We start from the raw sequence: 57,671 nt of genomic DNA, 5'->3' as shown, positions 1-57,671 counted from the left end.
CGGCCTTGTCGTCACGGATAACACTCTGGGCGGGCAAGCGCAGCCCGATCGCACCGCGTGCCAGCCCGGCTTCGATGCACCGCATGCCGAATTCCGGCAGGGCCGCGATCGAGGGGTGCAGGCGGTTCGCGTCGGCGTCGGCTTGGACGCTCGCGTAGTCGAGTCGGGCCCGCGAGCGCACGGTGGCTCGGATCACCGAGAATCGTTGCGGCTCCGCGTGCTCATCGCATTCGATGGTCCACAGGGCGACGGGCCTGGTCTGGTCGGGCAGCAGGCTCGCGGAATTCTCCGAAAGGATCGGCGGGTGCAGTGGCACGATGCCGTCGGGGAGGTAGAAGGTCTGCCCGCGCGCGCCCGCTTCCCTGGCCAGCGGACCGGCGGGATCGACTACGGCGCCGACATCGGCGATCGCGTAATGGACGGTGAAACCGGACGAGGTGCGTTCGATATGCACCGCCTGGTCCAGATCCATGGCACCGGGCGGGTCGATCGTGACGAAGGGAATATCGGTGCGATCAGCGCGAATGCCCGCGAACGCGTCGATCGCGTCGCGGGCCGCCGCGGTCGCCTCGGCGGGATACGCCGAGGCCAATCCGAATTCGGATCGAATGACGCCGAAATCGACCGGCGCCGACACGATCCGCTGATGAAGTTCCACGCTGGCGCAGTCGGTCTCTACTGCAGTGCCAACATGGTGCCGTTCAATTCATTCAACGGGCCGTACACGGTAAAGGTCACCCGTCCACCCGGAACGCTGGCGGAAACGTCCGCCGCCGCGTCCAGCGCCCCGCCGAACGACGCCGCCGATGGATGCGGCAGACCGGCGATGGCCTGCCCGATGTGGTTCTGGTGCACCCAGGCGGTGTCGGCCGGGTTGAGGTCGACCTGGACCCCACCCGCCAGCGGGGTGACCGCGACCGCCGAGGCGGATCCGGTGCCCAGCATGGCGAAAACCGATGCGGCCCCGGCGATCAGCGCACCGGCGACCAGTGAACGAACAATCCGCATAGAGTTGTGACCTGCTTCCGTGATCGAAGAATGTGAGTTTCGTGGCGGACCGGCAACGGGTCTTACCAACGGCGCCTACTCTATGACGTCGCTCACGTTCTAGGCCAGTTCACCCGATTCGCCATGCCGGACACGCCGAGCCCGGCGACGTCACACACCGACTGCTATGGTTCCCCGGCGTGGCGGGGTCGAATTTTTCCCGCATATTCGCAAGTAACCCGTACGGCGACAATTTGGGAGTTAGCCACTGATGTCAACGATTCTTTTCGATTACCTGATGCCGCTGCTCGGTCCCGAGCAGGCGTCTTATTGGGCTCAGATGTTCGTGGTCAACCCGCGCTGACCTCACCGTCATCGATGCGGTCTTCGTCGCCTTCCGTTAACCACACGGGAGGCGACGTTTGCCAAGTGCCGCTAACATCCCGCTGCGTGACCAGAACTACCGCCGCGATCGCGGCCAGCTTTACCGTCTTCGCCCTGTTCCTTGCCGGTTGCGGCGATGACAAAGCCTCTTCCGCGGCGCCCGCTGCCGCGACGACTTCGGCGCCCGGGACCGCCGGCAGCGAAACGTTGGACAACGTCAAGGCGGGGACGTTCGTCGTCAGCTACCGCAGCGCCTTCCCCAAGCTCGCCGAGGGCAAAGACGACGCCAAGATCCGCGACATCCTGGTCGAAACCTGCAAGGACATCAAGGACGGCAAGAGCGAGGACGAGGTCGTCCAGGGCGTCATCAAGCGCACCAAGGGCACCACCGAGGCCTCCAAGGAAGAGGCCCGGGCTATCTATCAGATGGCGAAGATGCTCTGCTGAGCGGAACCCTTCAATCCTTCAGCCACGGCAAGTAACTGGGCAGGTATTTCAACACATACCCCACGGTGATCATGACGATGATCGCGATCACGGGAATCAGTATGGACATCGGCCCGGTTTCCTCACGTTGTGCTACCGATGCGGTCGTACGGCGCAATCGGCGACTGCTTGCAGGTCGCTCGAAATGGTCGGCCGTACCCGTATCGGTATACGCCCGTTGTGTTACGGGCGTATACCATCTTGTTCGGCCGCTGGCGTGTCGCCCTGACCGAGCGCCGGTGTCGGCTCGAGTGGGGCGATCTCCGGTGTGGATTCGGGTGCGGTCGGGGTGGACTCGGCCGCAGTATCGGCGGCGGTCGCCACGGATGGCGTACCGCGTTCCAGGAATCGCAGCAATTCCACCGGGAACGGCAGCACCAATGTCGAATTCTTTTCCGCCGCAACCTGAACCACGGTCTCCAGCAGCCGCAGCTGCAGTGCCGCCGGCGATTCCGACATCTGCGCGCCCGCCTGCGCCAACATCTTCGACGCCTGGAATTCGCCCTCGGCGGAAATAACCCGCGCCCGCCGTTCCCGCTCCGCCTCGGCCTGCCGCGACATCGAGCGCTTCAGCGAATCCGGTATCGACACATCCTTGATCTCCACCCGATCGATATGAATACCCCAGCCAAGCGCCGGGCTATCGATCATGATCTCCAGCCCCTTGTTCAACTCCTCGCGATTGGACAACAGGCTGTCCAGATCACTTTTTCCGATAATCGAACGCAAGGACGTCTGCGCTACCTGCCCCACCGCGAACAGATAGTTCTGCACCTCCACTACCGCACAGACCGGATCGATCACCCGGAAATAGACCACCGCGTCGACGCGCACCGTCACGTTGTCGCGGGTGATGCCGTCCTGTGCGGGCACCGGCATGGTGACGATCTGGGTGGAGACTTTGCGCATCCGGTCGACGAACGGAATCAGCATGCGCAGCCCGGGATCTCGGGTGCCGACCACTCGGCCGAACCGGAACACCAGCCCCTTCTCGTATTGGCTGACCACGCGCGCGCTCAGCGCGGAGAGCACCCCGCCCGCGATCGCACCCACCCCGAAAATCGCCCCGATAACGGTAAGAATATCCATGGCTACACCCCGTGCGAAGTGCCTGACCGCACCGAATTCCGGCTCAGCGGTCACCTTCCATCATGGCACCAGCGAGGACCGGATTGCAGGGGCGGACGAGTTGGCCTGTAAGCCGGATCCTGTCCCCGGTTCACACCGGGTGACGGCCATCCATCTGGACACACCGTTGCCGGGTGCCTCGAGCGGTCCACCCGCAGGCTCGGGCGAGCAACCCTCGAACACCTGCGCAGCCGCACCGCGAACGATGCGACCTTCAACCTTGCTCCGGGCGGGGTTTACCTAGCCGCCCCGGTCACCCGGGGCGCTGGTGCGCTCTTACCGCACCGTTTCACCCTCACCGCACGATCCCGAGGGATCATGGGCGGTCTGTTTTCTGTGGCACTTTCCCGCGGGTCACCCCGGGTTGCCGTTAGCAACCGCCCTGCTCTGTGGAGTCCGGACTTTCCTCGGCGACGGGCTGCGGCACTCATGCGCCCGTTCCCATCACCGCGGCCGCCCGGCCAACTCGTCCGCAGCGTTTAGCCTACTTTGATCACGGGGTACCTTGTTGACTGGCCTGACCTTGTGACCGGTCGGGGGGCAATAGTTCGGACCGAAACAGTACGGTGAGGTGCCATGGAACGTGTCGAGGTCAGTTTTCCCTCGGGGAGCGAGCATTGCGCTGCCTGGCTGTATCCACCCGCCGGCATCCCCAAGCCCCGCCCGCTCGTCGTCATGGGGCACGGTCTCGGCGCGAATCGGGAGATGGGACTGGATAGGTACGCCCGGCGCTTCGCCGCCGCCGGAATGGGTGTGTTGGTATTCGATTACCGGCATTTCGGGGCCAGTCAGGGTGCGCCGCGTCAGCTACTACATATCGCCAGGCAACGCGAGGACTGGCGCTCGGCCATCGCTTACGCGCGCACACTGCGTGGCTTCGACGCGACCCGAATCGCGCTGTGGGGCACCTCTTTCGGCGGCGGCCATGTGCTGTCGGTCGCGCCCGACGACGACTACATCGCGGCCGTCGTCGCCCAGGTTCCGTTCACCAGCGGCTGGGCCTCGGCCATGGCGAAGGGCCCGACCAGCCTGACCAAAGTGGCCACCATCGCCGCCACCGATCTGCTCGTCGGTCCGATCCGGCGCAAACCCGTTCGCGTCCGGCTGGCCGGCCGTAAGCGTTCCGCGGCGCTGATGAGCGCACCGGACGCGCCGGAGGGTTACGGCAGGCTCGCCGATGAGAGCGAGACCTACGAACCAAAAGTCGCTGCCCGCGTGGCATTCTCGACGCTGTTCGACTCCCCCGGCCGCCGGGCCAAGGCATTGAAGATGCCGGTCTTCTACGCAGTCGCCGATAACGACACCATCGCACCGCCGAAGCCGACACTACGTGCGGCCGAACGCACCAAGCATGCGATCGTAAAGCGTTATCCGGTAGGGCATTTCGATGTGTACTTCGACGATGTCTTCGAGCAGACGGTGTACGACCAGACCGAGTTCCTGGTGTCGGTGCTGCGGCCCTAGCTCGGCCACGCGGCCAACACCGACGGTCGGAAGTGAGAACATGCGATGACCGATCCATTGGCACTGGAGTCCGGCAGCAGCAGCTGTCTCATCGACTGCGGGAGCTACGCGGGGAATTGACCGAGCTCGATGGCGATTACGGTTTGTTGCAGGCCTCGGGCATGCTGGTCGATACCGAGGGAATCGGAGCACTCACGACCCCGGCCTACTGCATCGCGGGGCACGAGAAGTCCTCGAGGAGACCATGATCGAACTCGACGCCGCCACCGATGCGCTCGATCGCGCCGGTATTTACACCACCCGGCTACACCCGGTCGTCCTCTACTGATTCGTGCTGCGCAAGCCTGTCGGTGCCTGCGGCTACCGTCGGCGCCATGAACCGCGCGACCGCCACCGTCGCCGATATCGTCGACCGGATCACGCCGCTCGATGCGCTGGAGCGGCAGCATATCGCGGACACCCGGGCCTGGCTGGCCTCGACCGATGATGTGTTCCGTCGCGTCAAACCCGACACTCCCCCACGGCATCTGGTGTCGTATGTGGTGCTCGTCGACCCGCGAGCACGCAGCGTGCTGCTCGGCCGACATCTCCGCGCCGGACTATGGCTGCCGATGGGCGGGCATATCGAGCCGGGCGAACATCCACTGGACGCCGCGGGACGCGAGGGCGCGGAGGAACTGGGCATAGATCCCGAATTCACCGTTATCGGGACCGAACCGCTGTTCCTCACCGTCACGATGACGGTCGGAACCGACAGCGGTCACCAGGATGTCAGCCTCTGGTACGTCATCCGTGGCGACCGCACCCGCGAATACACCTTGGACCCGATCGAATTCGGCGAGGCGCGCTGGTGGGAAATCGACACGTTCGACCGTACCGACGCCGATCCGCATTTCGCGCGCTTCCTCACGAAACTCGAACCGCCACTCCCCGAGAGGATTCCGGAGCTGTGAGCAGGTGCGGTGCGGTATCGATCGACAGTTCGCGCGACTCCCGCACACCGTCTACTGCCATCCCCCTACTGTCCATCCGTTCGCCACGCGAAGCAGCCCCCATCGATCGACCTACCTCGGATAGGTCGTGATCCTGTTGCCTACCAAGCAATTACGCGGTACGAAGGATATACAGGTATCGGTTTCCGAAGGAGCCGTCCGTTGCCGCCGAAATCGCGCGCGTAGAGTGGCCACGTCTCCGGGGTCCCCGAAACGTGGCCACCAATACGAATCAACGACTCAGGAGGATTTCTGATGCCCGACGATGTGCGGTCGAGCTCCCGGACCGGCGCCCGCGTGGGCAGCAGCCGAGGCTCGTGGCGTAGGCCGCGACGATCCTTCGGCCCCAACAGGGAACTATCCGGAACCGCAACCGCGTTCACCGATTCCAGCGATCGGCTGGTGCGGCGCCTGTTCGATACCGGACTGCGGCTGCATAAACTCCGCATGGTTTTCGATCGCCCGGATCCGAGCCCCGCCGAACTGCGGACGGCCAGCGATGCGATTGCCGCAATGCTCGATGATCTGGATGGACTGATCCGCGAAACCGGGCTCACCATGCTGGATCTCGCCCACGAACGCGACACCGAGACAACCGAGGCGCTACACGACCAAGCGATGTACGACGGACGACTGACGACTCGTCGCGGACGACTACGCTGAGCAAGGTTTCGCCTTCACCGGACGCCGACAGCGCTGCGGCGAGCATGATCCGCGGCTGGAGCAGGAGATGTTCATCGCGGTGACGTCGACAACCCGGCCCGTCGTACCCCGCTGATCTGCAGCGCCGCGAACACCACAACCCACACCGCGCCGATCAGCAGGAACGCAACTCCGAGCCCGGTCAACTCGAGCAGACCCGAAGCCGCCAACACCACCAGGGCCAGCGCCGAGACCACATTGACCCCGATAACAGCGACCGCATGGCCCGGCACGAGATCCGGGTACCCGGCAATGAGCAGTAGCGCCAGTCCGCCGCCGACCATTGCGACACCGAATGGGATGGACCAGGCGGTCGGCAGCCCCAACGGACCGCTCAGCGCCGCTGCGGCGGCGAGCATGATGATGCCGAATACCCCGGTACCCCAGCCGTCCAGGCGCAAGACGGTACGCAGGTAGTCGGTATCGGTACGCGCGACGAGTGCGCTCATCTTCTTCTCCTATCGATCCAGCAGCCGATCGGCTCCCGAGACCGACCATGCCGGGCCTGAGGTGAAAGTCTCAATAACCTCCGAGGTCATGGCCGCGCGCACACGTCGCTGATTAACCTGCCCAGGTGGCGGTACATCAGACGAAATCGCGGGTCGGCGCACTGCTGCGCGACTGGCGGCAGCGGCGCAGGCTCAGCCAGCTCGACCTGGCGCTGGCCGCGGACAGCTCCGCGCGCCACATCTCCTATATGGAGACCGGACGGGCCAAACCCAGCCGAGCCATGGTCCTGCGGCTCTGCGATGCGCTGGAGGTGCCGCTGCGGGAGCGCAACACCCTGTTGCTGGCCGCTGATTACGCACCCGCCTATCCGGAGAGCAGTCTCGACGATGCGCACCTGGCCTCGGTCCGCTCCGCACTCGGCATCATGCTGACCGCGCACGAGCCCTATCCGGCCGTCGTGGTGGACCGCCTGTGGAATGTGGTCACGGGCAATAACGCCATGGGCCTGTTCATGTCGGATATTCCCGAAGCGCTGATGTTGCCGCGACCAAATGTCTACCGGCTGGTGCTGCACCCCGACGGCCTCGCGGCCCGCCTCGCCAACCTGACCCAGGTGCGAGAGTTGTTCCTGGAGCGGCTGTCTCGTCAGGTCAATGCCACCGGCGACGCCGAGCTCCGGACACTCCACGACGAGGTCGCCGCCTATCCCATGCCGCCGGATTTCACCGATGCACCCGATGACGATGCGGCACAACCCAGTCCGTTCGAGGTCCCGTTGCGCATCCGCACACCGTTCGGCGAATTGCGCATGTTCAGCACCATGGCCACCTTCGGCGCACCCGCCGATGTCACGCTGTCCGAACTCGCGATCGAATTGTTCTACCCACTCGACGAATTCACCGCCGCGACCTTGCGCGGACTCGCGGCGATGAACAGCTCGTCGGCGGATCAGACCGGGTGAACCAGATCCATCACGCGTCGAGCATTTCTGCGCCCAGCTCCCGGTCCGGATCCGGATCGGCCGCCGCGAGCGCCGAATCCAACTGCACCGCGACCTCGCGAACGTGCGGTTCGGTCATCATGTGCAGGTGATCGCCGGGCACCGGGACCAGCGTGAAGCCCCGGGCCGCGTACTGCTGCCACCCGTTGTTCGTGCTGTCGAACATGCTGCCGACGGCCTGGTGCGCCAGATCCACACCCGGCGGCAGCTTCTCTTCGGCGCGCAACAGGGTGATATCGCGGTCGTAGGGTTCGAGCTGGTAATCCAGCAACGCCGTGTAGTTGGCGTTGAACACCTCGTAGAGCCGCCGGATCGCCTGCGGTGAACTATCGGCGGGCAGGATGCCGGACCGAATGGACTCCGCGAGCATCGCATCGAAGAGCTCCTCGGATCCGTGCACGTCGGGTTCGAAATCGACGAGCGCGGCCTGATTTCCGCGGGCGTACCACAGCAATTCGAGGAAGAACCAGCGAATGAGCTGTTCCTCGGCAATGGGCTCACGCGCCTGCTGGCGCAGGGCCATGGTGTCCAGCAGCGTCACACTGGCCACCTCCCGCTCGGGCAGTTGCCGCGCCATCTCGAGCGCAACATTGCCACCGAAGGACCAGCCGGCCAGGTGGTATGGCCCCTCCGGATGCACTCGACGCACTGCTGCCAGATAGGACTCGGCCATCCCGACGATCGTCTTCTCCGGTGTACTGCCCGCATCGGCGCCCGCAGCCTGCAGGCCGTAGATCGCGCGATCCGGATCGAGGTAGCGGGCAAGCGCCAAGTAGCACAGCACGTTTCCGCCGATCGGATGCACCAGGAACAGCGGCGGCTTATGCCCGCCGACGGTGATCGGCACCAGCGGGTCGAACGTGCGCCGGGTATTTCCGGACCGGATCAGCGCCGCGAGTTGGGCGGCCGTCGGAGCGCCGATGAACGAATCCAGCGGCACTTCGGCGCCGAAGCGCCGAGACAACCCCATCACGACGCGCATGGCGCCGATGGAGGTCCCCCCCGCGGCGAAGAAATCGTCGTCGAGACCGATCGAGCGCAGTCCGGCGTATTCGGCGAGTAGTTCGACCGCGGAGCGCTCGTATTCATCGGCCGGTTCCCGCTGCGCGGTAACCGATTCCGGTGCCGATTCGATCATCGAGCGCAATGCGCCGTCGTCGCGCTTACCGCTGGGTGTGCGGGGCAGCTCGTCGAGGAGGACGAATCGGGACGGCACCATGTGCATGGGCAGTACTGCGCGCAGATCCTGGCGCAGCGCCGCCAGATCGGCCTGCTCGACATCGCCGACCAGGAAGGCGATCAGCGCACCGTCGATGCCGCCGAATCCCCGTGCCACCACGGCCGCTTCGGTGATGGCCGGATACTTCTCGACCAGTCCGAGGATGCAGAGCTCTACCTCGGCCGGCTCCACCCGGAAGCCGCGGATCTTCACCTGACTGTCACTGCGGCCGAGACAGACGAGATCGCCGGAGGCCAGCCGCACACCGAGATCGCCCGTGCGGTAAAGGATGCCACCGCCGTGGGTAGCCACGAAGCGCTGCGCGGTCAGTGCCGCACGGCCCTGGTAGCCACGGGCGAGGGAACGGCCGCCGAGGTAGATCTCACCGATAACACCATCGGTCACCGGGCGCAGTGCGCTGTCGAGAAGTTCGACGGCATCGCCGTCGATCGGGCGGCCGATGGGTGGCAGCGCCGGATAATCGTCGGGTGAGCCCGCGAGCGTGAATATGGTCGCGACGTGGGATTCCGTTGGGCCGTATTGGTTTTCCAAGAGCAGCCCCGGCACTACCTTGCACAATGCGCGAATCTCGTCGGTGATGCGCAATTGCTCACCGGAGGATGCGAGCACTTTGAGGTCGACCGGGAACATGCGCCGGGCGACCACGGCCTCCGCGAAGGCCTGCAGTGCGACATAGGGCAGGAATAGTCGCTCGATGCCTTCGTCGACAACGGTATTCAGCAATTCTTCGACATTGGCACGCAAGTCCGCCGAACTCACCCGCAGCGTGGAACCCGCCGCCAGGGTCGTGAAGATTTCCTGGAACGACACATCGAAGCTCAATGGCGCCAACTGCAAGGTGCTGGCCAGGTTCAGACCCGATGGGGTGCGATTCTGCCAGTCCACGAGTGTGGTCAGGCCACGGTGCGGCATGGCGACGCCCTTGGGCTCGCCGGTGGAGCCAGAGGTGAACAGTACGTAGGCGACCGCGTCGGGTGAAATGACGTCGGGGACATCGAATTCCGTATCGCTATCGTCGGTCGGATCGAACAGCTCCGCGGTGTCCAGCACCAGTCGAATATTGTCGACGATCTCGGCATAGCCGGCATCGGCGATCACCCAGTGTGGGCGGGCGTGGTCGATCATGAGATTCAGCCGGGCCCGCGGATAGCTGACATCGAGCGGCACGCAAGCAGCGCCCATCCGCATAAGTGCCAATACCAGCAGCACCAATTCCGGCCGACGACTCATCAGGATGCCGATCCGGTCGCCGGGCCGGACGCCGAAACTGCCGAGCCGCCGGGCGAGTCGTTCGCTACGCTCGATCAGGTCGTCGTAGGTGATGCTGGATTCGTCGCCATGGACAGCGATGGTGTGCGGATGGAGCGCGGCCGCGTCAGCGACCAAGGTGCCGACATCGCGCGCGGTCGCCGGGCCGGTGCCACGATCGATCGCCGCATCCGGATCCGCGACGATCGCCGCCAACATGCGCAGCTGAGTCACCGCGACGGTCTCGCATTGATCCTTGGTCAGCGTGTGATCACCATTGACCCGCACCCACATTCGGCCGTCGCGCGGATCATTGGCCACCGTCACCAACAGCTGGAAATTGGTGTCCTCTCGAACGTCGAACTCGCGCAGGGTGACCCGGTCCGCACCGAGAATCGGGGCGAAGACGTGATAGTTGATGAAGTTGAATGCCGTCTCGAAAGCGGGCCCGCCATCGGCCAGGATCGACCGCAGCGGATAGCGTCGGTGCGGGTAGGCATCGCGATCCCGGCGCGCGATCTGTTCGACCGCAGCTCGCCAGGTGGTGGCGGTATCGTCCAGCCGCATCGGCAGCGTGTTCAGGAACAGGCCCGCAATGCTTTCCGCGCCAGCCCGATCCGGTCGGCCGTGACTGACCACACCGGTGGTGATATCGGCGCGACCGGTCACCGTCCGCAGCGTCAGGCAGTGCGCCGCCAGGTAGACCGCCTTCTCGGGCACCTGGTGCCGGGCCGCGAACGCGGTGACCCGCTCGGCGAGCCGACGCGGCACCACCGCGGCGGCCTGCCGTTCCTCCGCGCCCGCACCCTCGTGGACCCCCAGGGTGGTCAACGCGGTCGGCTCAGCTCCGGACAGCGCCGCGCGCCAGAATTCGCGGGCCGAATCATCATGCACCGCTGCGATTTCGGACTGGGCGTACTCGGCGAGGACGGTGGCCGCACGCGGCGTGTCATCGATGCCGGTTTCGATCAGTCCCACCTTGTCGAGGTAGTCGACCAGCAGCTCGAGCACCGAGGACGCGACACTCCAGCCGTCGAGGATCGCGTGGTGGAAACTGAGCACCAGATCGATGCTCTGGAGGGCACTTTCGGACGGCCGCAGGAATACCCGGACGGCATGCAGCGGAGCCCGGGTGAAGTCGTACTGGGCGTGCCTGCGCTCCTGGGTGTAGTCCTCGACGTCCTGATCGGCCAATACCGGATCGAGGTCGGAGATATCCATGATCTCCAGTTCGTATTCGATCTCGGTGTGCACAACCTGCAGCGGAACCGAATACTTGCTCAGCTCGAACGAGGACCGCAATGCGGGCTGCCGACGCACCAATCGGTCGAATGCGGCGCGGAATTGCGCGGCATCCCAGGGCATTTCCAACCGATAGCGGAAGACGTCTTTGTAGGTCACCGAATCGGTGCGCTCGATGCTGTGGAAGAGCATGCCGAGCTGCAGCGCGGTGGCCGGGAAAGCATCCTCGGCCCGGTGCAGGGCGGCGCGGTCGATCAGCGGCACCGTCGCCAAGGGATCGGCAATGCGAATCCGGTTGCCGTCCGGGCCATCCGAGACGATCTGGGCCAATCCGGCAATAGTCGGATGCTCATAGAAGGCATCCACATCGAAGAACAGTCCGGCGCGTTCGGCGGCGGTGCGTACCGATAGCGCGAGGATGGAATCGCCGCCGTGGGTGAAGAAGTTGTCGTATACACCGATGGAGTCGATACCGAGCACGGTCCGCCAGAGGAGTGCCAGCTCGGCCTCGACCGGTGTCCGCGGTTCGATCGGCACGCCGACGACGTCCGCATGCTCCGAAACCGCCGCCGCGCGCGCCAATGCCTTGCGATCGGTTTTTCCGTTGGGCGTCACCGGAATCCGGTCGACGCGCAGCAGCCGGGTCGGAATCATGTAGCGGGGCAGTCGAATCGCGAGCTGTTCGGCGATCTCGTCACCGGTCACGGCGTCGCCGACGAAATAGCCGGCCAGATGCAATCCATGCCTCTCGGACTGCTCATCGACGACAACCGCGGCGCGCACCCCGGTGCAGCCGAGGATTGCGTTCTGCACCTCACCGAGGGTGATCCGGTTACCGCGGATCTTGACCTGATCGTCGAACCGGCCCAGGTATTCCAGGGTGCCGTCGGCCAGCCAGCGCGCCAGGTCACCGGTGCGGTACCGGCGACGGCCGGGCACGGTCAGATCGTCGACGAATGCGGCCGCGGTCAGGTCAGGGCGGCCGCGGTAGCCGCGCGCGAGACCAGCTCCGGCGATATTGAGTTCGCCGGGCACACCGATGGGCATGCGGCGACCGGACTCGTCGAGCACCAGCAGATCGATATTATCGATCGGACGGCCGATGGGCACCAGATCGAGCGAATCGTCCTGGCTCTGTCGAGCGACGTGCGTGCCGTCGCTAGCGGCCGGGCAATCGAAATACGAGACATCGACGGTGGCCTCAGTCGGTCCGTAGAGGTTGACCAACTGCGGCGCCTGCTGCCCCACCGCGGCGAAGGCCGCGTGGAAGCGGCGGACCAGCGCGGGCGGCAGCGCCTCACCGCTGCAGAACACCCGGCGCAGGCTCGCGATGCGCGCCACGATGGTGCGATCGGCCTCCAGCTCGTCGACGAAGGCCGCCAGCATGGACGGCACGAAGTGCACAACGGTCACCGCATTCGCCTCGATGGCCTCGGCGATGCGGCGCGGATCGCGCTCACCTCCGACCTCGAGCAGGGCGACCTTGGCTCCGGCGATGGCCCACCAGAACAACTCCCACACCGAAACGTCGAAGGTGACGGGCGTCTTCTGCAGAATCACATCATCGGCGAACAGCGGGTAGCGGCGCTGCATCCAGGTCAGCCGGTTGACCACCGAGCGGTGCTCGACCATTACCCCCTTGGGCACACCGGTCGAACCCGAGGTGTAGATGAGATAGCTCAAATCGTGTGGATGCGAGACGCTTTCGACGGTGCGCGACAGGGCATCGACGACCGTGACGTGGGTGACGCCGAGGGCCCGGTAGACCCGCGCATGTTCACTTCCGGCGACCACGAAACGCGCTTCGCAGTCCGTGAGAACCGTTTCGATGCGCGCCGCCGGGTACTCCGGGTCGAGCGGCACGTAGGCGCATCCGGCCCGCAGGATGCCGAGCACCGCGACGAGCATATCGGTCGAACGAGACAGCACCACCGGAATGCATTCGTTGCCGGTGGCACCGAGCTCATGCAGCCGAGCTGCGAAACCGTCTACCAGACCGGACAATCGGGCGTAGGTCAGTTCGTCGGAGTCGGCGGATACGACCGCCACCCGGTCCGGGTGATCAGCGGCCTTTTCGGTGAAGAGCCGATCAATGGTGGTGTAGGGGAACTCGACGCGCGGCCCCGCCTCGAAGGCCGCCGCTTCGGCACTCGCCCGCTCCGAAAGCAGTGGCAGCGCGCTCACCGGCGTCTCCGGATGGTCCAGCGAAGCGGTGACCATTACGCCCAGACTGCGCAGCGCCGCTTCGATCGGGAAGCTCGCGTCGAAAATGTCTTTGTCGTAGAACAGCTGGAGGCTGAACGAGCCATCGCGGCCGTTTTCCGCCGTGACGATGGTCAGCGCGTTGGTCACCGAACCCGGATTGTGCACCGTCCATCCCCTTTCGGAGAGCAACTCGTGGACGTAATCGGCATCCGGCAGCTTGGTGTGGGAGAACGCGACATCGTACAGCGGCGGCGCGGCCGGATCCGGATTCAGCGCCCGGGTCAGCTCGCTGTACGGGAAACGCTGATGCTTCTTGAGCTTTCGGATCTGCTGGGTCACCTGCTCCGCGATCCGCGACAGCGGCACATCGCGATCGACGCGCACCGGAAGCGGGACGACATTGGCACGATGACCCTGTGTGCGATAAGTCTCCGCGGAGTGCCGGTTCAGCATCGGGACGCCGATCACCACCTGATCGGTACGGTGGATGGTCGCCAGATACGTTGCCAGCGCGGCGGTCAGATACGCGAAGGCGGTGACTCCGGTGGCGCGGACGCGATCGAGGTACTCCCCGGAGATCATCGTGTTGTAGTGTCCGCGGGCGATTCTCGGCGAGCTGGTCCGGTTGGGAAACAGCGCGGGTTCGACACCGTCGAGTGCGGCGAGCAGACCGTCGCGGTCCGCCGAATACTGCTCGGAGGCGCGGTACGCCTCGTCGTCCTCGATGATCCGCCGATAGGTGGCCACGGAACGATCGGTGTGCTCGTTGGCGGGCTCGGGTACCGCAAGTTGTTCGAGCGGAACGTCTTTCATCTTGTAGCCGGTATCGAGCGTGGCGATGACCGTATTCATGCCATAGCCGTCGGCCAACGCGTGATGGACCGATATGAGCAGGAAGAACCGGTCCGGCCGGTCCACCACCGCGGCCAGCCGCGCGGGCCGATCCGGCCGCTCCGGCGCGCCGACCTCGCGCCACAGCCACTCCTGGGTCGCGGCCTCGGGATCCGGCGCATCGGTCAGGTCGATGACCTCGACCGGCGGAATCTCATTCGAAATCCATTGGCGGAACTCACCGTCCTCGAAGGCGAAGCGCAGGCGCAATGCGTCATCGCCCATCAGAGCCCGCTGCCAGCAGGCCTGCAGCCGTTCGATATCCAACGGCTCATCCACGCGCAGGCTATAGGTCTGCTGCACAACGGGTTCCGGTGCCAGCCGGAATGCCAGGCCGAGTACATCGCGCTGATATGCGCTGACCGGCCATGCCTCGCTGGTTCTTTCGGGATTCGTCCTGGTTTCCGACGTCACAGTCACTCCTATCGCGACAGTCGCGGCACAGACCGTGCGCGAACTGTCCAGGACTCACCCCTGACGACGCCGAAACGCAAAGCTGTTACCACTCGTATCCAGTTTTCAGAAAGCGCGAATTACCGGCATCGACATCGATGCTGGATCTCGCGCGCGGCTATGGGTGCTGACCGTTTCGAGCGACCTGCAAGGGAGTCGCTACCACCCGGCCGGTCAGAGCACCGACCGCAACGCGCGTACACTCTCATCCGCAAGGCGCTCGGCACGCTCGCGGGACACCGCGGGCTCGACATAACCGAGGTTGAACGACAATTCGCCGTGCGTGGCGTTGGCGGTGGCCATGGTGAAGCCGCTCACCGACATACCCGAGACGAATTGTGCGCCCGAGAGCTGCCACGCACCGATCTTGTCCGGGAACGCGTAGCGCCCCAAGTAGGTCATACACAGGTGACCGGGACCGCGGGTGTCCATCAGCTTGACCGTGGATGCACTGGCGGCGACCGATTTCGGCGCGGCCACCTTCAGCAGGCTCACTGCCGCGAGATGGTCGCGACGGTCCATCCGGGCGCCGTACTCGCGCTCGATCTCACCGGCGATCTGCCACAGCGAGGTCCACGGCGCGTACTTCGCCGGGGTCGCGATCATGCCCTGGTAGGTCCCGACCTCGGTATCGGCGACCGCACCATCGAGATGGCCGCGGAAGTTCACCGAACTGCCTACGGTGTACCAGGTTTCGGTGTAGGTGCCCGACTCGCGGGCGGCCGCGATGAGCAGCGCCGCGGAAAGCGCGGCCTGCAGGCCGACGCCATGGCGGTCGCAGCCCGCGCTCAATGCGTCGAGTTGATCGGCGTCCAAGCTGCGGTGCACGACCCGACTGCGGCGCTGCGACGGCGGGGCAATTCTGGTCGGCTCCAGTCGGTGCGGGCGCGCCAGCTGCGACTTCTGGTCGCGCAGCAGCGATCCCACGGTGCGGCCGAAGCCCTTGGCGCCCTGGAACTTTGCCGGGAACAGCTCCTCCGGCCCCGGCCGGACCGGGGCGGGTTCGAGATCGGTGTCATCGCCTGCGGCAACCTGCAGCACCTGCTTGGCCACCGACATCGCGCTCTCGCCGTCGGCGATAGCGTAGTGCAGGGTGATGATCAGATCGCTGGTCACACCGGTCGCGTCCGTGATGAGCACGGCGCGCGCGAGCGGACCGGAGTGCCAGTCGAAGGGTTCGCGCAGTTCGATGTCGTCGACCTCGGTCAGCCAGGCATCCGGATCGGCGGATTCGACGACGCGCAGCGGAATCGGCGTCGGCACGGGCACGAAACGCGGTGCGGTGCCATCGGGTTCGGCCGCCACCGCGACACCGAGCAGCGGATGCCGCTGTCGCACTTCGTCCAGGCCGGTGCGCACCTGCTCCTCGGTAATCGAGCCATGCACCCGCACGCGGGCCAGAATATGCAGCGGCGCAAGCTGATCGGCGATCCAGTGCCAGCGCTCCACCGGAGACAGCTGGCGCGGCAGCCGCGCGGTCGGTCCCTCCAGCGGCGGGAACGACATCGGCTTGCCCAATTCGCGCAGGAAGAATTCCGTAGGCGCGTACCGGAAGTAGGTGTCGCGCACCTGCACCAGCTTGGGATCGGTTGTCTGCTCGATCTTGCCGAGCGACCACGAACCGTTGACGAACATGGCGGTGCGCTCGGCACGCACCTGCTCGTAACGACGCAGGCCCGCAACGGGATCCAGCGAGGTCTTCAGCGTATGGGCCAGCACGACCGCGTCCTCGATGGCCGCATTGGCCCCCTGACCGAGGCTGGGCAGCATGGGATGCGCGGCATCACCGAGCAGGGTGACCCGGCCACGACCCCAACCCGTCAACGGCGGACGGTCTTGGCACGGCACGGCGAGCACATCGGCCCATTCGGTCTGATCGATGCAGGCGCGCACCTCCGGCGCCCAGTCGGCATAGAGCCGCCGCAGATCTTCCTTGGTGCCCTGCCAATTGGCGGCCTCGTCGCCCGGCATGGTCATGGTGCCCCACCAGTACACCCGGCCGTGGCCGATATCGTGGATGCCGAAACGCATTCCCGTGCCCCAATAGTGGGCGGAATAGCCGCGCGGCACCGCGGGATGTTCGAACGGGATACAGGCCAGCCAGGCGATGAAATTGCCAGGGCGCGGTTCGGCGCGACCGTGCAACTGGGCGCGCACCACGGAGTGGATACCGTCGGCGCCTATCAGCAGATCGCCCTCGGCGATGCGGCCGTCGGCGAATTCGACGCGCACGTGCTCACCGTCATCGATGAACCGAGTCGCTTGTGCGCCAACATGAGTCGGGGTATCGCCGATCGCGCGCAGCAGGACCGCGTGCAGATCCTTGCGATGCAGGGCGACGCTCGGAGCGCCGAGCCGGTCGTCCTGGCGGTGCACCGGGAGCACCCGGATTGGGGTGCCGTCCGGGTTGTTGAAGCGGAAGGTCTCGACCTTGCCGCCGCGCTCGAACAGTTCCTCCTCGATGCCGAGACCGATTGCGCGCAGTGCCTTGATCCCATTGGCCTGCACCGAAAGTCCGAATCCCTGGCCACGCAGTTCGGGTGCGGCCTCGTAGAGTTCGGCCGCGAAGCCCGCCTGCCGCAGCGCGGCGGCCGTCGTGAGCCCTCCAATTCCCGCACCGAGCACGATAACCTTGATCGGACCACTCATTCGAACCTGCGCTTCCATTCTACCCACTCCGCAGCACAGGGCGCCTTCATCTTTCGAAGTGACCGCCGAGCGACACTGCTCGCCAGCTCTCATCCCCCCGGAGCAGCACTGCTCGAAGACCTACGTCATCCCCGACCAGGCAGGCTGGGCGGGATGCCTGTGCCTGACCGATCCGAAGCCTACCGCTACTACCGTGTCTGAAACGTTACCGTGTGAGATTCTCCCCAAAGGGGCCGATTCGACAGGCCGAATCCATTGCTATACGCCATAATTCACGGTTTGCGAAAGCATAGGGATAGTCGGATACCCAAAATCCTCAGAGGTAGGACGTGTCGTTGACCAAGCGAACCGACGAACCGCCGTCTGGATAGAACTCCGCGATCGACAGCGATGCCAGGTCCAAATGCAGGCGATACAGCAGCGCCGGACCGACGCCGAGCGCCAGTTGCAGCAGGGTCTTGATGGGGGTCACATGGCTGACCACCACGATGTTCTGGCCAGGATATCGGGCGACCAGATCGCGTCGAGCCGCCTCGACTCTTTCCCGGACCTGATCGAAACTCTCGCCGTTCGGCGCGGCAGTCGAGGGATCGCCGAGCCAGCGGGCATGGAGGTGCGGATCTCGTTGTGCCGCTTCCAGGAAGGTGCGGCCCTCCCACGCGCCGAAATCGGTTTCGATGAGGCCGTCGACGATACGCATCGGCACGTCGAGCGCGGTGGCGGCGGCGGCGGCCGTCTCGCGGGCACGGTCGAGCGGGGAGGTGACCACGGCGGCGATACCACCCTTCGCGGCGAGCATTTTCGCGGCGCGGGCGGCCTGCTCGCGGCCGTGATCGGTGAGCGGCGGGTTGCCGCGGCCGGAGTAGCGCCGCTCGAGTGAGAGCTCGGTTTGGCCATGACGCAGCAGCAGGAAGCGGGTCGGGCGGCCGGTCGCACCGGTCCAGCCGGGCGCCTTTTCGGCGGCGGTCGGCATCGGGCCTTCGGCGACTCCGGAATCGGCGACGGTCGACTGCGCGTCCCTGGCTTCATCGATCCAGCTCGGCGGCTGCTCGTCGGTGCCGCGCGAGGGTTCGCCGGTCCAGCTGAGCAGGTGTTCCTCGGCCTCGCGCACCTCCTCCGCCACGGTGGCGGCGGGCGCGCCCGCATCGAGCAACTGCCGCTCGGCGGCATGCACCTCGCCGATCAGGGGGGCGTCATCCATCGCCTCGTTCGCCAGCCGGTCGGCACGGGAGTTCTCGGCGCGCGGAATCCAGGTGAACGTCACGCTGTCGAACCCGGCGACCAGCCTGCGCGCCCGGTCGGCCAGCGGAATCATGGACGCGTGCTTGACCTTCCAGCGTCCGGACATCTGCTCGACGACCAGCTTGGAATCCATGCGCACCGACACCACCCGCGCGCCCAACTCCGCCGCCGCCTCCAAACCCGCGATGAGCCCACGGTATTCGGCGACATTGTTGGTGGTTATGCCGACGTATTCCCGGCGTTCGGCGAGGATTCGGATGTGATCGGCGCCGAAGACGACCGCACCGTAACCGGCCGGGCCCGGATTGCCCCGGGAACCGCCATCGGCCTCGACGATCACCTCGCGCTCGGTCATTGTTTCCCTCGTCCTCTTCGACAGCCGACCATCCGTCGCTGGGAGCGGACCGACGCGAGTACTGATACCCGCACCGGAAACCTCACAAACCCGACTCTTTGGTGCGCACCAGGATCGCACCGCATTCCGGACACCGCGCGATCACATCCGGGGCGGTCTTGGCTATCCGCGCGATCTCACCGCGGTCCAGTTCGATCCGGCACGCGCCGCACCGGCGCGCCTGCAGCAACGCGGCGCCGACGCCGTGCTGAGTGCGCTGCCGGTCGTAAAGGCTCAGCAGTTCGTCCGAGAACAGCGCGACCAGCTCCTTGCGATCGGAATCGCACCGGCCCTGCGCCACATCGAGATCCGCCAGTGCCTCGTCGCGCAGGCGCTGAGCGTCGGCCAACACCTGCTCGGTCTTGCTCAGCCGCGCACCCGCGTGATCATGATCGGACGCGGACGCCTCACGCCGCTCCATCACCTCGAGCAGCTCGTCCTCGAGCACCGAACGGCGCCGCTCCAGGCTGCCAAGCTCGTGCTGAATTTCGGAAAGCTGTTTGGCACCCACCGAACCAGCGGTCAAAATGTCGCGGTCGCGCTCCTCGCGCTTGCGCACCGCCTCGACCTCGCCCTCCAGCTTGCGGATATCGCGGTCGAGATCGTCGAGCATGATCTCGACCGCCACCGCCGCATCTTTGTGCGCATTCCGCTCGCCCTCTAGCCGCACGACCTCCTGCTGCTCGGGCAGCACGGTGCGCCGATGCGCGATCCGCGTCAGTTCGACGTCGACGGCGGCGAGCTGGAGCAGCTTGGCCTGGACAGATGGTTCGACATTCAACGCGGACAAACTCCTGGACGCTGTGGACGGATGGGGGCACGCGAACCGCGAGAGGTGGCGATGCCAGTCTTCAACCGTACCCCGAATGGTCGGTGATTCGGTCCAGGCCACGAGTGCAGGCGGCCAAGCGCATGGAACCGAGGCGCACCGCATAAACACTGCGCCGCTCGGACGGATAGCGGTTTCTTGCCATCGGCCCGGCCACATGCCGAAAACAGCTGCTGACGCAAAGAAACAGTGCAGCTGGGCGAAGCTGCGCCCGCACCTGCCCGGCGTGTTACGTCAACATACGGGTGAACATGCCCCAACCCGCGTCATGCACGCGCATGGCGAGCCGAGTGCGGGCGAGCGCCTGACGCACAGCTCCTCGACACTTCCGCGCTCAGCTGCCGGGGGCGCGGGTTTTGATGGCGTCGCGGGAGATGAAGACGTCGTAGCTGCCGGGGGTGGTGATCACGGCGTTGCCGTACGCGGAGCGGACGAAGGGGTTGGTCCACCATTTGTGGTTGCGCATATCGTTGAAGAAATCCTGGTCGTCGCCGTTGACGAAGATATGGTTCTGAGTGGTGGCGACGCCATCGAGGCGCTGGCCGTAGAGGCGGGTGACCTTGTAGCCGGAGTGGAAGCCGAGGGCGTTCACCCACGGCTCCAACTCGACGATATTGGCCTGCAGCACCCACAGGTCACCTTCGACCTGATATTTCTCGTGCTTGTCGGGATGGTGGTCGTCACCGTAGAGGGTGAGGTCGACCTCGAGCCGATGATCTTGGCCCTTGACCTGATTCACCACCACGTGCGCCGCCTTGATCTCCCCGCTCAGTCCGAGGAAGGTCTGCGTGAGCGTCACCACCCACAGCAGCAGTACCGCGACGATCAGCAACGCCAATCCGCCCGCGCCGCGCCCGATCAGAACCCGCAATCCGACCTTGCGCACCATGACGAGCGCCGATATCAGCAACGCGACCGCGACCAGGATGATCAGCATCAGACCGATCTGCACGATCCCGAAGTCCACCGGGAAATCCATGCGGTAGTTGTACCCCGAGCGAACGCGTCAACTCACCTGAACCACCTACCCCGACGGGCTACAAGCACGACACGCCCCGAACACGCCGTCGCACTGAATGGTTCGGTGCTGCGGTCCCTTTCACCGCAATCGGTGCCGCCGCTCGGAAGGCCGTGCCTGCGCCCCATACCGGTTGCGTGAACTGCACACTCGGTACCGGATTTGCCGATCTGCGCACCGACCAACGGAGTTCACACAACACAAGTGCCGGAGAGGTCACGCGGTGGCGCTGATCGTCCAGGGATCGGTGCGCAGGGTGCAGACTCGGGTGTCGAGGTCGGGCAACGCGGTGCGAACCACCGTCTGCGCCTGTGCGCACCAAGGGAATTCGGTTGCCCAATGGGCGGCATCGATCACGGCGGGGCCGCCACGGCGCAGGTGTTCGTCGACCGGGTGGTGGCGCAGATCGGAGGTGACGTAGGCGTCGACACCGAGGCGGGCCGCCGTACTCAGATGAGAGTCGCCCGCGCCGCCACATACCGCGACGGTCCGGATCATGCGGTCCGGGTCACCGGCCGCGCGGACGCCCCACGTGGTCGCTGGCAACGCGGCAGCGACCCGAGCGGTGAACTCACGCAAGGACTCCGGCTCGGGCAGCGTGCCGATCCTGCCGATGCCGAGCCCCGATGGCAGCGCCGCACGCTCGGTGACGTGATAGGCGGGATCTTCGTAGGGGTGGGCCGAGCGCAGCGCCGCCAGCACGGCCGTGCGCGCCGAGGGCGGTGCGATCACTTCGAGGCGGTCCTCGTCGACCCGCCGCAATTCCCCGATGGCACCGATCGCCGGATTCGCCCCTTCGATCGGACGAAACTGCCCCACCCCCGGCACCCGTAAAGCACAGTCACGGTAGGCTCCGCTGCCACCGGCACCGGCCGCGAACAGCGCCGCCAACACCGCATCCGCATGCGAACGCGGCACCTGCACAACCCAATTATCCACGGCAGCTTGCGGTTTCGACTCCAATACGCCGGTGACCATGAGCCCGAGCGCATCGGCCAGCGCATCGGAAACTCCCGGATCGGCGGAGTCCGCATTGGTATGCGCCGCGAACAACGCGCATCCGGACCGGATGAGCCGATGCAGCAGAGCGCCTTTGGGGGTATCGGCGGCGACAGTGTCGACGCCACGCAACAGCAGCGGATGGTGCACCACCAAAGCCTGTGCCCGCCAATCGATCGCTTCATCTACCACGGCCGCGGTGGCGTCCACCGCGAACAGCACCCGAGTCACCTCATCGCCCGGGTCACCGCACACCAACCCGACCGAATCCCAGGACTCCGCCAACTTCGGCGGATAAGCCGCGTCGAGCACGCCGATGAGATCCGCCAGCGTCGTCACCATTCGCCTACCTCCATTTCTCGACCACACCATGTCGCCGGCCAGCCCGACGGGCCGGAACGCGCTTCGTCCCACCACGCCTGGCGCACGCACAGGACCGCCGTGCTCCCCGACCCCACTGGGGGGCCGCTGCGGCGCTGGGGATCGCCGCCGAAACCAAGCCCACCACACGAATCCGGCACGCCACTCGGTCCGGATCGCTCGCACCGCGCCCACATGACGCACCCAACACAAGTGCGGCCCGTCTGGGCCGGCATCAAACTCCCGCCGCCCGAATTCCGGCCACCAACCGATCGACTTCGGCGCGACCGCGGACGGCAACGCGCACACAGTCCGGCCCGAGGCCCGGGAAAGTGTCGGCGCGGCGGACCGCGATTCCCTGGTCTGCCAGGTGCCTTCGCAATAGTTCACCATCCGGAACGCGCAGCAGCAGGAAGGGTCCGTCGGCGGGGGTGTGGACGTGTACGCCCAGCGCGGTCAGTCGTTCGATCATCGAATCGCGTTCCGCGGCGATCGTGTGTGCCCGCTGTTGCGCCGCGCCGACCGCCTTCGGCTCGGCAGTCGCGGTGATTGCTTCCAGTTGCAGTGTGCCGAGCGGCCAGTGCGCGCGGCCGTGATTCAAGCGGGCCAGCAGCTCGGGTGTGCCGAGGAAGTAGCCGCAGCGCAGGCCAGCCAAGGCCCAGGTCTTGGTAAGGCTGCGCAAGACGAGGATGTCCGGAGTGGGCGAAGCGGCCAGTGACCCTGGTTCGCCGGGTATCGCATCGGCGAAGGCCTCGTCGACTACGATGATGCGGCCCGGTCGGCGCAGCGCGCGGATGGTGTCGGCGGGGTGCAGGACCGAGGTGGGATTGGTCGGGTTGCCGAGGACAACCAGGTCGGCCGCGGCGGGAACGAGCCTCGGGTCGATGGTGTACGGCGGTTCGAGTACGACGCGCGCCACCGGGATATCGGCCGCGCGCAGCGCCAGTTCGGGTTCGGTGAACGAGGGGTGCAGTATCGCGGCCAGTCGCGGCGCGAGTCGGGGCAGCATCGCGAACCCCTCGGCCGCGCCCGCCAGCAGCAGCACTTGGTCGGTAGTGCGGCCGTGGCGGGCCGCCACGGCGGCGCGCGCGGCGAGTTCGTCGGCCGCGCTCGGATATTTGCCGAGGTCATCGAGTCGCGCGGCCAGTCGGTTCCGCAGCCAGTCCGGAGGCGTGCTGCCCTGCACATTCACCGCGAAATCGAGCATGCCGGGTCGCGCGTCGACGTCACCGTGGTGACGCAGTTTCGCGTGATCGACACTCTCGGCTGACACGAGAAAACACCCTACGTGGCGGTCCATGGGGGCGACCGGCCAGAATGGCTGTTGTGGGTGAGTTGCACGTGTCGTTCGTCTGTACCGGCAACATTTGTCGATCGCCGATGGCGGAGAAGATGTTCGCGGTACACCTGTACCGTGAGGGACTCGCCGACCGCGTGCGCGTCAGCAGCGCGGGCACCGAAGGCTGGCACGTCGGCAAGGACGCCGACTCCCGCACCAATGCGACCCTGCGCCGCAACGGCTACCCGACCGGCCACATCGCCGCGAAATTCGGCGACCAACACCGCGACGCCGACCTGCTGGTCGCCCTCGATTCCGGCCACGAACGCCGCCTCGCCACGCTCGGCATCCCGTCGAACCGCCGCCGCCTACTGCGCAGCTTCGACCCCGATGCCCATACCCTCGACGTCCCCGACCCGTACTACGGCGACACCGCCGGCTTCGACCTGGTCCACGACCAGATCGAAGCCGCCATCCCGGGGTTGTTGAACTGGGTCCGCACCGCCCTCGCCGCGCGCGATGGGGACAGGGGCGGCACACCCCAGCACGTCGCCACGCGTACGGACAGCTCCGGCACGAGCACTGCCGATGAGTCCGGACACAAACCAGACCAAACAGTCTCTTACGAACCCGTCCCCGACGGACGCCCGTGATGCGCCGACTGACCTTCCTGCTGCGCCCGAGCTGGCTGATCCTGGCCGTACTCGTGGCGGCCTTCGCCTACCTCTGCTTCTCCGTGCTCGCACCGTGGCAGCTAGGCAAGAACACCAGCACCTCGCACCGCAACCAGCTGATCGCCGATTCGGTGGACGCCGCCCCGATCGATATCACCACCGTCCTGGACGATCAGCGCACCGATTCCCACGCCGAATGGCGGCGCGTCACGGCGACCGGCAGCTACCTGCCGAATTCGACCGTGCTGGTCCGGCTGCGCCATCTCGACGGCGCGCCCGGCTACTCGGTACTTGCCACCTTCAAACTCGACGACGGCCGCATCCTGCTCGTCGATCGCGGTCTCGTCGCAGCCGTCGATGGTTCCCGCCCGCCGCAGATTCCGGACCCGCCGACCGGACCGCAGCGGATCGAGGCGCGAATCCGGTCGTCCGAGGGCTTCGCCCCCGGTAAGGACCCGATGACCGAGGACGGCTACCGCCAGGTGTACTCGGTGGACACCACCCAGGAGATGGCCGTCTTGCAGGCGCCACTCACCGCAATACCCACCGGCGAACGCGGTGGCTACCTACAACTCAGCGAAAATCAGCCTGGCGCCTTCACCCCCACGCCCCTCCCGCAACTCGATGCGGGTCCCTATCTTTCCTACGGCCTGCAATGGCTGGCCTTCGGCATTATGGCTCCGCTCGGCCTCGGCTATTTCATCTATGCCGAGATCCGCGAGCGCCGCAAGGAAAAGTCCACTGCCGTCCCGGAACCGGCCCAGACCGAAACCCCGACCCCCGCACCGGTATCCACCAATGAGCAGCGCTTGGCCGACCGCTACGGCGGTACTCGCTGATACTCAGCGCGCGCTGCTGAGACGGGGGCTCGGGATCGGATCGTCAGCATTGCGGTATGGAATCGGTATCGGACAAGGGGTCCGAGCCGGCAATTGCACAGCCGATCAGGCGATCTCCGCCGAGAGAACAGTGCACCGCCAAGAACCGAATCGACCGTGCGCGAGCTCAGCGGCGCATCATCGACCAGACCGCGGCGGTCAGGACTGCTCCCAACTGGACCGCCTCCGATATGCGTACAGCACGACGAAGATCCGCGACCTGAGGTGCTGGCCCGTCACCGAGTGTCGGCCGCAGTTCGATGCCATAACGATATTGGGTCCGCCCGCCGAGGCGGACGCCGAGCGCACCCGCCATCGCGGCCTCCACGACCCCGGCATTCGGGCTGGGGTGTTCAGACGCGTCTCGTCGCCATGCGCGTAGCGCGTCGGCCGGACGGCCGCCGACCGCGGGGGCCAGAGCAGCTGTGAGCATGCCGGTGACGCGCGCGGGCACCAGATTCGCCAGATCGTCGACGCGGGCGGCGGCCCAACCGAACCGCAGGTATCGGTCGCTGCGGTAGCCGATCATCGCGTCCAGCGTGTTGATCGCGCGATATCCGAGCAGTCCGGGTGTCCCGGCGATCGCCCCCCACAGCAATGGCGCGACCGTCGCATCCGAGGTGTTCTCGGCAATGGATTCCACTGCGGCACGGGCCAATCCGTCCGCATCGAGCACCTCTGGATCCCGCCCGCACAGCGCGGGCAGCAGCGCCCGCGCGCCCGCCACATCACCGGACTCGAGCCGGTCGGCCATCTCCCGCCCGGTGCGCACCAGGCTGCGCCCGCCGAGCACCGTCCACGTCGCCAGCGCGGTCGCGACTACCCCACCGCGCCGTAACCCGAACCCGAACGCCGTTGTCGCACCGACCAACACCAGTTCGTGCACTGCTCCCGCTGAACGCCGATCGGCGTAGGTCACCCGCTCCAGCACAGTGGCCGCCGCACCGAATCCGGCCACCGGATGCCACCGGCGTGGATCACCGAATACGCGATCGAGCGCGAACCCGAGCACCAGCCCGGCCGCCGTCGAAATCCCCGTCTGCACCCGGCGAGGGTAGCCGTCGCCGCCAGCAACCCGCCAGCGCGCCATAGGGAGCCGAGATGTCACACTCGCTCGCCCTGCGTCGTCACCACGATGACGACACATAAGCTCGCCCCTGACGGGGCCGCACGACCGAAACGGCGAGACCAGTGACAACAGACAAGCCATCCTCCGCACCCATCGACCAGGCCGAATTGGCTCGGCGTTTCGAGGAGCACCGGCCGTATCTGCGCAGGCTCGCCTACAGCACGCTCGGCAGTCTCACCGATGCCGACGATGTGGTGCAGGAGGCGTGGCTGCGGCTGCAGCGTCAGTTCGAGGCCGGGACCGCGGGCGAAATCGAGAATCTGCGGGCCTGGCTGTCCACAGTCACCGGGCGTCTGGCCCTCGATCAGCTCGGTTCGGCCCGCGCCCGGCGCGAGCAGTACGTCGGTGAATGGTTGCCGGAGCCCAAGATCACCACCTGGGATGACCCTGCCGACCGGATCACCCAGGACGAGCGCGTCACCACGGCACTACTGGTCGTACTGGAATCCCTCTCGCCCGCCGAGCGCACCGCATTCGTGCTGCAGGATGTGTTCGGTATGAGTGGTCCCGAGGTCGCCGATGTCGTCGGACGCACACCGGCGGCCGTGCGACAGCTCGCCTCGCGCGCACGCAAGCGCGTCGAGGACGGCACGCCCCGCTTCCCCGCCTCACCCGACGAACAGGAGAAGGTCGTCTCCGCCTTCGCGGTCGCCTGGCGCTCCGGTGACCTGAGCGCGCTGCTCGGTGTGCTCGACGCGAACGTCAGCCTCACCGCTGACGGCGGCGGCAAGGTTCCCGCCATCCGCCAGCCCGTGCGCGGCGCCGAACTCATCGCGAAGATGCTGCTCGGCTGGTACCACGCACCGTCCGCATCGGGCGCTTGGGGACGCGCGGTCCTGGTCAACGGCGCTCCCGGTCTGGTCGTCTTCGACGGCACCCACCCCGGTGTCTTCTCCTTCACCATCGATAACGGCCGCATCGTCGCCATCAACGTCGTGCGCAACCCGGATAAGCTGCACGACCTCCCCACCGAAGGCGCCCCTGACTGGTACCTGAGCCCGAACGCCGAGTAACCCACGCGGCCCGCACATTTCGATATGCGGGCCGCCCCTCGGCGAACAGGACCAGCTCCTGCACCTGCTTGCTAGGCAGGCGTTCAGGCCACCGGCGCTTCTCGCTCGACATCCACCCCGGATCGATTGCGCCGCACCATAATGAGCCACAGGGCGCGGGTGAGAACAATGCACACGCCCCCGATCGCGGCAACGCTGAGAAGCACCACGAGAGCAGGCCAAACGTAGACCACCTGGCGGAAGGTTCCGGCTCGGCCGCGGAACACCAGACCCGCGAGCTGCGGCAATGCGATCAGGATCGGGATCGGCGCGAGATAGGGCAACTGACGCAAGGCGATCAACCATGCGGGGCGAGCGCTCTGCTTATCGGCCCAGCGGCGCGATCGCACCAGGCAGACCACCCCGAGAGCGAGGGTCGCGAGCGTCAGCGGCGCCATACCCCAGTCGGCGTAGATGCCCCATGGGCGGTGCACATCCGGTGACCGACCCCGGGTCAGGTCGACCAAGGCTTGCGCGATAATCCTGGGATCGTCCTCGAGTGCCATGCCGGTATCGGCAATAACAGCGATTCCGTATCCGGTGTCGGGCACCAGGACCTGTGCGGCGGTATAGGTGAACCAGTCGCCGTTGTGCGAGATCTGATCGGATTGTTCACGCTGCCAACCCATTCCGTACTCGTCGTCGGTGACTCCGGAGGGTTTGCGCATCTCGGAAACCGCCGCCGCGGACACCATCCGGTGCCCGTCCGGGACCACACCGTTGTTGTTCTGGGTAATCAGCCAGGCCGCCAGATCGGCGGCCGTGGTGATCACGCCGTGGCTACCGCCGACGAACCAATCGGGCTCGGCAACCGGTATCGCGAGGCCGTATGCCCGGATATATCCGTGCGTCACGTTCTCGGCGTCGCGCGCCGAATTCACCGTCGTGCTGTCGCGCATCCCGATGGGTCCGAATACATTCCGCCGCATATAGTCCGCGAACGGTTCGCCACTGACCACCTCCACCAACCGAGCGGCCACCTGATAGTTGGGGTTGTGATAGTGGAATTCCGTCCCCGGATCGGCGGCCAGTTTTGCCGCATGTAGTCGCTCGACCGCCCCGGCCAGCGAATCCGCCTGCGGCCGCCGCAGATCGGGAAATGCGGTATCCGACATCCCGGACGTCTGATTCAACAACTCCCGCACCGTGATCCGATCACCGCGCGCATCGGCCAACCGAAAGTCCGTGACGTACTGCCGCACTGGTGCGTCGAGCGCCACCTTCCCCGCATCGACCAACTGCATCACGGCCAACGCCGTCATGGATTTGCTCACCGAGGCGATCGGCATGCGCGTCGTCGCGGTGATCGCCGCACCGCTCGAATCGTGCCCGTACCCCGCGACGTACACGACCTGATCCCCGTGGGTAATGGCGACCGATGCCCCGGGCAATCGAGTCCGGGAAAGGTATTCCGACATATATCGATCCACGGCCGCCGGATCGACACCCTCCGCCGCCGGTGCCGCAACCGCTGCACCGACCGACGGAAACAATACCAGGAACAATGCAATTACCACTGCCCGCCGCAGATATTGCGCAGTCACCGCTTTCACCCTTCTCATCACGCGTCCGCGGGTCCGCACCGGAACCACCATCGCGCCACGTCAGCCCGCCAGCCCAACCGGTTCGGGTATGGAATATCCGTGCGCCGCCGCAACCTCCGCCGATAGCAGCCGTCCCTTATCCGCGGTGACCTGTGTGCGAGATCGGGATGCGCCGTGCACACCTGCCGCCACCCGTGATCGGCGATCGCTCGCACATACGACAGGGTGGCATTGGTGAGCGCAACGGTCGCGGTGTGCGGGACCGCACCCGGCATATTCGCCACACAGTAGTACAGCGAATCGGCCACGCGGAAAGTGGGATTTGCATGCGTTGTCGGATGTGAACCCGCGAAACACCCGCCCTGATCGATGGCGATATCCACCAGCACCGACCCGGGCCGCATACCGCGAACCAGCTCCTCGGACACCAGCTTCGGCGCCCGCGCACCCGGAACCAGTACTGGATCAGCACCGTCACGTTGGGCGACGTGCGGGGTCGGCACCAGCCCGGCCGCGCACCGCGCGCTGTTCGCGGGCACGCCGGTCCCCGCGCCCCCACCCCACCATCTTCGCCGGTGTCCATCCCCGTAGATTTCCGGCATGAGGATCGAGATAAGCGGACATACGCCCGAAATCGACGAAACCGCGTGGATCGCACCGAACGCCACGGTAATCGGACGCGTGCGACTTGCCGCCGAGGTGAGCATTTGGTACAGCGCGGTACTGCGCGGCGACCTCGAAGCGATCAGCGTCGGCGCGCGCACGAATATTCAGGACGGCTGCGTGCTGCACGCCGATCCGGGCTTCCCGCTCACCGTCGGCACCGGAGTTTCGGTGGGGCACAATGCGATCCTGCACGGCTGCACCGTCGGTGACGATGTGCTCGTCGGCATGGGCGCCACGGTCCTCAACGGCGCGGTCATCGGTGCGGGCAGTCTGATCGCCGCCAATGCCCTGATTCCGGAGGGTGCGCAGATTCCGCCTGGCTCGCTGGTCGCGGGCGTGCCAGGCAAGGTGCGCCGGGAACTGAGCGAGGCCGAGCTGGACCGCATCCGGCTCAATGGTGCTGTGTACCTACACAACATGGCCAACCACCGAGACGCGAAGCGGGTGTGAGACCGCGCACACTGATCAATGGACCAAACTGAATCGCTGATAGCATTTTGCCAGCGTGCCCGGTGCCCCGGGGTCTCCCGCCGACACAGCTGTCGAGTGATCAGCAACGCGGACGACGAGCCAACCGGGATCGGTGGCCGCTGAGCGTGCAAGTAGGAGGTATCACGATGGCGTACGTGCAGCAGGGTATGCACCAGCCGTCGGGGCGGATCAGCGTGGCCGATATCGCGGCCCAGCCGGGTGGGATCGAGGCGCTACAGCGGCGGGTGCACGAGTTGCGCTCCAGTGGAGTGGATTTCGCCGCCAATGCGATCGAAAAAGAGATGGCCGAATTGGATCTGCCGCGCACCTGATGCGCGCCTGCCTGCCGTCCGTCGAGCTCCGGTGCCGATCCGCGGGCGAACCGCCGCGCCCCGGTGAAATAATGAACGGCACGCACCCGCACCGCCGCGACGCCCAGGCACCATCGGCGTCCCGAGCCGATCCGACTGGAGCCTTCGATGCCGACCGTTCCGCCCATCCTCCAGCGCATTCTGGAAAAGCCCGTCAGCGATGGCGAGAAGCTGCTGGAGAGCGCGCTGTCGGCATTTCTGGATTTCGGCATCAAACGCACCAGCATGGGCGAGATCGCCCGCCGCGCCGGAATCAGCCCGGCCACCCTCTATCGCCGCTTCGAATCGAAGAACGACCTGGTCGAGGCGGTGAGCGTCCGTGAGGCACAGCGTTTCGTCGCCGAGATCGATAAGCGGGTGCAGAAGGTCGAAGGCGTCGAGGAACAGCTGATCGAGATCTTCGTCGCGGTCATCACCGAGATCGCGGGCAACGAGCTGTTGCGGCGGCTGCTGCGCACCGAACCCGATCTCATCCTGCCCCGGCTGACCACCGAGGCCGGACCGATCATCGCGGTCGGGCGCACCTATCTGGCAGAGAAACTGCGCGAACTGCGCAGCGGTGCCGATGACGGCTTCGACTTCGAACTCGTCGCCGAGATCATGGCGCGACTGGCACTGTCGCTGGCATTGACGCCCGACGGGCTCATTCCGATCGATGATGTGGCGGCGGGTCGGGATTTCGCGCGACGCACGCTGCTGCCGATGGTCGGTGTCCGCGCTACCGCATAACGATCTGCGAGCTCAACGCATGTCGAATAACCGGGTGCCGAATGCGGCCGCCACCCATTCGTCGAGCAGCCGTAGCGAATTCGGGTCGGGCACCCTGCCGCCGTCGACGAAGTCTCGTACCAGTTCGACGACGCCACCCGCCCGCATCGTGGTCGGATCCGGCAGCGGCAGCCGCGACACATATTGGGTGATCCACCGCCGCCTGCCCGAATACAGCCGATTCCCGCACACCGCATCGTAGAACCGCAGCCCCAGCGCCGAATTCGCGACGCCCATCAGCAAATACGCCAGCCACTCCGCGGCGCCGTCCATCCCGAGATCGGCCAGCGATATCCAATAGCAGTCGCCGTTCACCACCGCCCCGGACCGATCCAAGGCGAATCGCGGCCGCTCACTGATATCGGGAAAGACCACCTTCGGCACCCGCCACAGATGCGGCCGTTGCGGCACCCAGATCTCGAACCACTCCCGGCCGCTGTCGGTCAGGTATTTCCTGCCGGCCAACGTCTCCCGATGCGCCTCCAAATATGCCGCGGCCCTCGGAAATTCCCGCAGGTCAACCGGCATCCGTGCGGGTACCGCCGTGTCATACGGATACAACACCCGCACGTCGCGCTCGCGCGAGATCTGCCACGGATCGACGTCCTGGTGGGTAATCAAATCGAATAACAACTCCCCCTCCGGCCGTGGCCGCACCTGCGCCCACCGATCGGAAATGAATACCCGATCCGCAGTCGTCTTGATCCCCACTCGAATCCGCCCCACGGCACCGAATGTCCGCCAGGTCCCCGCCTCCACCTCCGCCAACCATCTGTCGACCTCCGGCCGGGACATGCGCCAAGCACCGCCGTCCCCGTCCGCGTCGGCATCGGTTTCCGAGGACCGCGCGCCCATCTCGTCATCCCGACCCGATATGCCGCCCCACGCAGCCACCGAACCCGCCCGTCCCGGCACCACCGGATCACCGCGCACCGCTCGGCTACCTGGCGTCGCCGCTCGAGCGCCGGGCGCCCAACCGATCACCGCCCGATCCCCGGTCGCCAACGTGCCGACCTCGACCGCGAAAGTACGCCCACAGTGCTCGACGCAGTGACTCTGTTCGGCCGCCAGCGCCTCGAAAAGATCTGTCCCGCCGATGATTTCGGCCGTGTCCACCTCGTAGGCCGAAACGTAGCGGCAGACCGCGCGTGCCGCCGTGCGGGTGGCGATGGTGACCGCGGGCAGCACCGCCGCCTCGAACAATTTCGTATCGCCGAGATCGTACAGTTCGACCGGAGCCAACTCGGTGCGCAGCAGGCTCCGAATGTTCGCACCGGCCTTGGTGGTGAGAAACCGGTTGGCACACAGCAACCCGAGCACCCCGCCCGAGCGCAGCAACCGCGGCGCCACCGCGACGAATGGATGGGTGAGATCGATGCGCCCCTGCAATCCGAACTGCTTGCTGAGCAACTGCGCGGTCGGCCCACCCAACTGCTGCGTCCGCACATACGGCGGATTGGTAATGATCGCATCGAAGGACCCCGCCGCGATCCCCGCCGATTCGGTCAGAAAATCTCCGACATGCCACTCGACCGCGACCCCCGCAACCTCCGCACGCTCCCGCGCCACCGCCACCCCGGTCGCATCCAAGTCGTACCCGACCAACTCGACCCGCACCCCCGGCGATAGCTCCCGCACCAGCCCATCCACGGCAAGCAGCAATTCACCATCACCACAAGCCGGATCGAGCACCCGCAACACCGCACCACCCGGCGCATGTTCGAGCAACCGCTGCGCGAGAAAGCGCGCCAGGGCGGGTGGCGTGTAGTGCCTACCGTGCCGTTTGCGGTCACGCTCGCCGCGATTCATGCCTGAGATTCTGCCCCCGTCACGGCGCAACCGCGGCGATAACGCGGTCAATCGCATCGCGCGTCGGGGGCGAAGGCACGGCTCGATGGTCACAGCACCGCGAAGAACAACACCTGCAACAGCGGATTCTCCGCGAATGCCGAAATAGCCGACGCCGGACTGATATTCAGCCAAAAGTCGGCAATATGCGGCAGCTCACCGTTCTTGGTGGTCTCGGCGATCTTCTCATCCGGACGATCCCGGGGCCCCGCTCTTGCCGCCGAAGCTACAGCGGAATGTTCTTGTGATGACTCTTGCGCACCGGCGCCGCCGCCAATGCCGCGGCAATGGTGCTACGGGTCTTGGCCGGGTCGATGACCTCGTCCACTACACCGATCGCCATGGCCCGCTCGACACCACCGGCGATGCGCTCGTGCTCGATCGTCAGCCGCTCGTGTAGCGCCTCACGCTCTTCCTCGGGCGCGGCGGCGAGAGCCTTCTTGTGCAGGATGCCGACCGCGGCCTTGGCGCCCATGACGGCGACCTCGGAACCGGGCCAGGCGTACACCGCGGTCGCACCGAGCGAACGGGCGTTCATCGCGATGTAGGCGCCACCGTAGATCTTGCGGGTGACCAACGTGACCCGCGGCACCCGCGCCTCGGCGAATGCGTGCAACAGCTTCGCGCCGCGCCGCACCACACCCTCCCACTCCATGCTGACACCGGGCAGGTACCCGGGCACATCGGTGAGCACCACAAGCGGAATGCCGAACGCGTCGCACAACCGAACGAAACGCGCTGCCTTCTCGGCACTTTCGGAATTCAGGCAGCCACCGAGGCGGATCGGGTTATTGGCGAGCACACCAACCGTGCGCCCGCCGAGCCGTCCGAGACCGGTGACGATGCTGCGCGCGTAACCGCCCTGCAGCTCCTCGAACGAGGGCTCACCGTCGACATTGTCGAGCAGCTCGTGGATGATCGGCTTGACGTCGTAGGCACGCTTCGCCGATTCTGGCATCATCGCCTTCAGATCGACATCACCGTGTGCGGCCGCGACCAGATCGAATTCGCCCTGTTCGGCAAACATCGACACCAGGCGCCTACCACGGTGCAGCGCATCGGCCTCGTCGTTGGCGACGATGTGCGCGACACCGGACTTCTTACCGTGCGTCTCCGGACCGCCCAAGGTGGCCATATCGACCTGTTCGCCGGTCACGCTGCGCACCACATCGGGACCGGTCACGAAGACCCGACCCTCCGGCGCCATGATCACGATATCGGTCAGCGCGGGACCGTAGGCGGCGCCACCGGCCGCGAAGCCGAGCACCACCGAGATCTGCGGTACCAGACCGGACGCGCGGACCATGGCCTCGAAGACCAGGCCGACCGCGTGCAGCGCCTCGACCCCCTCGGCCAGGCGGGCGCCGCCGGAGTGCCAGATGCCGACCACCGGAATCGAGGAATCAATAGCGGTATCGATCGCGTCGACGATGTGCTTGCAGCCCTCCACGCCCATCGCGCCGCCCATGACGGTGGCATCGGAGCAGTAGGCAACGGTGCGAACACCGTCCACCTCGCCGATCGCAGCCAACACACCGGACTTGTCGCGCGGGTGCAGCGGCAGCGCAGTTCCGGGGTCGAAAAAGCGTTGAAGCCGCCCGAGTGGATCACGCGGATCGGTCGCAGTGTCTGGTCGAAACGCGGGAGCCACAACTGTCATCGCGTTTTCTCCTCACCTCATGCAAGTGCGCCGCTACCCGCGGCCGCGTATGTCGAACCCCGGTGGGGTCGACCGACTTTGGCGTCGGTCGACCCCACCGGGGATCGTTGTGCAGTCTGCCCGGCCTGTGCGGTCGAGCCCGGAGCGGCAGCATGCGTAACCACGGAAGCTACGCACAGACCAAATCGGATACCGCGCGGCTATGCCCGACCGAAGGCGAGCGCGACATTGTGCCCACCGAACCCGAACGAGTTGTTGATCGCGTACTCGATCTCCTGACGGCGGGCCTCGCCGTGCACCACATCCAGATCGATCTCCGGATCCTGGTTGTCCAGGTTCAGCGTCGGCGGGACGATGCCGTCCCGGATGCTGAGCACGGTGAGCACAGATTCGAGCGCACCGACAGCGCCGATCGAGTGACCGAGTGCCGACTTCGGCGCGTACACCGAGGCGTGGTTGCCCACGGCCTTGTTGATCGCGTTCGCCTCGGCCGTGTCGCCGATCGGGGTGGCAGTCGCGTGCGCATTGATGTGGGTGATGTCTTTGGGCGTAAGACCCGCGGTCTGCATCGCCCGCTTCATCGCCCGGGCGGCACCGTCACCAGTGGGATCGGGTGCGACCAAGTGGAAGCCATCGGAGGTGATACCGGCGCCGAGCAGGCGCGCGTGGATCGTCGCCCCACGAGCCTTGGCGTGCTCCTCGGTCTCGAGGACCATCAGCGCACCGGCCTCGCCGAAAACGAAACCGTCGCGATCCTTGTCGAACGGACGCGAGGCGCCCTTCGGATCGTCATTGCGGGTGCTCATCGCGCGCATCATAGTGAATGCCGCGATCGGCACCGCGTCGATGAAACCCTCAACGCCACCGGTGACGACCATATCGGCGTCACCCATGACGATCATTCGCCATGCATTGGCGATGGCCTCGGAGCCCGATGAGCATGCCGAGACCGGAGTGACCACTCCTGCCCGGGCCTTCAGTTCGAGACCGACCACAGCCGACGGACCATTCGGCATGACCATCTGAACAGCCAGCGGCGAAATCTTGCGATAGCCACCGTTCTTCAGCTTGTCGACCGAGTCGATGAGCGCGTCACCGCCACCGAGCCCGGTGCCGATCGCCACACCCAGACGGTCCGGGTCAACCTCGGGGCGGCCTGCGTTCTGCCAGACCTCACGACCGAGAACGGTCGCGAGCTGCTCGACGTAGGCCATACGCCGACATTCGACACGGCTCAGCAAGGTATCGGGCCGAACCTTCAGGTGACCGCCAATGCGGACCGGAAGCTCGTACTCCTCGACGAAGGAATCCTCCAGTACGTCGATTCCGCTCTCGCCGTTGAGGAGTCCCTTCCACGTCGCATCGACATCACCAGCGATCGACGTGGTCGCCGCCAAGCTTGTAACGACGACGTTGGGGAAGTTCCCGTTCAAGGTGGAAGGAGTGGTCACAGTGTCGGCCCTACTCGGCGTCGAACTTGGCCTTGAGCTCCGCGGCCGCGTCAGCGTTCTCGGCCTCGAGCTTCTGGATGTAGGCGACGGCGTCGCCGACCGTCTTCAGGCTGGCCAGATCCTCGTCCGGGATCTTCACGCCGTACTTGTCCTCGGTCTGAACCGCGATCTCGACCATGGACAGCGAGTCGATGTCCAGGTCATCGACAAAGGACTTCTCGAGCGTCACTTCGGAGGGCTCGATACCGGTCACCTCTTCGATGATCTTGCCGAGTTCCTCGACGATTTGTTCCTGGGTCAGAGCGGCCACTTCGTGGCTCCCTTCTTATCTACTTTGTAGGGCTTCACTGTTGTTTTCGAATCGAGCGAGTCGATGGTTACCGCCTGCTCGGTCACGATCGTGCATTGGGTTACACGATCGCCGGGGGAAAGCTAGCCGGAAATGGTGAGCCCGGCCAACGCGGGGAGGTCTTCGGGGGTCTTCAGGGCCAATGTTGGCGTGCCCTTCAGTTCCCGTTTTGCGATGCCGACGAGCGTGCCCGCCGGCGGCAGCTCCGCCACTACCGAGACCGCCGATTGCCGCACGGTCTCGGTGCACAGGTCCCACCGGACGGGCCGGGTGACCTGCGCCGCGAGCTTAGCGACCGCATCGACTCCGGAGGTAACCGGCTTGCCGTCGAAGTTCGAAAGCAGGGTCCGCGTCGGCTCGTTCGGCGCGATCATGGCTATGGCTTCGGTCACAGCATCCTGGGCCGGAGCCATGAACGCGGTGTGGAAGGCACCCGCGACGGGCAGCGCACGCACCCGCGCCTTCTCAGGCGGGTTGGCGGCGAGTTCCGCGAGGGCGGTCAATCGTCCGGCGGCCACGATCTGACCCGCGGCATTGCGGTTGGCCGGGACGAGGTCGAGCTCTTCGAGACGTGCGAGCACGGTGGCCTCATCACCACCGAGCACCGCGGACATGCCGGTCGGCTCCAGCGCGCACGCCTTGGCCATCTCCGCGCCGCGGATGGCGGCCAGCCGCACCGCATCGTCGGCGGAGATGACTCCGGCGACTGCGGCGGCGGCGAGCTCACCAACCGAATGTCCGGCAACGATAGTAGTTGCCGGAAGTGCATCCGGGTCGATTTCCGCGAAAGCCAGCAGTGCGGCGGCGACCACTAGCGGCTGGGTAACGGCAGTATCGGTGATCTCCTCCGCCGTCGCGGTGGTGCCGAGCCGAACCAGATCCAGGCCGGAGGCCTTGGACCAGAGGGCGAGGCGATCAGTCGCGCCGGGAAGGTCGAGCCAAGGCGCGAGCATGCCGGGTGTCTGGGACCCCTGTCCAGGGGCGAACAACGCGATCACATCTCTAAGAAAACACTGTGAGGTGCGCCGCCCGAGATGTCGACGCGAATGAACCTTGCGGAGCGCTTTTGTGGAGGTTCCACAAAAGCGCATGTGAGTTGTCCCGATCGACCGTTTCGCCGGATCCGTTACAGGCTTTCGTGACCCACCGAGAATTGAGTGACTTCTGGGGTAGGAGTTGACGATTCGTTACGGGTTCGTGTCAAACGACCCACTGTCGCAGCGATCCGAAGCACGTAGGCATCCCTCGGATTCATCGGATCACGCCCCGTGATCTCGGCTATCCGCTTGAGGCGATAGCGAACGGTATTTGGATGAACGTACAGCTGACGTGCGCACGTCTCGACCGCGCCACCGCAATCCAGATAGGCCTCGAGAGTGTCGGCAAGCGCGGACCCCGCGGAGGCCAACGGAAGGACAAGATACTCGTTCAACGCGTCGATTGCAGCTCGGTCACCCAACAGAGCTCGCTCGGGTAACAATTCCGCAGCATGCACCGGTCGAGGGGCACCGCGCCAGCCGACAACGGCCTCCATTCCGGCCAATGCCTCCACCGCGCTGGCATGTGCCGCGCCGAGGGTGCGCATGGTCGGGCCGATCACCACCGGACCGTCGGAGAACACCTCGGCCAGCAGATCCGCGAGAAATGGTGAGGCATAGGAGGTATCGCCCAGATTCCCGCTGACCACCATCACCAGCCGCGAACCCTGGACGACGGCCAGCGCCGCGCGACCGTGCCGCGCGGCGATGGCATGCACCGAGCCGACCATCGAAACGCCCTGATCCCCTGGTGGCGTGCCGACCAGCACCGTCGCCGGCGCGGTGGCGTCCCAGTTCAGGGTCGCGGCCCGCGACAGCATGTCCGGGCCGGTATCGCCGCGGACGACGGCGTCCACGACCAGTGCCTCTAGCCGGGTATCCCATGCGCCGCGGGATTCCGCGGCGCTCGCGTACACCGAGGCGGCGGCGAATCCGAGCTCGCGCCCGTAGCGCAACACCGCCTCGGTGAGTGCGACCAGCTGCCGGTCGTTGCGCGCGAGCGCGGGCAGCCATTGTTCGAAGAACTCCATGGCCACGCGGACCATGTCCACGGTCTGGCGCAGTGTCAGCCGCCGCGCCAGATCCTGCGGGATGACCTGGAAGGCATCCAGGCTGAACCGGATATCGCTATCGGGATCCTGCAGCCATTCCAGGAAGTTCACCACCGCGGTCTGCACCAGCATCTGGACGCCCGCGCGTTGCGCAGCGTCCAGATCGGCAAAGAACGGCAACCGATCCTGCATTGACCCGACCGCCTCGGTAGAGAGCCGTCCGGAGAACTGCTTCACGCGTTTCAGCAGCGTGTCCGGCAGTGGGTCGCGGGTTTGCCGGTTCGGGGAGAGCGCGCCCGTCGGCAGATACACCTCATGCTGGGAAGAGCCTTCGGAGATCCGACGCGGCCGCGGCGGTTTACGTTCCACCATCCAATCGTCCGCTATGCGAGTTCGTCTTCGGTGCCGGGAGCCGACTTCGGCGCGGCGGCGACATCATCGATGCGATATTTGGCCGCCGCCTCGACGGCCTTGGCCGGATCGATCTTGCCGGAGCGGCCGAGTGCGGCCAGGGCCGCGACCACGATCGACTGCGCGTCGACGTTGTAGACGCGACGCGCGGCGGGGCGGGTATCGGAGAAACCGAAACCGTCCGTGCCGAGCGTGGTGAAGTCGCCGGGCACCCACTTGCGGACCTGATCCGGCACCGCACGCATCCAGTCCGTCGCGGCCACATAGGGACCCTCGACCCGGGCCAACGCCTGGGTGACGTACGGAACGCCCGCATCGGTGCCCGGATTGCGCAGCTGGGCGATCTCCTTGTCGAGCGCCTCCTTGCGGAGCTCACCCCACGAGGTCACCGACCACACATCGGCCTGCACACCCCACTCTTCGGCGAGCAGCGCCTGGGCGCGCACGCCGTCGGGCACCGTGACGCCCGAGACCAGGATCTGGGCACGCACAGTGCCCTCGCCGCCGCGCTTGTACAGATAGATGCCCTTGAGCAGTCCAGCGATATCGAGATCGTCGGGCTCGGCGGGCTGTACATACGGCTCGTTGTAGAGGGTGATGTAGTAGAAGATGTCCTCGCCGCCGAACTCGCCCGCCGATCCGTGCGGATGCGTGCCGGGCAGTGCGCCGGGACCGGGCTGCGGTGTCCCGCCGCCGTACATGCGACGCAGACCATCTCGCACGATGTGCGCGATCTCGAAGGAGAACGCCGGATCGTAGGTGACCACCGCCGGGTTGGTAGATGCCAGCAGCAGCGAGTGGCCGTCGTTGTGCTGCAGCCCCTCACCGGTCAGCGTGGTTCGCCCGGCGGTCGCTCCGAGCACGAAGCCGCGGGCCAATTGATCCGCCGCCGCCCACAATCCGTCGCCGGTGCGCTGGAAGCCGAACATCGAGTAGAAGATGTACAGCGGGATCATCGGCTCGCCGTGGGTGGCGTACGAGGTGCCCGCCGCGGTGAACGATGCGGTCGATCCGGCCTCGTTGATGCCCTCGTGCAGAATCTGCCCGACGACACTCTCTTTGTAGGCCAGCATCAATTCCGCGTCGACAGACGTGTACAACTGCCCGTTGCGGTTGTAGATCTTCAACGAAGGGAACCACGAGTCCATACCGAAGGTACGGGCCTCGTCCGGAATGATCGGCACGATCCGCTTGCCGATCTCCTTATCTCGCAGCAGCTCCTTCATGAGCCGAACCAGGGCCATGGTGGTGGCCACGTTCTGCTTGCCGGAACCCTTGCGCACCGACTTGTACGCGTCGTCGCCGGGCAGTTGCAGCGGCTTTGCCGCAGCCCGCCGTTCGGGCAGGAAGCCGCCGAGCGCCGTACGGCGATCGAGCATGTACTGGATCTCGCGCGCCTGCATGCCCGGGTGGTAGTACGGGGGCAGGTAGGGGTCCTTCTCCAGTTCGGCATCGGAGATCGGAATCCGCTGCAGGTCACGGAAGTCCTTGAGGTCCTGCAGGGTCAGCTTCTTCATCTGGTGCGTAGCATTGCGGCCCTCGAAATGCTTGCCGAGGGTGTAGCCCTTGATGGTCTTGGCCAGGATCACCGTCGGTTGGCCCTTGTGCGCCATCGCGGCCGCATAGGCGGCGTAGACCTTGCGGTAGTCGTGACCGCCGCGCTTGAGGTTCCAGATCTCCTGATCCGAGAGGTCTTGGACCAGGGCCTTGGTGCGCGGGTCGCGGCCGAAGAAGTGGTCGCGGACGTAGGCGCCGTCATTGGCCTTGTAGGTCTGGTAATCGCCGTCGGGGGTGCTGTTCATCAGGTTCACCAGCGCGCCGTCGCGATCCGCGCCGAGCAGCGCGTCCCACTCCCGGCCCCAGATGACCTTGATGACGTTCCAGCCCGCGCCGCGGAAGAACGACTCGAGCTCCTGGATGATCTTGCCGTTGCCGCGCACCGGGCCGTCGAGACGCTGCAGATTGCAGTTGATCACGAAGGTGAGGTTGTCCAGACCCTCGTTCGCCGCCACCTGGATCAGGCCGCGCGACTCCGGCTCGTCCATCTCACCATCGCCGAGGAAGGCCCAGACGTGCTGATCGGAGGTGTCCTTGATGCCGCGGTCGTGCAGATAGTGGTTGAACCGCGCCTGGTAGATGGCGTTCATCGGGCCCAGGCCCATCGACACCGTGGGGAACTCCCAGAAGTTGTTCAGCAGCCGCGGATGCGGGTACGACGGCAGGCCATGGCCCGGACCGCCATTGCTGTACTCCTGCCGGAAGCCATCCATCTGGTCGGTGCTCAACCGGCCCTCGAGGAAGGCACGGGCGTAGATGCCCGGCGAGGCGTGACCCTGGATGAAGATCGAATCGCCGCCGCCGGCATGGTCCTTACCGCGGAAGAAGTGGTTGAAGCCGACCTCGTAGAGCGCCGCCGAGGACGCATAGGTCGAGATATGCCCACCGACACCGATGCCGGGACGCTGGGCCCGGTGCACCATGATCGCGGCGTTCCAGCGGATCCAGGCACGGTAGCGGCGCTCCACCTCTTCGTCACCGGGGAACCACGGCTCGTTCTCGGTGGGGATGGTGTTGACGTAGTCGGTGGAGGTCAGGGATGGAATGGCGACCCTACGCTCACCGGCGCGTTCCAACAGCCGGAGCATGAGGTAACGCGCGCGGCCCGGACCTTCCCGGTCGAGCATGTCATCGAACGATTCGAGCCATTCGGAGGTCTCCTCCGGGTCGATGTCCGGTAGGTAGGACGCCACCCCTTCGCGGATAACCCGCACCCGCTCGCCGGTTGGCGGCACGTGCGATCCGCTCGGATCGCGTGGCGCGGAGTCGGTGCCAGCGGATTTCACTGGCGCGGAAGAGTGGATCAGGTCGGTCAAATCTGCTCCTCGTACAGGGGTGGACAAGCTGATAGGCGTCTGTTTCCCCGGGCGGCACACTTGGTTGGCGGACCACCCGTTTTACGAAAGGTTCGGGCGCACCTCCATCCTTGCGGAAGTTGTGGCCCAGGTCATCATGTCAGGGGCATCTGCAGTACGGTTCCGCAGGGAACGTGAGTCGAGGACCGCCGGCGACACAGAGAGGCGCGGAGGACGATGAAGGTGCTGGACCCACGCGGGTTCGCAGCGGTGTGCGCGGCAGCTGCGGTCGTAGTCGGGCTGACCATCGCCGGCTGCGCGAAACACGTTGACGGCGTTGCCAATCCGAATGCCTCGGAACTGGCCGCCTACAAAACCGAGGCGGCCTCATCTTCCGCCGCGGCGACCTCCTCACGCAAGGCCGCGGCCCAGACGCAGGCGATCGGCGACAACTGTGGTCAATTCCCCACAACTACGGGTGTCGGCGTTTCGAAGTACAACGAATTCGTAGACGCGCACGATGCGAACGCAGCCGACTACGGCACCAAGCGCGATTCCGCCGCCAAGACCCTCGAAGACGCCGCGAACAAGGTCGACACCGGGGTGAACAACGCCAACGGCGCGCTGCCCGCGGAACTGCAGGCGAAGTTCGCCGAATACGTCGCCGCCGCACGCCAGCTCGCCGCGGAGACCCGCAGGATGACCTACACCGCCCCGGTTGGCGCGCTCAACGATGCGAGCAAGCGGGTCAACGATGCGCGCAATGCGGTCAAAGACGCCTGCCCGAAACGCTGAATTCATCCCATGAACCGGGGGTGGGTGGCGAAAATCGGTCAACGGCACGAGGTTGTCACGCGACATTCCATCGATATTTCGTCCGATCGGCTTGCGCTCGAGGCGATAACCATGTTCGCTTGCAATACCTATTGTCTGGAGTTGAGGAGGACACCACCGTGGTCGCCGCGGCGGACGCGCAGAACTACGCTCAGAAGCTTGGCATTACACACGGCATGGTTGTCCAGGAGTTGGGCTGGGACGAGGACACCGACGACGACCTGCGGGCCGATGTCGAAGAGGCCAGTGGCGGGGAGATGGTCGACGAAGACTCCGACGAGGTAGTCGACGCTGTCCTGCTGTGGTGGCGAGAAGGCGACGGCGATCTGGCGGATGAACTGATGGAGATCATCAGCCCGCTGGCCGACGAAGGCTTCATCTGGGTCCTCACCCCCAAGACCGGACAACCTGGTCATGTCGATCCGAGCGATATCGCCGAAGCGGCACCCACCGCGGGTCTGACGCAAACCTCGGCGATCAGCCTCGGTGCCTGGTCGGGCAGCCGCCTTGTGCAGCCCAAGGCACCCTCGAAGCAGCGCTGACCGCTTTCGCTATGGTTTCGCCGGGCGGTACTCCACCGCCCGGTGTAGCCCGACACGATGGAGGATCAGTGATGCCAGTCGAGGTTGGCCCGCTGGAAGTCGGCACGCTCGCGCCGGATTTCACACTCAGGGATCAGAACAACCAGAACGTCACGCTCTCGGATTACCGCGGCAAGAAGAACGTGCTGCTCGTGTTCTATCCTCTCGCCTTTACCGGAATCTGCCAGGGCGAGCTGTGCAAGGTCCGCGACGAATTACCCAAATTCCAGAACGACGACGCGGAGATCCTCGCCATCTCGGTCGGCCCACCGCCCACCCACAAGATCTGGGCCGCCGAACAGGGCTACATCTTCCCGCTACTGTCCGACTTCTGGCCACACGGCGCCATCGCCCAGTCCTACGGAGTATTCAACGAGAAATCCGGCTACCCGAACCGCGGCACCTTCGTCGTCGACCGCGACGGCATCATCCGCTTCGCCGAAATGAACGGCCCAGGAGAGCCCCGTGACCAGGCGGCTTGGGAGAAAGCGCTCGCCGCGCTAAAGTCCTAGACCGGCCCGTCGGTCACCCGCCGACGGATCCCGGGCGTATAGCTCAGTGGTAGAGCTCTGGTTTTACACACCAGCGGTCGGGGGTTCGAACCCCTCTGCGCCCACCAACGAACACCGAGCTAGCTCCCGTTACTTGTGGAGTCGGTACCGCCGCCCAGGAGGGCCGCGCGCTGGCTCAGCTTGGGGGCCGGCGGTAGCTCACCGGTTGCACCCCGTTGCTATCCCAACATCCCTTCGTCGTGTTGTCCGTCGATGTTCCCCGGCGACGCCCCGACGACATTGGGTTCGTGAACCCCGAAGACGGTGACGCCGCGATTTGCGTGGCTCGATGGCCCGGCAGACGGCCGAGCGCGTTGTCGGGGCAGCACGACTGCGATCGGTCTCGGAGCTGGACGCCTCTGCGACTCGACCTCACAGAGGGGGAGCCGGGTCTTGTGATAGCGCGGCCCGGTTAGCATCGGTCGTCGTACAGATCGAGGAAACCCCGAGGGACTTGTGTTGACTACCGACCATCTTGACCGCTGGAACGCTCACGAGGCTTCGGCGGAGGCGATGATTCCGATCATTGGCAGGCTGTATCGCGAGAAGGGGGTGACCATCCTCCTGCACAGCAGGTCGCTGGTGAACAAATCGGTGATCAGCATTCTGCGGACACATCGGTTCGCGCGGCAGATCGAGGGTGAGGAGCTGTCGGTCGAGGAAACGCTGCCGTTCCTCGAAGTGCTCGGTGGGTTGGATCTAGGGGTGTGCAAGATCGACCTCGGCCGGTTGGTGATGGCCTATCGCACCGACGATCGCGGACTGTCGATTCCGGAGTTCACCGCCGCTGCGCTGGCCGATGTCACCGATCGCAACAAGGCCGAGCCGCAGGGGCCAAGGGATGTAGTGCTGTACGGCTTCGGGCGGATCGGTCGTCTGGTCACTCGGCTGCTCATCGAGAAGGTCGGTTCCGGCAACGGGCTGAATCTGCGGGCCGTGGTGGTGCGCAAGGGTGGCGAGGGTGATCTGGCCAAGCGGGCGTCGCTGCTGCGGCGGGATTCGGTGCACGGGAAGTTCAATGGAACGATCAAGGTCGACGCCGCGAACGACACGATCATTGCGAACGGCAATGTCATCAAGTTCATCTACAGCGACGATCCGACGACTATCGACTACACCGAGTTCGGGATCAACGAGGCGATCCTGATCGATAACACCGGTAAGTGGCGTGACCGTAACGGCCTGTCGCAGCACCTGCGTCCTGGCATCGCGAAGGTCGTGCTCACCGCGCCCGGCAAGGGCGACGTCCCGAATATCGTCCACGGCGTCAACCATCGCGACCTGGATCTATCGGAACAGATCTACTCGTGCGCTTCGTGCACGACCAATGCGATCGTGCCGCCGCTCAAGGCAATGGATGACCAGTTCGGCATCGTCCGCGGCCATGTGGAGACGGTGCATTCGTTCACCAACGACCAGAACCTGCTGGACAACTTCCACAAGGCCGACCGTCGTGGTCGGTCCGCACCGTTCAACCTCGTGCTCACCGAAACCGGCGCCGCATCCGCGGTCGCGAAGGCAATGCCGGACTTCAAGGCCAAGATCACCGGTAACTCGATTCGCGTTCCCACCCCGGATGTCTCGGTCGCGATCCTGAACCTCCAGCTCGAGCGGGAGGTCACCAAGACCGAAGTGCTCGAGTACCTGCGCCAGGTATCGCTGTCCGGACCGCTGAGCCGCAACCTCGACTACACCGCGGCCACCGATGTCGTCTCGAGCGATTTCATCGGATCGCGTGCGGCATCCATCGTCGATGCCAATGCCACTATCATCGACGGCGACACCGCGATCCTGTACCTCTGGTACGACAACGAATTCGGCTATTCCTGCCAGGTAGTGCGAACGGTCCAGTACATCTCGGGTATCGAGTACCCGACGTACCCGCAGTTGGCCGCCGACGAGGTTTCCGCGCCAGCCGCAGCCGCCACACGGTAGTCCGCATGTTCGGCCGAAACCTGTTATCCCGTGTTGTCGGTCACCAGGACGTAGGAAAAACGGCGGATGCGCGGCAACCACGTATGCAGGTCGGTCAGGTCGGTCAGCTCGACAACGGTCGATATACGTACAAGACCGCGGTGCAGACGGGTCCATTCCGCGGTTTGGCTGTCCGGGAATGGTCCGACGATCCGGTTCACCCAGAAGCTCTCGGATCGCTGCGGTTCGACGCCGCTGACGAAGCGATCCCAGGACGTCCGACGCGGACGGTGCGCGAGGCCGCCGTCGGCCCCGCTGGCCGGGTCCGGCGGGGCGTCCAGCACACTGCCCAACAGATGCGCACGCGCGGTGAGCAGACCGAACAGGATCACCACCGCCTGATACTCCCCCGGCCGACCGTCCAGACCGAGGAACCGCGATGCCTCGGACAGATCGCGAGTCGCTCGCACCATGCGATAGAGATTGAGCAGACGTTTGGCTTCACGCGGTGTGTCGATCAGCGAGTCGAGGGCGGCCAGCAGGGTTATCTCGGGTTCGGTAAGCGGCCGAGGCCGTTCGATCCGGCCGCCCGCCCGTCGCTGTGCATCGACTTCGGACCCGGTCTCGATGGTGATGCCGGCCGCGGCTGGGGGCTGTCCGGGATCGGGCCGAACGGCGCGCGAATGCTCTTCGGCACCTTGGCTGTCCGACGTCTCGGTGGACCCGATATCGGCTCGGACGTTGGCGAACGAGCGAAGCAAGCGGTCCAGGCTCCCGGATGGCATGGCGGGTAGCGCGAGCGGAATGTTCAGGATTTTCTCCAGATAGTCTTCGGGCGTGTGCCAGTCTTCCGGCGAAACGACGAGTCCGTCGCGTAGCAAATCGGCGTACTGACTGCGCAGCGAACGGAGCAGCCAGTTCGGGTCGACTCCGACCACGACGACGAAGAGTTCGAACGCCAGTAACAGGTGTACTGCCTGCAGCACCTCGACAACCTGGTCTGGACGGCAACGATCGAGATCATCGATATACAACACGATTCGGTCGACGGCCTGCGATGGTCCACCCATTCCTCGGGCTTGTCACGCCACTCCCGCATCAGCTCGGCGAGCTGTTGGAAATCCTTGCGAATCGTCGAGATAAGGCCCAGATCGGCCTCGACCAATCCCGAGGTGAATGCCATCAATGCCATCGAAGCTCGCGCGCCGCCACCGCACGGCCCGCATAATCGGATCGTGGTCAGGTGCGCCGGGATCAGTGCGCCCGGCTGCGATCCGCGTCTCATCGCCGAGACAACGGTGCGACCAACAATTGAATCCGACGTCAACTTCAACTAGCCTCTGAGCCATCCGGCAACCGGCGCTCCATCGGGGACGCCCCGGTCGCGCATGAACGTGGAGGTTTCTGGTCGTGAAGAGCCGAGAGGTACATCTGGTGGCCCGCCCCACCGGCGAACCCACACCATCCGATTTCCGGATGGTGACCACGGACGTCCCCGATCCCGGCAGCGGCAGTTGCTGGTCCGCAACGACTGGATGTCCGTCGATCCGTATATGCGCAATCGCATGAACGACGTGAAGTCCTACATTCCACCGTTCCGGCTCGATGCGCCCATGGATGGCGGTGCGGTCGGTACCGTCGTCGCCTCGGGCGTACCGGGAATCGAAGTCGGCGCGACGGTCCTGCACGACCTTGGCTGGCGGGAGTACGCGCTGCTGGCGGCGAAGCAGGTGCGAGTGGTCGATACGGGGCTGGCCCCGGCCGAGGCCTACCTCGGCCCGCTCGGCATCCCCGGACTGACCGCGTATGTAGGGCTGAAGGAAATCGCACCGGTCCGTCCTGGTGATGTCGTATTCATCTCGGGCGCGGCGGGCGCCGTCGGTCTCGCCGCCTGCCGGGTGGCCAGGCACTTCGGCGCGGCCAGGATCATCGGGTCGGCGGGCGGTCCGGAGAAGGCACGGCGGCTGGTCGAGGAGTTCGGCTACGACGCCGCGATCGACTACCGGGCCGGCAGTCTGGCGAAACGGTTGCACGAGGCGGCCCCGGACGGCATCGACGTCTACTTCGACAATGTCGGCGGCGACCATTTGCAATCCGCGATCGGCTCGATGCGCGACTTCGGCCGAATCGCCCTGTGTGGAGCCGTCGCCCAGTACAACGCCGAAACTCCGCCGCCCGGCCCGAAGAACCTGGCGCTGGCGGTGGTTCGCCGACTGTCGTTGCGCGGCTTCATCGTCACCGATCACAGCGACCTCGCATCGGAATACGGTGCGCTCGCGGCGGATTGGGTGCGCGACGGCAGTCTGCGCGTCCCCACCACGGTGCTGACGGGTATCGACACCGCTGTCGATGCCTTCCTCGGCCTGCTGCGCGGGGCCAATACCGGCAAGATGCTGGTTCGGCTGAATGCCGAGGCGAACTGATGCGGGTCGAGAACGCGGTCGCGATCGTCACCGGATCCGCGGGCGGCATCGGTGCGGCCATCGCGCAACGCCTGCTCGAGCACGGAGCCCGGGTCCTGATCACCGACCGCGACGCGGACCGGCTCGCGGCGACGACTCGTCAACTGGCCCAAGCATTTCCCGGCGCGGTGTCCGGACAGGCCGGGGACGCCGCATCAGAATCCGATCTCCGCAAGCTCATCGACACGGCCACAACCGAATTCGGCCCCGTCGATCTGTTCTTCGCGAACGCCGGTGTCGGCGGCGGGCCCGGCCTGGAGGCCACCGACGCGCAATGGGAGCAAGCACTGGAGGTCAACGCCCTGGCCCACGTGCGCGCGGCGCGGCTGCTCGTCCCCAGCTGGCTGGAGCGCGGCAGCGGCTACTTCGTGAGCACCGCGTCGGCGGCGGGACTGCTCACCCAGATCGGTTCGGCCACCTATACCGTCTCCAAGCACGCGGCCGTCGGGTTCGCCGAATGGCTGGCGGTGACCTACGGAGACCGTGGCGTACGGGTCAGCTGTCTGTGTCCGATGGGTGTCGATACCGCTCTACTCACCGGACTCGGCACGGACGGCGGATCCGACGGTGACCTGGCCACCCGGGCCGTCACCGGAGCCGGGGCGGTGCTGGCTCCCCTCGACGTGGCCGATCGGGTGCTCGAGGCCATCGAAGCCGAACGCTTCCTCGTGCTACCGCATGAGGAGGTCCGAGAATTCCTGCACCGCAAGGTCTCCGATCACGACCGGTGGATCGCGGGCATGCAGCGTTACCGGAGGTCGCTGTCATGAGCGGGCCTGTGATGAGTGGACGCAGCGCAGTGCTGTTCGATTTCGGCGGGGTGCTCACCACCGCCGTACTCGCCGCCTTCGCCGAGTTCGGCGCGGAACTGGGCGACCCCCGGCTACCGCTGCGACTGCTCACCCGCGATCCGGAAAGCAGCACGCTGCTGGTGGATCACGAAGAGGGGCGCATCGGTCAGCGCGAGTTCGAGGCCGGGTTCGCGCGGCGGCTGCGCGCGCATGGGGTCGATATTGCCGATGAGGGCCTTATCGATCGCATCCAGTCCCGACTGCATCCCGACCCGGAAATGATCGAACTCGTCGCGCAGGTCCGCGCGGCGGGCCATCGCGTGGGGCTGCTGTCGAATTCGCTCGGCGACGACTGCTACGCGGGCTTCGACCTGCCCGCCATGTTCGACGCGGTGGCCATCTCCGCGGAGATAGGTATCCGCAAGCCATCCCGCCAGGCCTACCTCATCGGCTGTGAACGGCTCGGCGTCACACCCGAGCAGACCGTCATGATCGACGACCTCGAGCAGAACATCACCGCGGCCGAACTGCTCGGACTCGGCGGCATCGTGCACCGCGACGCCGCATCGACGGCGGCCCGATTGTGGCCCGCACTACGAACCCCCAGCTGATACACCCACTGTGCGGCGCAGTCGCTTTCGACAGCTCGCACCGACGATCGGAGCCTCGATGGACCTGTTCACCACGTCCGAGCGCACCCAGCAGTACCAACACGATCTGCGCGCCTTCATGGACGAATGCGTGTACCCGGCCGAGTCGGAGTACGAGAAGCAGATGGCGGCCGCCGGCGATCCGCACCACCATCCGCAGATCGTCGAGGACCTCAAAGCCGAGGCGCGCGGCCGCGGCCTCTGGAACCTCTTCCATCCGCATCCCGAATGGGGTCCGGGCCTGACCAATCTGGAATACGCCCCGCTGGCCGAGATCATGGGCCGCAGCGCGCATCTGGCGCCGGAGGCGTGCAACTGTTCGGCACCCGACACCGGCAATATGGAGGTACTCACCCTCTTCGGCACCCAGGAGCACAAGGAGCGCTGGCTCGAACCGCTGCTGCAAGGCACCATCCGCTCCGCCTTCGCCATGACCGAGCCTGCCGTCGCCAGCTCGGACGCCACCAATATTCAGCTGCGCATGGCCCGCGACGGCGACCACTATGTGCTCAACGGCCGCAAGTGGTTCGCGTCCAACGCATTACACAAGAACTGCAAGGTGCTCATTGTCATGGGCAAGACCGATCCGGACGCACCCAAGCACCGGCAGCAGTCGATGATGGTCGTACCCATCGACGCACCCGGTGTCACGGTCATGCGCAATCTGCCGGTCTTCGGCTACGCCGACCGCGAGGGCCACGCCGAGATCGATTTCACCGATGTCCGGGTCCCGGTCACCGATGTATTGAAGGGCGAGGGTGAGGGTTTCGCCATCAGCCAGGCCCGGCTCGGTCCGGGCCGCATCCACCACTGCATGCGCGCCATCGGTATGGCCGAACGCGCGTTGGAGCTGATGATCGCCCGCGCCGAATCGCGAATCACCTTCGGACAGAAGCTGAGTGAGCGCGCCAATATCCAGGATTGGATCGCCGAAGCCCGCATCGAGATCGAGCAGGCGCGGCTGCTGACACTCAAGGCCGCCTGGATGATGGATACCGTCGGCAATAAGGCGGCCCAGATCGAGATCGCCGCGATCAAGATCGCCGCACCGGATGTGGCGCTGCGGATCGTGGACCGGGCGATCCAGGTGCACGGCGGCGCCGGTGTCACCGACGACTTCCCGCTCGCCAGCATGTACGCGCACCTGCGCACATTGCGCCTGGCCGACGGACCGGACGAAGTGCACAAACGCGCCATCGCGCGCGCCGAACTCGGTAAGTTCAGAGCCAGCGCCGGCGGCGGGGCATAGGACGGACGAGAACGAATGCAGACAAGTAACAGGCTCATTCAACCCACCGCGGACGCGACCGGCTTCGATATCGATGCGGCCGCGTTCGCGGGCTGGGTGTCCTCGCTCGGCTCGGCGTGTACCGCGCCGGTGCGGGCCGAACGGGTGGGGATCGGCCAGTCCAATCTGACCTTCCTGATCACCGATGCGGACGGACGGCGTTGGGTACTGCGGCGTCCGCCGCTCGGCCACCTGCTGGCGTCCGCGCACGATGTGGCGCGGGAGGCGCGGGTCATCTCGGCCCTGGCGCCCACAGATGTTCCGGTGCCGCGCGTCCACGATGTCCGGCACGAGGGCGATATCGCGCTCGTGCTCATGGAATTCGTCGACGGACTGGTCATCGACGGAGTCGAGACCGCCGAAGGACTCAGCGCAGACCTGCGCTGTAGCGCCGGGCTGTCACTGGTGCGGACGCTGGCCCAGATCCACGCCGTCGACCTGCAAGCCACCGGGTTGACCGACCTCGCCAGTCACAAACCGTATGCGGAGCGACAGCTCAAACGGTGGTCGGCACAGTGGGAGAAGTCGAGAACCCGGGATCTGCCGCTGGTGGACCGCCTCACCGAACGGCTCCGGGCCGCCGTTCCCGAACAGCGCGAACTCGCGCTCGTGCACGGCGATTACAACCTCCGCAATGTGATCACCACACCGGAGACCGGTGCGATCGCGGCCGTACTCGACTGGGAGCTGTGCACCCTCGGCGATCCGCTGGCCGATATCGGCAGTCTGCTGGCCTACTGGCCGATGCCCGGCGAAGCGGCCATTCCGGGCACGGAAATGTGCATGCTCCCGGGTTTTCCGTCCCGCACCGAACTGGTCGAGGAGTATCTCGCGATCACCGGACGAGATCGGCGGGCACTCGGCTTCTGGCATGCGCTCGGCCTCTGGAAACTCGCGATCATTGCCGAGGGTGTGTTCCGCCGCACCCTCGACGACCCCCGCAACCGTGCGTCCGCGGGCATTCCGACCACCGATCTGGTCGACGGACTCGCCCGGACCGCCGATCGAATCGCCGCCGAAGCCGGTTTCTGAGACGAACGGCCTGTCTCTCCGGCGATATGCCAGAGAGACAGGCCGTTTCGCGTATTCGCTGGAACGAAGTGACCGCCGGACACCAGATGTCCGGCGGTCACTTTTATCAGGGCACGAGCACCGATAGCGCTTCGGCAATACAGGCGGGCTTGTCGCCGCCCTCGCGTTCGATGGTTACCCGAGCCGTCACCTGGACCCCCGCTTTTATCGGCTCGAGCTTCACCAGTTCCACGCCCGCCCGCACGCGACTACCCGACGGCACCGGCGACGGGAAGCGAACCTTGTTGCTGCCGTAGTTGATTCCCATCTTCAACCCGTCGACGCGATATACCTGCCAGACCAGCATCGGCAAGAGCGACAGGGTCAGATAGCCGTGGGCGATGGTGGTGCCGAACGGTCCCTGCGCGGCTCGCTCCTGATCGACGTGAATCCACTGACGGTCACCGGTCGCCTCGGCGAACAGATCGATCTGCTCCTGGGTGACGGTGTGCCATTCGCTGTAGCCGAGATGGGTGCCGACGGCCTGCTCGAGTTCGCCGATTCCATTGAATACCTTCATATTCGCGCCTCAGACCGTCGGTGCACCGGCGACGTAGAGCACCTGGCCAGTGACATACGACGCGCCCTCGCTGACGAAGAACGACACCGTGTGCGCGATATCCTCGGGCTTGCCGACGCGGCCCACCGGAATTCGTGCCACCAGGGTCTTGCTGAACTCCTCGAACGAAACACCCATGCGCTCGGCGGTGGCGGCGGTCATCTCGGTTGCGATGAAGCCCGGCGCGATGGCATTCACGGTCACGCCGAATTTGCCGAGTTCGATCGCCAGCGTCTTGGTGAATCCCTGCAATCCGGCCTTGGCCGCGGCGTAGTTGGCCTGACCGCGATTGCCGAGCGCCGAAGTGCTGGAGAGATTGATGATGCGACCCCACCCGGCCTCGGTCATGTACTTCTGCGCAGCGCGGCTCATCAGGAAGGAACCGCGCAGATGCACACCCATGACCGCGTCCCAGTCGTCGACGGTCATCTTGTACAGCATGTTGTCGCGGATGATGCCCGCATTGTTCACCAGGACGGTCGGCGCGCCCAGCTGGGCGGCGACCCGCTCGACCGCCGCGGCAACAGCCTGTTCATCGGCGACGTTCGCGCCCACCGCGAGTGCCCGGCCACCGGCCGATTCGATCTCGGCGACAACGGTTTTGCAGGCCTGCTCGTCGAGATCCAGTACGGCGACGGCGAATCCGTCCGCCGCCAACCGCTTGGCGACGGCCGCACCGATACCGCGCGCCGCACCGGTCACGATGGCGGTACGGGTTGTCTCACTGCTCATTACGGTTCTCCTTGTCGAATTCGATTGGCACCGTTCATGGTTCGAAAACCACACGACCGACAGTGTTACCGTCGGCGAGACGCTGCAGTCCGGCGGCCACGTCATCCAGTGGCAGCCGCTCGCCGATCAGGGGTTTCACCGAACCCTGCTCGGTCAGTTCGGTCAACTCCAGATGGCAGTCGTGTACCGCCTGCGGATCCTTGTCGCGGTACAGGCCCCACTGCAGACCGAGGATCGAATAGTTCTTCACCAGTGCGTGATTCAATGCGGCGGACTGGATCTGACCGCCAGTTCCGCGAACCCACCCGACGGCAGCGCCACACCGCCGAGCACCCGCTCACCGATCGCGATGCCGTCGACGTCGGCACCGACCGCGACCACCTCACCGCACAGTTCCACGCCGGGAGTGAACGGGAGTTCCGGCTTGATCTGGTACTCGCCCCGGCACATCAACACATCCGGGAAGTTCGCCGCGGCGGCCCGGGTCCGCACCACCTGGCCCGGACCGGGTTCGGGCTCCGCCAGTCCGACCAGCCGCAGTACCTGCGCGGGTTCGCCCAATTCGGTTACCCGCCAAGCCTTCACGCCATGCCCCCGGTGAGGGTGACGCCACCGTCGACGACGATCAGCTGGCCGGTCAACCACGCCGCGTCATCGGAGAGCAGGAATGCGGCGACACTGCCGATGTCCTCGGGTACGCCGAGACGCTGGAGTGGATACGCCTGGGCGACCTGGTCCTCGCGACCGTCGTAGAGCGCGGTGGCGAATCGGGTCTTGACCACGGCGGGCGCGATCGCGTTCACCCGGATCGATGGGCCGAGTTCGACCGCCAGTTCCTGGGTGATGTGCACCAGCATCGCCTTGGTGGCACCGTAGAAACCGATGCCGGGCGCGGGCTTGATTCCGGCCACCGAGGCGATATTGACCACCGAGCCACCGTGCTCACCCGGCCACGCCTTATGCGCCTGCTGTACCCAGGAGACCGCGGCCAGGCAGTTCACCTCGAAGATTTTACGGGCGGCCGCCAGGTCCAGTTCGACCATCGGCCCATATACCGGGTTGATTCCGGCATTGTTGACCAGGTAGTCGACCGAACCGAAGGTCTCCAGCGTGCGCTCGATGGCCTCGGTCTGATGTTCGACGTCATCGGCTCGCCCTGCGACGGCGACGGCGCGCTCGGGTCCACCGAGTTCGGCGACCACCGCGTCCAGCGCGTCCTTTTTGCGGGCGGTCACACAGACCCGCGCGCCCTCGGCCACCAGCCGCTGCGCGATGGCAAGCCCGATACCGCGGCTGGCTCCGGTGACAATCGCCGTTTTTCCGTCGAAACGACCCATTACGTATGCCTTTCCTGATGCCCGACCTGCGTGCCCCAGACTCACCGAACTTGATTCCGACGTCAAGTTCAGAAGTCGCAGCACGCTAGGTGATACGGGTCACACGAACGGCAGTACTGCCGCGTCGGGCACCTGGCCAGCGCTCGCTCAGTCGGCTTCCTTCAGCTGAAGAGCGTTGAACCACAACTGATTCAGCGTTTTCACCAGCTTCTCGAAGGAGACCTTCCGCCCCTCGACGAAGACGAAGTAAGCCATCCGGCTCACCATGCTCGACAAGGCCAGCGACGTGACGTCGGGATCCAACTCGGCGTCGACCAGACCCCGTTCCTGCAGATTCCGGATCATCTCGGCATTGCGCTCGACGAATGCCAGGGCGCGCTCGAAGCGCAGCACCCGGAACTTCTCATCGATCTTCGAAACCTGCTCCAGCACAGCCATCAGCCGCGCATTGCGCCGATACGAGAGCAGATACTCGCGATTGGCGGCAGCGATCAGCTCGCGCGGGTCGTCGATGCCGACCCGCTCCCGGATGTGCGGGTGCAGCATTTCCTCGCGCACCTGCTCGACGACTGCGGCGAAGATCTCTTCCTTGCTGTCGAAGTAGGTGTAGAACGATCCGGAGGCTACCCCGGCAGCCTTGGAGATATCGCTGATCCTGGCATCGAGGAAGCCGTCGCGTTCGAATACCTCGCGCGCCGCGGTCACCAGCGCGGACCTGGTGCGCATGCCACGCTTACTCCGCGGACGCATCCGACCGGACCGGTCCTCGGTGGCTTCCTGGGCGTTCACTGCCTCACTCGCTGTCGTCCGGCTCGCTGACGTGGTGGATCGTAACAGCGGATGCCGCCCGCAAGGCCGCACAACGCCGGGATCAACCGGGATCGGCACACATCGGTTGAACATGACGCCGAATTCACGTAGCGTTCCGATCCGCTGACGTGTCATCGGTCACATCGGTTCTCGCCCACTCGTGTATCTGGAGCAAGCCATGCCTGCGAATCCGGCTTCCTCGACCGCATCGGATCAGCGGACCAATGTCGCCGACCGCTGCTGGCAGCACGCCACCGAACGCCCCCAAGCCATCGCGCTGCTCACGACGGACGCACAGGTCAGCTACGGCGAAGATGTCGGCGCAGTCGTCGTCACCATCCCCGGGGTCGAGCTCGATCCGGCGGATCTGCGAACCTGGGCCAAAGAGCGACTTTCCGCATACAAGGTGCCGCATCGCTTCGCCTTCACCGACCAGCTCCCCAAGGGCGCCACCGGCAAAATCCTCGAGCGCGCTCTCGATCCGAATCTCTTCACAGAAAAGGCAACACGATGACCGTCATCCCCACCGCGACCGGAACCGTCGACTCCGCCGAACTCGGCCGCGTCCTGGTGCACGAGCACGTCTTCGTACTCGGCGAGGAATTCCGGCAGAACTACGCCGACTGGGACGAGGACGCCCGTGTCGACGACGCCGTCGAACAACTCAACAAGTTGAAAGCCCTCGGCATCGACACCATCCTCGATCCGACCGTGCTCGGGCTCGGCCGCTATCTGCCGCGCATCGAGAAGATCGCGGCCAGAACGGATTTGCGGATCATCGTCGCGACCGGCATCTACACCTACAATGATCTGCCCTTCCAATTCCATTACACCGGGCCGGGTTTGCTGTTCGACCGGCCCGAACCCATGGTGGAAATGTTCGTCAAGGACCTCACCCAGGGCATTGCGGATACCGGCGTGCGCGCCGGATTCCTCAAGTGCGCCATCGAGGCACCCGGGCTGACACCCGGCGTCGAGCGGGTCATGCGTGCGGTCGGGCAGGCATCGGCGCAAACAGGTGCGCCGATCACCGTGCATACCAACCCACACACCCGATCCGGGCTGGTGGCGCAGCGGGTGCTGGCCGAGGAGGGCGCCGACCTGAGCCGAGTGGTGATCGGCCACTCCGGCGACACCACCGATATCGACTATCTCATCGAACTCGCCGACGCGGGCTCGCTGCTCGGCATGGATCGATTCGGGCTCAACGTCCTGCTGCCGTTCGAGGATCGGGTCAACACCATCGTCGAACTGGTGCGGCGCGGGTACCTGGACAAGATCGTTATCGCCCATGATGCCGCCTGCCACATCGACTGGATGGACCCCGTTGCCAAGGCTCAGGCCGTACCGCAGTGGAACTACCGCCACATCAGCGAGGATGTGATTCCGGCGCTCATGGCGGGCGGACTCACCGAGGACGATATCGAGGCGATTCTGGTGCGCAATCCGCGCCGGTACTTCGAGAATTGATCCGAATGATGCGCGGCCACAAGCAGATACCGGAGCACCGCTGACCGCCGTCGCCCAGCGCAGTGCCCATCTCGCGTTCCGGGCGCTCGAGCCTATCCACGGGATGATCGACTTCACCCCGCACGGCCCGGACGCCTACCGCGAGTTGGGCATTCCGGATCCGCGCATGATGTCCTTCGTGTCTTTCCGGGAACAGGCGATCGAAGCTGGCACGTAGATCTTTCAGCCGACGCTGCGGGCGAAGTCGATCAGCGCGGCGCTGACTTCAACGGCACGTTGCCGTTGAAGTCAGCGCCGCGCCCTTCCAGGACGATAGAAGCCCGCAGGTCGGACATTATGGCGGCCACCTCGGTATCGGTGGGTTGTGTGTGCACGAAGCAGCCGGGTGATCCGAACTTCGCCGCCGACAGTGCCACGTTGCTCGACGACGCCTACCGGCAGTGAGTTTCTTCATCGCCGACACTTCGGCCATCATCGCCGCCTACGATCGTGCCGCAGAACTACACAGCCGGGCACGTGATTTCCTCGCCACCTCCATCGCCGTCGTTTCACCGCTGGTGCTCGATGAGATCGATCATCTGCTGATCGCACGATTCGGCAGCAGCAGCACACTGCCAGACGGTCCAGCGCGATCACCGCACCCGGTGCGATCTCCAATTCGATATCGCGCAGGACGGTATGGGCGCCGAAACTGCGGCCGAGGCCGCGCAATGCGGCCCCGGCGGTAGGACTGGCCGTGGGTAACCCAGTGCGCCGATTACTGCAC

Annotated in this window: 47 protein-coding genes, 1 tRNA gene, 1 other RNA gene and 5 pseudogenes (2 of these 54 only partly in view); 24 read left to right on the top strand and 30 right to left on the bottom strand. The window is 65.7% G+C overall.

Annotated elements, in window-relative coordinates:
• Positions 1-658, bottom strand: partial view of an RNB domain-containing ribonuclease gene (locus tag AB0L63_RS25230; protein ID WP_364505285.1) — the beginning only. 1,028 nt of this gene lie to the left of the window's left edge; the window shows 658 of its 1,686 coding nt (coding positions 1-658); it begins with the start codon at positions 656-658; the stop codon falls past the left edge of the window.
• A gap of 17 nt (positions 659-675) precedes the next feature.
• Positions 676-1,008 (bottom strand): hypothetical protein, encoded by a 333-nt coding sequence (locus tag AB0L63_RS25225; RefSeq protein ID WP_364505283.1) that lies wholly within the window; start codon positions 1,006-1,008, stop codon positions 676-678.
• A gap of 429 nt (positions 1,009-1,437) precedes the next feature.
• Between AB0L63_RS25225 and AB0L63_RS25220 the strand changes: the two genes are divergently transcribed.
• Entirely contained in the window at positions 1,438-1,818 is a 381-nt protein-coding gene (locus AB0L63_RS25220; protein ID WP_364505281.1) for a hypothetical protein, read from the top strand.
• Positions 1,819-2,040: 222 nt separating this feature from the next.
• Here the strand turns inward: AB0L63_RS25220 and AB0L63_RS25215 are convergent, their stop codons facing one another.
• On the bottom strand, positions 2,041-2,946 hold the full coding sequence (locus AB0L63_RS25215; protein WP_364505378.1) for a slipin family protein: 906 nt from the start codon (positions 2,944-2,946) through the stop codon (positions 2,041-2,043).
• 92 nt (positions 2,947-3,038) lie between these two features.
• Positions 3,039-3,454, bottom strand: an RNA gene (gene rnpB / locus AB0L63_RS25210) — RNase P RNA component class A.
• A 107-nt stretch (positions 3,455-3,561) separates the two neighbouring features.
• On the opposite strand from rnpB, the gene AB0L63_RS25205 reads away from it, so the two are divergent.
• The 4 genes from AB0L63_RS25205 (at position 3,562) to AB0L63_RS25190 (ending at position 6,104) form a co-directional block, all read left to right on the top strand.
• Complete coding sequence (locus AB0L63_RS25205) at positions 3,562-4,449, top strand: alpha/beta hydrolase (protein ID WP_063040385.1); 888 nt, start codon at positions 3,562-3,564, stop codon at positions 4,447-4,449.
• Positions 4,450-4,565: 116 nt separating this feature from the next.
• On the top strand, positions 4,566-4,697 hold the full coding sequence (locus tag AB0L63_RS25200) for a hypothetical protein (RefSeq protein ID WP_364505278.1): 132 nt from the start codon (positions 4,566-4,568) through the stop codon (positions 4,695-4,697).
• A gap of 126 nt (positions 4,698-4,823) precedes the next feature.
• Positions 4,824-5,402 carry an NUDIX domain-containing protein gene (locus AB0L63_RS25195; protein WP_364505276.1) on the top strand — a complete coding sequence of 193 codons (579 nt, stop codon included), beginning with the start codon at positions 4,824-4,826 and terminating at the stop codon, positions 5,400-5,402.
• Positions 5,403-5,696: 294 nt separating this feature from the next.
• Positions 5,697-6,104: a hypothetical protein gene (locus AB0L63_RS25190; protein ID WP_364505274.1), complete on the top strand. Its 408-nt coding sequence runs from the start codon at positions 5,697-5,699 to the stop codon at positions 6,102-6,104.
• A 71-nt stretch (positions 6,105-6,175) separates the two neighbouring features.
• Here the strand turns inward: AB0L63_RS25190 and AB0L63_RS25185 are convergent, their stop codons facing one another.
• Positions 6,176-6,592: a hypothetical protein gene (locus AB0L63_RS25185; RefSeq protein WP_364505272.1), complete on the bottom strand. Its 417-nt coding sequence runs from the start codon at positions 6,590-6,592 to the stop codon at positions 6,176-6,178.
• Between the two features lie 125 nt (positions 6,593-6,717).
• Between AB0L63_RS25185 and AB0L63_RS25180 the strand changes: the two genes are divergently transcribed.
• Positions 6,718-7,554, top strand: a complete 837-nt coding sequence (locus AB0L63_RS25180; RefSeq protein ID WP_364505270.1) for a helix-turn-helix transcriptional regulator — start codon at positions 6,718-6,720, stop codon at positions 7,552-7,554.
• Positions 7,555-7,564: 10 nt separating this feature from the next.
• Here the strand turns inward: AB0L63_RS25180 and AB0L63_RS25175 are convergent, their stop codons facing one another.
• The 7 genes from AB0L63_RS25175 to cobC form a co-directional block, all read right to left on the bottom strand.
• Positions 7,565-14,833 (bottom strand): amino acid adenylation domain-containing protein, encoded by a 7,269-nt coding sequence (locus AB0L63_RS25175; protein ID WP_364505268.1) that lies wholly within the window; start codon positions 14,831-14,833, stop codon positions 7,565-7,567.
• 213 nt (positions 14,834-15,046) lie between these two features.
• Positions 15,047-17,521 (bottom strand): FAD-dependent monooxygenase, encoded by a 2,475-nt coding sequence (locus AB0L63_RS25170; RefSeq protein ID WP_364505266.1) that lies wholly within the window; start codon positions 17,519-17,521, stop codon positions 15,047-15,049.
• 316 nt (positions 17,522-17,837) lie between these two features.
• Positions 17,838-19,118: a bifunctional RNase H/acid phosphatase gene (locus AB0L63_RS25165; protein WP_364505264.1), complete on the bottom strand. Its 1,281-nt coding sequence runs from the start codon at positions 19,116-19,118 to the stop codon at positions 17,838-17,840.
• A gap of 82 nt (positions 19,119-19,200) precedes the next feature.
• The gene (locus AB0L63_RS25160; RefSeq protein WP_364505262.1) at positions 19,201-19,938 is read right to left on the bottom strand and encodes a C4-type zinc ribbon domain-containing protein; all 738 of its coding nucleotides are present in this window, start codon (positions 19,936-19,938) and stop codon (positions 19,201-19,203) included.
• Positions 19,939-20,320: 382 nt separating this feature from the next.
• Positions 20,321-20,965 carry a hypothetical protein gene (locus AB0L63_RS25155; RefSeq protein WP_364505260.1) on the bottom strand — a complete coding sequence of 215 codons (645 nt, stop codon included), beginning with the start codon at positions 20,963-20,965 and terminating at the stop codon, positions 20,321-20,323.
• Between the two features lie 255 nt (positions 20,966-21,220).
• Entirely contained in the window at positions 21,221-22,345 is a 1,125-nt protein-coding gene (locus tag AB0L63_RS25150) for a Nif3-like dinuclear metal center hexameric protein (protein WP_364505258.1), read from the bottom strand.
• 253 nt (positions 22,346-22,598) lie between these two features.
• On the bottom strand, positions 22,599-23,663 hold the full coding sequence (gene cobC, locus AB0L63_RS25145) for an Rv2231c family pyridoxal phosphate-dependent protein CobC (RefSeq protein ID WP_364505255.1): 1,065 nt from the start codon (positions 23,661-23,663) through the stop codon (positions 22,599-22,601).
• A 17-nt stretch (positions 23,664-23,680) separates the two neighbouring features.
• Between cobC and AB0L63_RS25140 the strand changes: the two are divergent.
• Positions 23,681-24,145 (top strand): annotated as a pseudogene (locus AB0L63_RS25140) (low molecular weight protein-tyrosine-phosphatase); the annotation flags it as partial.
• 149 nt (positions 24,146-24,294) lie between these two features.
• Positions 24,295-25,155 carry an SURF1 family protein gene (locus AB0L63_RS25135; RefSeq protein WP_364505253.1) on the top strand — a complete coding sequence of 287 codons (861 nt, stop codon included), beginning with the start codon at positions 24,295-24,297 and terminating at the stop codon, positions 25,153-25,155.
• A gap of 166 nt (positions 25,156-25,321) precedes the next feature.
• Here AB0L63_RS25135 and AB0L63_RS25130 read toward each other — a convergent pair whose 3' ends face one another.
• Complete coding sequence (locus AB0L63_RS25130) at positions 25,322-26,284, bottom strand: cobalamin biosynthesis protein (RefSeq protein ID WP_364505376.1); 963 nt, start codon at positions 26,282-26,284, stop codon at positions 25,322-25,324.
• A gap of 101 nt (positions 26,285-26,385) precedes the next feature.
• On the opposite strand from AB0L63_RS25130, the gene sigJ reads away from it, so the two are divergent.
• Complete coding sequence (sigJ, locus tag AB0L63_RS25125; RefSeq protein ID WP_364505251.1) at positions 26,386-27,336, top strand: RNA polymerase sigma factor SigJ; 951 nt, start codon at positions 26,386-26,388, stop codon at positions 27,334-27,336.
• An 83-nt stretch (positions 27,337-27,419) separates the two neighbouring features.
• Here sigJ and AB0L63_RS25120 read toward each other — a convergent pair whose 3' ends face one another.
• Positions 27,420-28,919, bottom strand: coding sequence for a serine hydrolase domain-containing protein (locus tag AB0L63_RS25120; protein WP_364505249.1), 1,500 nt, complete (start codon positions 28,917-28,919; stop codon positions 27,420-27,422).
• 60 nt (positions 28,920-28,979) lie between these two features.
• Positions 28,980-29,380, bottom strand: a pseudogene (locus tag AB0L63_RS25115) (alanine dehydrogenase); the annotation flags it as partial.
• Between the two features lie 139 nt (positions 29,381-29,519).
• On the opposite strand from AB0L63_RS25115, the gene AB0L63_RS25110 reads away from it, so the two are divergent.
• The 3 genes from AB0L63_RS25110 to AB0L63_RS25100 all read left to right on the top strand — a co-directional run bounded on the left by AB0L63_RS25110 (position 29,520) and on the right by AB0L63_RS25100 (position 31,156).
• Complete coding sequence (locus AB0L63_RS25110) at positions 29,520-30,035, top strand: gamma carbonic anhydrase family protein (protein WP_364505247.1); 516 nt, start codon at positions 29,520-29,522, stop codon at positions 30,033-30,035.
• Between the two features lie 167 nt (positions 30,036-30,202).
• The gene (locus tag AB0L63_RS25105) at positions 30,203-30,388 is read left to right on the top strand and encodes a hypothetical protein (protein ID WP_364505245.1); all 186 of its coding nucleotides are present in this window, start codon (positions 30,203-30,205) and stop codon (positions 30,386-30,388) included.
• Positions 30,389-30,535: 147 nt separating this feature from the next.
• Positions 30,536-31,156, top strand: a complete 621-nt coding sequence (locus tag AB0L63_RS25100; RefSeq protein WP_364505243.1) for a TetR/AcrR family transcriptional regulator — start codon at positions 30,536-30,538, stop codon at positions 31,154-31,156.
• A gap of 12 nt (positions 31,157-31,168) precedes the next feature.
• Here AB0L63_RS25100 and AB0L63_RS25095 read toward each other — a convergent pair whose 3' ends face one another.
• The 8 genes and pseudogenes from AB0L63_RS25095 to aceE form a co-directional block, all read right to left on the bottom strand.
• The gene (locus AB0L63_RS25095) at positions 31,169-33,004 is read right to left on the bottom strand and encodes an N-6 DNA methylase (RefSeq protein WP_364505241.1); all 1,836 of its coding nucleotides are present in this window, start codon (positions 33,002-33,004) and stop codon (positions 31,169-31,171) included.
• 92 nt (positions 33,005-33,096) lie between these two features.
• Positions 33,097-33,231 (bottom strand): annotated as a pseudogene (locus AB0L63_RS25090) (C4-dicarboxylate transporter DctA); the annotation flags it as partial.
• 38 nt (positions 33,232-33,269) lie between these two features.
• The gene (locus AB0L63_RS25085) at positions 33,270-34,703 is read right to left on the bottom strand and encodes a carboxyl transferase domain-containing protein (RefSeq protein WP_364505239.1); all 1,434 of its coding nucleotides are present in this window, start codon (positions 34,701-34,703) and stop codon (positions 33,270-33,272) included.
• A gap of 200 nt (positions 34,704-34,903) precedes the next feature.
• Entirely contained in the window at positions 34,904-36,154 is a 1,251-nt protein-coding gene (locus tag AB0L63_RS25080; RefSeq protein ID WP_364505237.1) for a KasA/KasB family beta-ketoacyl-ACP synthase, read from the bottom strand.
• A gap of 10 nt (positions 36,155-36,164) precedes the next feature.
• Complete coding sequence (gene acpM, locus AB0L63_RS25075) at positions 36,165-36,464, bottom strand: meromycolate extension acyl carrier protein AcpM (protein WP_011208147.1); 300 nt, start codon at positions 36,462-36,464, stop codon at positions 36,165-36,167.
• 122 nt (positions 36,465-36,586) lie between these two features.
• The gene (locus AB0L63_RS25070) at positions 36,587-37,501 is read right to left on the bottom strand and encodes an ACP S-malonyltransferase (RefSeq protein WP_364505234.1); all 915 of its coding nucleotides are present in this window, start codon (positions 37,499-37,501) and stop codon (positions 36,587-36,589) included.
• 128 nt (positions 37,502-37,629) lie between these two features.
• The gene (locus tag AB0L63_RS25065; RefSeq protein WP_364505232.1) at positions 37,630-38,964 is read right to left on the bottom strand and encodes a helix-turn-helix domain-containing protein; all 1,335 of its coding nucleotides are present in this window, start codon (positions 38,962-38,964) and stop codon (positions 37,630-37,632) included.
• Between the two features lie 11 nt (positions 38,965-38,975).
• Complete coding sequence (gene aceE / locus AB0L63_RS25060) at positions 38,976-41,876, bottom strand: pyruvate dehydrogenase (acetyl-transferring), homodimeric type (RefSeq protein ID WP_364505230.1); 2,901 nt, start codon at positions 41,874-41,876, stop codon at positions 38,976-38,978.
• A 216-nt stretch (positions 41,877-42,092) separates the two neighbouring features.
• Here aceE and AB0L63_RS25055 point away from each other — a divergent pair, with 216 nt between their 5' ends.
• From AB0L63_RS25055 to AB0L63_RS25035, 5 genes are all read left to right on the top strand, one after another.
• Entirely contained in the window at positions 42,093-42,650 is a 558-nt protein-coding gene (locus tag AB0L63_RS25055; RefSeq protein ID WP_364505228.1) for a hypothetical protein, read from the top strand.
• A gap of 158 nt (positions 42,651-42,808) precedes the next feature.
• Complete coding sequence (locus AB0L63_RS25050) at positions 42,809-43,231, top strand: DUF3052 domain-containing protein (protein WP_364390159.1); 423 nt, start codon at positions 42,809-42,811, stop codon at positions 43,229-43,231.
• A gap of 71 nt (positions 43,232-43,302) precedes the next feature.
• Positions 43,303-43,782, top strand: a complete 480-nt coding sequence (locus AB0L63_RS25045) for a peroxiredoxin (protein WP_364505226.1) — start codon at positions 43,303-43,305, stop codon at positions 43,780-43,782.
• A 32-nt stretch (positions 43,783-43,814) separates the two neighbouring features.
• Positions 43,815-43,889 (top strand) — tRNA-Val (locus AB0L63_RS25040).
• Positions 43,890-44,280: 391 nt separating this feature from the next.
• Entirely contained in the window at positions 44,281-45,756 is a 1,476-nt protein-coding gene (locus AB0L63_RS25035) for a glyceraldehyde-3-phosphate dehydrogenase (RefSeq protein WP_364505224.1), read from the top strand.
• A gap of 23 nt (positions 45,757-45,779) precedes the next feature.
• Here AB0L63_RS25035 and AB0L63_RS25030 read toward each other — a convergent pair whose 3' ends face one another.
• Positions 45,780-46,805: a P-loop NTPase fold protein gene (locus AB0L63_RS25030; protein ID WP_364505222.1), complete on the bottom strand. Its 1,026-nt coding sequence runs from the start codon at positions 46,803-46,805 to the stop codon at positions 45,780-45,782.
• Positions 46,806-47,123: 318 nt separating this feature from the next.
• Between AB0L63_RS25030 and AB0L63_RS25025 the strand changes: the two genes are divergently transcribed.
• The 5 genes from AB0L63_RS25025 to AB0L63_RS25005 are packed head-to-tail and all read left to right on the top strand — an operon-like array spanning position 47,124 to position 51,958.
• Positions 47,124-48,158, top strand: coding sequence for an NADP-dependent oxidoreductase (locus AB0L63_RS25025; RefSeq protein WP_364505220.1), 1,035 nt, complete (start codon positions 47,124-47,126; stop codon positions 48,156-48,158).
• Complete coding sequence (locus AB0L63_RS25020) at positions 48,158-48,967, top strand: SDR family oxidoreductase (protein ID WP_364505218.1); 810 nt, start codon at positions 48,158-48,160, stop codon at positions 48,965-48,967. Before AB0L63_RS25025 ends, AB0L63_RS25020 begins: the two co-directional genes overlap by 1 nt.
• 11 nt (positions 48,968-48,978) lie before the next feature.
• Positions 48,979-49,599: an HAD family phosphatase gene (locus tag AB0L63_RS25015; protein WP_364505216.1), complete on the top strand. Its 621-nt coding sequence runs from the start codon at positions 48,979-48,981 to the stop codon at positions 49,597-49,599.
• A gap of 58 nt (positions 49,600-49,657) precedes the next feature.
• Positions 49,658-50,887, top strand: a complete 1,230-nt coding sequence (locus AB0L63_RS25010; protein WP_364505214.1) for an acyl-CoA dehydrogenase family protein — start codon at positions 49,658-49,660, stop codon at positions 50,885-50,887.
• 15 nt (positions 50,888-50,902) lie between these two features.
• A complete protein-coding gene (locus tag AB0L63_RS25005) occupies positions 50,903-51,958 on the top strand; it encodes a phosphotransferase family protein (protein ID WP_364505212.1) in 1,056 nt (351 codons plus the stop codon).
• Between the two features lie 106 nt (positions 51,959-52,064).
• Here AB0L63_RS25005 and AB0L63_RS25000 read toward each other — a convergent pair whose 3' ends face one another.
• From AB0L63_RS25000 to AB0L63_RS24980, 5 genes and pseudogenes are all read right to left on the bottom strand, one after another.
• Positions 52,065-52,517 carry a MaoC family dehydratase gene (locus AB0L63_RS25000; RefSeq protein ID WP_364505210.1) on the bottom strand — a complete coding sequence of 151 codons (453 nt, stop codon included), beginning with the start codon at positions 52,515-52,517 and terminating at the stop codon, positions 52,065-52,067.
• A 9-nt stretch (positions 52,518-52,526) separates the two neighbouring features.
• Positions 52,527-53,288, bottom strand: coding sequence for a 3-oxoacyl-ACP reductase FabG (fabG, locus tag AB0L63_RS24995; RefSeq protein WP_364505208.1), 762 nt, complete (start codon positions 53,286-53,288; stop codon positions 52,527-52,529).
• Positions 53,289-53,322: 34 nt separating this feature from the next.
• Positions 53,323-53,873, bottom strand: a pseudogene (locus tag AB0L63_RS24990) (alcohol dehydrogenase catalytic domain-containing protein).
• Positions 53,870-54,625 carry an SDR family oxidoreductase gene (locus AB0L63_RS24985; RefSeq protein ID WP_364505206.1) on the bottom strand — a complete coding sequence of 252 codons (756 nt, stop codon included), beginning with the start codon at positions 54,623-54,625 and terminating at the stop codon, positions 53,870-53,872. The pseudogene AB0L63_RS24990 and the gene AB0L63_RS24985 overlap by 4 nt, the downstream one beginning before the upstream one ends.
• 147 nt (positions 54,626-54,772) lie before the next feature.
• Positions 54,773-55,351: a helix-turn-helix domain-containing protein gene (locus tag AB0L63_RS24980; protein WP_364505204.1), complete on the bottom strand. Its 579-nt coding sequence runs from the start codon at positions 55,349-55,351 to the stop codon at positions 54,773-54,775.
• Between the two features lie 388 nt (positions 55,352-55,739).
• Here AB0L63_RS24980 and AB0L63_RS24975 point away from each other — a divergent pair.
• Both AB0L63_RS24975 and AB0L63_RS24970 read left to right on the top strand, forming a co-directional pair.
• Positions 55,740-55,949: pseudogene (locus tag AB0L63_RS24975) on the top strand (AMP-dependent synthetase); the annotation flags it as partial.
• Positions 55,946-56,905 (top strand): phosphotriesterase-related protein, encoded by a 960-nt coding sequence (locus AB0L63_RS24970; protein ID WP_364505202.1) that lies wholly within the window; start codon positions 55,946-55,948, stop codon positions 56,903-56,905. The pseudogene AB0L63_RS24975 and the gene AB0L63_RS24970, both read left to right, overlap by 4 nt.
• Before the next feature lie 757 nt (positions 56,906-57,662).
• On the opposite strand, the gene AB0L63_RS24965 is transcribed toward AB0L63_RS24970, so the two are convergent.
• A protein-coding gene (locus AB0L63_RS24965) for a bifunctional o-acetylhomoserine/o-acetylserine sulfhydrylase (protein ID WP_364505200.1) crosses the window boundary here: on the bottom strand, positions 57,663-57,671 show its 3' portion. Its footprint extends 1,302 nt past the window's final position; the window shows 9 of its 1,311 coding nt (coding positions 1,303-1,311); the start codon falls outside the window, past its right edge; the stop codon is at positions 57,663-57,665.

Origin of the sequence: Nocardia sp. NPDC051990, assembly GCF_040680755.1 — a bacterium.
Lineage (GTDB): Bacteria > Actinomycetota > Actinomycetes > Mycobacteriales > Mycobacteriaceae > Nocardia.
Note: the sequence above shows the minus strand (reverse complement) of the source record. Positions and strands in the feature narration are given on the sequence as shown.

What these genes read in the sequence shown, in the direction of transcription:
- AB0L63_RS25225 (WP_364505283.1), bottom strand. Translation starts at nt 1,008, where the DNA reads ATGCGGATTGTTCGTTCACTGGTCGCCGGTGCGCTGATCGCCGGGGCC.
- AB0L63_RS25215 (WP_364505378.1), bottom strand. Translation starts at nt 2,946, where the DNA reads ATGGATATTCTTACCGTTATCGGGGCGATTTTCGGGGTGGGTGCGATC.
- AB0L63_RS25205 (WP_063040385.1), top strand. Translation starts at nt 3,562, where the DNA reads ATGGAACGTGTCGAGGTCAGTTTTCCCTCGGGGAGCGAGCATTGCGCT.
- AB0L63_RS25195 (WP_364505276.1), top strand. Translation starts at nt 4,824, where the DNA reads ATGAACCGCGCGACCGCCACCGTCGCCGATATCGTCGACCGGATCACG.
- AB0L63_RS25190 (WP_364505274.1), top strand. Translation starts at nt 5,697, where the DNA reads ATGCCCGACGATGTGCGGTCGAGCTCCCGGACCGGCGCCCGCGTGGGC.
- AB0L63_RS25185 (WP_364505272.1), bottom strand. Translation starts at nt 6,592, where the DNA reads ATGAGCGCACTCGTCGCGCGTACCGATACCGACTACCTGCGTACCGTC.
- AB0L63_RS25170 (WP_364505266.1), bottom strand. Translation starts at nt 17,521, where the DNA reads ATGAGTGGTCCGATCAAGGTTATCGTGCTCGGTGCGGGAATTGGAGGG.
- AB0L63_RS25165 (WP_364505264.1), bottom strand. Translation starts at nt 19,118, where the DNA reads ATGACCGAGCGCGAGGTGATCGTCGAGGCCGATGGCGGTTCCCGGGGC.
- AB0L63_RS25155 (WP_364505260.1), bottom strand. Translation starts at nt 20,965, where the DNA reads ATGGATTTCCCGGTGGACTTCGGGATCGTGCAGATCGGTCTGATGCTG.
- AB0L63_RS25150 (WP_364505258.1), bottom strand. Translation starts at nt 22,345, where the DNA reads ATGGTGACGACGCTGGCGGATCTCATCGGCGTGCTCGACGCGGCTTAT.
- cobC (WP_364505255.1), bottom strand. Translation starts at nt 23,663, where the DNA reads ATGGACCGCCACGTAGGGTGTTTTCTCGTGTCAGCCGAGAGTGTCGAT.
- AB0L63_RS25135 (WP_364505253.1), top strand. Translation starts at nt 24,295, where the DNA reads ATGCGCCGACTGACCTTCCTGCTGCGCCCGAGCTGGCTGATCCTGGCC.
- AB0L63_RS25130 (WP_364505376.1), bottom strand. Translation starts at nt 26,284, where the DNA reads ATGGCGCGCTGGCGGGTTGCTGGCGGCGACGGCTACCCTCGCCGGGTG.
- AB0L63_RS25110 (WP_364505247.1), top strand. Translation starts at nt 29,520, where the DNA reads ATGAGGATCGAGATAAGCGGACATACGCCCGAAATCGACGAAACCGCG.
- AB0L63_RS25105 (WP_364505245.1), top strand. Translation starts at nt 30,203, where the DNA reads ATGGCGTACGTGCAGCAGGGTATGCACCAGCCGTCGGGGCGGATCAGC.
- AB0L63_RS25100 (WP_364505243.1), top strand. Translation starts at nt 30,536, where the DNA reads ATGCCGACCGTTCCGCCCATCCTCCAGCGCATTCTGGAAAAGCCCGTC.
- AB0L63_RS25095 (WP_364505241.1), bottom strand. Translation starts at nt 33,004, where the DNA reads ATGAATCGCGGCGAGCGTGACCGCAAACGGCACGGTAGGCACTACACG.
- AB0L63_RS25085 (WP_364505239.1), bottom strand. Translation starts at nt 34,703, where the DNA reads ATGACAGTTGTGGCTCCCGCGTTTCGACCAGACACTGCGACCGATCCG.
- AB0L63_RS25065 (WP_364505232.1), bottom strand. Translation starts at nt 38,964, where the DNA reads ATGGTGGAACGTAAACCGCCGCGGCCGCGTCGGATCTCCGAAGGCTCT.
- AB0L63_RS25055 (WP_364505228.1), top strand. Translation starts at nt 42,093, where the DNA reads ATGAAGGTGCTGGACCCACGCGGGTTCGCAGCGGTGTGCGCGGCAGCT.
- AB0L63_RS25045 (WP_364505226.1), top strand. Translation starts at nt 43,303, where the DNA reads ATGCCAGTCGAGGTTGGCCCGCTGGAAGTCGGCACGCTCGCGCCGGAT.
- AB0L63_RS25030 (WP_364505222.1), bottom strand. Translation starts at nt 46,805, where the DNA reads ATGGGTGGACCATCGCAGGCCGTCGACCGAATCGTGTTGTATATCGAT.
- AB0L63_RS25025 (WP_364505220.1), top strand. Translation starts at nt 47,124, where the DNA reads ATGAACGTGGAGGTTTCTGGTCGTGAAGAGCCGAGAGGTACATCTGGT.
- AB0L63_RS25020 (WP_364505218.1), top strand. Translation starts at nt 48,158, where the DNA reads ATGCGGGTCGAGAACGCGGTCGCGATCGTCACCGGATCCGCGGGCGGC.
- AB0L63_RS25015 (WP_364505216.1), top strand. Translation starts at nt 48,979, where the DNA reads ATGAGTGGACGCAGCGCAGTGCTGTTCGATTTCGGCGGGGTGCTCACC.
- AB0L63_RS25010 (WP_364505214.1), top strand. Translation starts at nt 49,658, where the DNA reads ATGGACCTGTTCACCACGTCCGAGCGCACCCAGCAGTACCAACACGAT.
- AB0L63_RS25005 (WP_364505212.1), top strand. Translation starts at nt 50,903, where the DNA reads ATGCAGACAAGTAACAGGCTCATTCAACCCACCGCGGACGCGACCGGC.
- AB0L63_RS25000 (WP_364505210.1), bottom strand. Translation starts at nt 52,517, where the DNA reads ATGAAGGTATTCAATGGAATCGGCGAACTCGAGCAGGCCGTCGGCACC.
- fabG (WP_364505208.1), bottom strand. Translation starts at nt 53,288, where the DNA reads ATGAGCAGTGAGACAACCCGTACCGCCATCGTGACCGGTGCGGCGCGC.
- AB0L63_RS24985 (WP_364505206.1), bottom strand. Translation starts at nt 54,625, where the DNA reads ATGGGTCGTTTCGACGGAAAAACGGCGATTGTCACCGGAGCCAGCCGC.
- AB0L63_RS24980 (WP_364505204.1), bottom strand. Translation starts at nt 55,351, where the DNA reads ATGCGCACCAGGTCCGCGCTGGTGACCGCGGCGCGCGAGGTATTCGAA.
- AB0L63_RS24970 (WP_364505202.1), top strand. Translation starts at nt 55,946, where the DNA reads ATGACCGTCATCCCCACCGCGACCGGAACCGTCGACTCCGCCGAACTC.